Origin of the sequence: Paraburkholderia sp. J10-1 (genome assembly GCF_905220165.1) — a bacterium.
GTDB lineage: Bacteria > Pseudomonadota > Gammaproteobacteria > Burkholderiales > Burkholderiaceae > Paraburkholderia.
In genome coordinates this window covers 113,764-170,810 of record NZ_CAJMYW010000003.1, presented here as the reverse complement: position 1 = coordinate 170,810, position 57,047 = coordinate 113,764, and the positions used below count along the sequence as shown (strand labels likewise).

Below are 57,047 nucleotides of genomic sequence, written 5' to 3'. Positions count from 1 at the left end.
TGCCGCCCATACACGATCAGATAGCCGAGCCCTTCTGAAGACGCCACGAGCTCGACTACGACGAGCGCGAGCCACGCCTTGGTGAAGGCGAGGCGCACGCCGGTGGCGAGCGCGGGCACCGCCGCGGGCAGCACGAGCCTCACGATGCGTTGCCAGCGTGTGTAGCCGAATACGCGCGCGACTTCGTCCAGTGCCGCCGGTGTCTGCCGAAAGCCCTGTATGGTGCTGAGCGTGACCGGCACGAGCGCCGCGTGAGCGATGAGCAGATACTTGAGCGGTTCGCCCACGCCGACGAGCAGCAACAAGAACGGCAGCCAGCCGAGCACCGGAATCTGCACGATCGCGTTGAAGCTCGGCAGCACCCAGGCTTCGAGCGTGCGGGAGAGCCCGAGCGCGCCGCCGATCAGCAAGCCAAGCACGGTCCCGCCGGCGAAGCCCAGCAGTACGCGTTGCAGGCTGATCAGCGTATTGCGTGCAAGCTCCCCGCTCTGGGCGAGATCGACGAACGTTTCATAAACACGCTGCGGTGCAGGCAGGATTTGCGGCGCGATCCAGCCATGCGCGCTGCCCACGCTCCACAGCAGGAAGAGCAGCGCGGGCAGCAGCCAGGGCGCGAGATGCCACGCGCCCGCGCGCAGCGCGGCGCGCCAGCGTGTGTGTGTCGTTGCCGTGTCGATAAGCGGTGCCGCACGCGGCGTGTCGCTGGCAATCGTGATCGCGGTTTCCGTCATGATGCGGCTCCTCTCGTGCGCTCAGCCAAGCGGCTTGCCGGCGGCGTCGTAGCGGGTCCAGTAGTGTTCGAGCTTTTGCGTGCGCAGCGCGTTGTCGAGATAGCGCGGCTCGAACCACGAATCGACGTCCACGGGCTGGCGAATCAGCTTCAGGCGCAGCGCGTCCTGCGCAACGGCCTTGTAGCGGGCCACGATGAACGGATCGATCAGCGGCGAATTGCGGTATTTCAGAGGCTGTTCGCCGAATTCGGCTTGCCAGGACGTGTAGCTCACGCCGCTCTTTGCCCACAGCTTGAAGAGCGCGTCGCGGTTTGCCTCGTCGGACGACCATTGCGCCGCTTGCACGAAGACGTTGACTACACGCTGCACGATATCGGGGTGCGCCTTCTCGAAGTTGTCGAGCACGAGCAAATGCGCCTGGCGCGTCAACTGCGGCCCGTCATGCTGCGATTCGTAGACGATGCGGGCAAGCCCCTGATCGCGCAGCCGGTAAAGCGTGTAATCGCTCACCGAGGCGTCGATGCCTTTCGATGCGAGCGCGGCGAGCGAGCTTGCAGTATCCAGGTTGATCACGTGCAGCGCGTGTTCGTCGAGCTGGTTCTCGGCGAGTGCGTTGTCGGCCACGAGTTGCAGGTTCGTACCGCGAAAAATGGCGACCCGCCGGTCCTTGAGGTCCTTGATCGATTTGATATCCGAATCGGCCGGCACGCCCACCTTCACGCCGGAGCGCACGCCCGATTCCAGCAGGATGCGGGTCTTGAGACCGTTGGCGCGCGCGAGCACCGAGGGCAAGTCGCCTTGATACGCGAAGTCGAGCGCATTGTTGGCAATGGCCTCATTCACAGCCGGGCCCGCGCCCTTGAAGAAAAGCCACTCGACCTTGATGCCGTCGGCGGCGAACTCCTTTTCGAGCAACTGCTGGCTGCGCGCGGTGGCCGCGGTCGAACCGCCGAAGGTAGGCGGATCGCCCGAGCCTTGCTGGGCGACGCCGATACGGATCACGGTGGGCTTTTCGGCTGCGGCATGCAGGGAGACGAACGAGAGCGCTGCGCAAAGCAGGTACTGCAGAACACGATATGAACGCATGGGCAGGTCGGATCTGGGTGACGAAACGGGGTGCGCAGACTGGCGAGCTTGCGTCGCCGTCGTTGCCGTTGGGTCATTCTTTTCCGTGCGTGCCGATCAGGACAACCAATGAATCGAGATTTGCATTTCTCGACAGAAGCGCTGCATGTGATGGGGAAAGCGAACGGCAGGGCGCCTTCATGATAGTGGCGCGCCGGCCGTGCCGAAGGAAGAAATCGTGCTATCGATGTGAGCAGAAACGCAAAGCCGCATAGCATGCAATGCGGCTTTGCGCGATAGCGCGCCTTATTGCGTTTCGACTGCGTGGCGCGGCGCGGCGGCGCGCCGCGACGGCATGAAATACCACACGGCGCAGAGCACTTGCAGCACGACGAGGACCGCCCACACGGTCTGATGCGCGACCGCCGGGTAGTGGCCGTCGAGTGCCGGCCAGTGTGCGAGCGCGGCGCCGATCGCGATCTGCAGGATGAAGATGCCGATGAAGATGACGAGCGTGAAAGTGGTGTTCACGCGGCCAATCAGGCGCGGCGGAAAATATTCGGCGAGCACCGCGTAAGTGAGGATGCCGGTGCCGCCGAACGCGCCGTAGGCGGCCCAAAGCAAGGATGCGGGCAGCGGCACACGCGCTGCGAGCAAGGCCTGCACGAGCACGAAAGCGAGCATCGTGACGCCGGAAAAGAGCTGCACGCTTACGCCGCGCCGCTCGAAGCTGCGTGCGAGCGCGCCAAAGCCGATGTTGCCGACAATGAATGCGCCGCCCAGCACGGAAACGAGCGAAGCCGCGCGTGCACCGGCATCGGCGGTGCCGGCCGGCACGACGTCGCGCAGGAATGCGCCGACCCACAGCGACTGCATGGCGTAGAACACGGCCTGGGTCAGCGACGAGAACGTCGCCGTCTTCCAGAACGCATGGCTGCGCAGGATGTGCGCGGTGCCCTTGAACTGTTCGAGCACGCTTGCCTGATGGTGGGTGTCGCGCGTGCGCGGCCCGCCCATCCAGATGATGGCGGCCACGAGCACCGTGAGCGCCGAGAGGCCGAGACTGACCGCGCGCCACGGCGCGATCGAGAGCAGCCACGAGAGCGGCGCGCCCACAGCCACGCCGCCTAGTCCCCCCACAGCCATGACGAGGCCGTTCACGAGCGTGAGCTGCGCGACGGGGAAGTGCTGCGCCGTGGCCTTGAACGCGCCGCCGAGGCACACCGACACGCCCACGCCGATCAGCAACCGGCCCACCATCATCGCGGCCATGTTGTGCGAGACGCCGAAGATTAGCGCGCCCGCCGCGGCCACGAGCATGACGCACGCGGTCACGCGTCGCGGGCCGTAATGGTCGAGCAGCACGCCGCCGGGGATCTGCGCGCCGGCGAAGCCGAGGAAATAGAGGCTCGTGAGCGTGCCGAGATCGGTCGCCGTGAAGCCCATCTCACGCGAAAGAAACGGCGCGAAGCCGAGATTCACGCCGCGAAACAGGTATGAAATGAAATAGCCGAGCGCGAATACGGCGAATACGCGCAGTCTGAGTGAGGTCATGTTTGGGGCGAAAGCGGATTGAATGCCTGGCTGTCGATTATTGGCGATTGACGTACGCGAGGCCAGCGAGAAATTTCAGACGGCATTGTGAGTAGAATTTGACGTCATGGCCCGATCTCTCCCACCATTGCAGGCGCTGCGCGCCCTTGAAGCCGCCGCGCGGCGGCGCAGTTTCAGCCGCGCAGCGGAAGAATTGCATTTGACGCACAGCGCCGTGAGCCATCACCTGCGCGCGCTCGAAACGGAACTGGGCGTCGAGCTGTTCCGCCGCGCGGGCAGCCGCATGATCCCGACGGCCGCGGGCGCGCAGCTGGCGGAGCGCGTGCGCCGCAGTCTCGACGACCTGCGCGACGCGCTCGACGCCACGCGCCCCGGCGTGAGCGGCGTGACGCGCCTCGAGTTGAGCGTGATGTCCGACTTCGCCTCCGTCTGGCTGATTCCGCGCCTGGGCGACTTTTACGACCGCCATCCCATGGTCGACCTCTCGCTGCGCATGCATGCCGACGTTACGCCGCCCGACCCGTTTCCCTTCGACGTCGGCATCTGGCATCGGCGGGTGGACGAACCCGGTTTCCAGATCCGCAAGTTGCTGGACGACCAGGTCGTTGCGGTATGCAGTCCGGCCTTGCTCGCGCGCCACCCCGGCTTTCGCATCGAAGATCTCGCGAGCATGCCGCTCCTGCGTTTTTCGCGCCGCTCGTGGCGCGACTTCTTCGAGGCCGCGGGCGTGGCCGGCGACGAACCGGAGCGCGGACCGGTCTTCGACGACGCGGGCCTGCTGCTGCAGGCCACCGTGGCCGGGCAAGGGGCGGCCACGGCGCGCCTGCAACTCGCGCGTGGCTTTATCGAGCGCGGCGAACTGGTGCAGTTGGGACAGGTTCGCATTCCAGCCTCACTCGACTATTACTTCACATGGCGCGAAGGGCATCCGCGCGAGGCGGCGATCCAGCAGTTCTATCGATGGATAAAGGCGCAATTGGCCAAATGATGTCGGCCCCTTGTATTGCGCAATGGGTATTCGGGTTAACCGCTGTCCGGATTGTCAACGCCGCTTGTGTGATGTGCGTTGCTGTTTGATTAAAGCGGCTCAATCCCGCTCTGGAATACGCGATTAGCGATTGTATTCATATCGCATGCACCAAAGCGGATCACGGCTGAAGGCATTGCAGCGGCGTTTAAAGCGGCAATGAAGCGGCAATGAAGCGGCGGTAATGGATCGTAAAGCGGGCGGGTGAAGCCATTTCAATTGCATTGTTGTGTAGTGGCTTCACTATTTGGACAGTCAACGTATTCGTCTGTGGAAAGCAACAGGAAAGTGTGGCGTGGAATCACAGATTGGGCACGCTTCGTGTCAAGAATGAAATAGTTGCGGTATTGTTACTTCCCATCGCCGTTCGGCGCGCGAATGTTTTGTAGTCAATGGTGTAGTTAACGGCCCATTCCTGGGCCTGCAATAAGACTGACAACAGGAGAAACTGCATGAAGGCTATTCAGATGTTCAAGCTGGCCGCAGCCACGGCGCTCGTGGCGGCCTCGTTCCAGGTCTATGCGCAGGACGCTTCGGCGCCTGCCGCAGCGGCCCCCGCCAGCGGTCCGACGGCCGCTGCCCAGCACAACGTCAATCAATCGAAGGCAGCACTGCGTCAGGCACGCGCAGCGAACCGTGCGCTCGGCCGCAAGGTCCGTGCGGCCCTCGCGCGTGACCGGAACATCAGCGTCTCCAACATCACCGTGCGTGCGAAAGACGGCGCCGTCATTCTGCAAGGCACCGTACCCGAGTCGTCGCAAATCCAGCGCGCCGGCGATGTCGCCAAGGGCGTGGAAGGCGTGACGTCGGTGCGTAACGCGCTGACGATCCGCCCGGTTGGGACCTGAGCATCGGCTAGCCGGCGTGTGCCGATCGCGCGTGGAGGCGCGGACGGCGACGCCGGAGCGGATGCATTAAGCTGCTTCCTGAAGGCCACACATGCAGTCCCTTTCGCGGACTGCATGTGCGGTTTTTTTATTGCCTGTCGAGACTGTAGTGCGAGCCGCGCTCAGGCATCGACGTAATGCATTTCCGGCGATTCGCCCATCAGCAGAGGGCGATTGGCGTCGGCGGCCGCGCGCAGATAGTCCCAGAGCGACGTGATGCGCCGCAGCTTGCGCAGGTCCTCGCGGCTGCACAGCCAGAAGCGCCGCGTCACCACGACTTCGTCGGGCAGGATTGGCACGAGGCGCGGGTCGGGCTCGGCCATGAAGCAAGGCAGGATGGCGAGCGCGCTGCCCTGCAGCGCAGCATGGTATTGCGCAATCACGCTGGTGCTGCACAGGTTGGCGGTCACGTTAGGCGCCGTTCGTTCGAGGTACAGCAGTTCATGGCTGAACGCCAGATCGGCGACATAGCTGATGAAGGCATGATTGCGCAGGTCGGCGGCTGTGCGAACGCGCGGGTGGCGCTCGAGATAGGCGGGCGTGCCGTACAGGCGCAACCGGTAGTCGCACAGCTTCGTGTACACATACTGTCCACGCTCGGGGCGCTCCAGCATGATCGCGAGGTCGGCCTCACGCTTCGAAAGGCTCACGAAATGCGGCACCGGCAACAGGTCGATCGACATGTCGGGATGCTGGCCCGTAAAGCGCGCCAGCTGCGGCGCAAGAAAGAAGCAACCGAAACCTTCCGTCGAGCCCACGCGAACATGGCCCGAAAGCGACTGCGCGCCAAGCGCGAACTGCTCGCTGGCCGATTGCACCGTGGTTTCCACGGCATCCGCATAGGCCAGCAGGCGCTGGCCTTCGGCCGTCAGCACGAAGCCGCCCGAGCGCGATTTATCGAATAGAACCGTGCCTAGCGCCGCCTCCAGCTCACGCACGCGGCGCGCGACCGTGGTGTGGTCGACGCCCAGGCGCTTCGCGGCACCGCTCGCGCGCTGCGTGCGTGCGACTTCCAGGAAGTAGCGCAGATCGTCCCAGTTCAATGTCTCCATGCCGGTCGTTGTGTTTTTTTGCATATCGGATGGGCTTTTTCGTCTCTATGCCGTGGATATTCGAATAACTATACTCGCTGCAGAAGGCGACTGAAACAGACGCGGTCGCACGACAACAAAGACGGAGACAGACGATGCAAACGCAGTCGTTCCCCACGCGCTCGCCGCAGGCGCGCCCGTGTTCAGCAGGACTCTCCTTGACTTCGCCCGGCTCCGTTCCCGGCACGCTCGACATGACCGCATGCGTTTGCGCTGCGTCCTTGCGCGCGTGCTGCGGCTGAAGGTTTCGCGTACTCCGCATATTCCGCTATATCCGGCCACGGCCGGCCCGTTCGAATCCAACAGGGAGAGTTCACGATGAACGCAGTGACCCAGGCATCCAACGCGCACGTTTCGACCGTCAAGCTGCTCATCGACGGCGAATTCGTCGAATCGAAAACGACTGAATGGCGCGATATCGTCAATCCGGCCACGCAGGAAGTGCTGGCGCGCGTGCCGTTCGCGACCGTCGAGGAAGTGGACCAGGCCGTGAAGGCCGCGCATGCCGCGTTCGCCACGTGGAAGACCACGCCGGTCGGCACGCGTTTGCGCATCATGCTCAAACTGCAGGCGCTGATTCGCGAGCACATGCCGCGCATCGCGCAAACGCTCACCGCCGAACAGGGCAAGACGCTGCCCGACGCCGAGGGCGATATTTTCCGCGGCCTCGAAGTGGTCGAGCACGCGTGCTCGATCGGCACGCTGCAGCAAGGTGGTTTCGCCGAGAACGTGGCGGGTGGCGTGGACACCTACACGTTGCAGCAGCCGCTAGGCGTATGCGCCGGCATCACGCCCTTCAACTTCCCCGCGATGATTCCGCTATGGATGTTCCCGATGGCGATCGTTTGCGGCAATACGTTCGTGCTCAAGCCTTCGGAGCAGGACCCGCTTTCGACCATGCAGCTCGTCGAACTCGCGATCGAAGCGGGCATTCCGAAGGGCGTGCTCAACGTCGTGCACGGCGGCAAGGAAGTCGTCGATGCGATCTGCACGCACGAACTCGTGAAGGCGATTTCGTTCGTCGGCTCGACGGCCGTGGGCACGCACGTCTATCGTCTGGGCAGCGAGCACGGCAAGCGCGTGCAGTCGATGATGGGCGCGAAGAATCACGCTGTCGTGCTGCCCGATGCGAATCGCGAGCAGGCGCTCAATGCACTGGTCGGCGCGGCGTTCGGCGCGGCGGGCCAGCGCTGCATGGCGACCTCGGTGGCCGTGTTCGTGGGCGCGGCGCAGCAATGGGTGGACGAACTGGTGGAAAAGGCGAAGACCCTCAAGGTCAACGCGGGCCATGAGCCCAAGACCGACGTCGGGCCGGTCGTGTCGCGCGCCGCGAAAACGCGCATTCTCGGGCTGATCGACGCGGGCGTGAAGCAGGGCGCGACGCTCGCACTGGACGGCCGCGACGTGAAGGTGCCGGGCTACGAGAGCGGCAACTTCGTCGGGCCCACGGTGTTCACGAACGTGAAGACCGACATGGACATCTACACGAACGAGATTTTCGGGCCCGTGCTCGTAGTGCTCACGGCGAAGACGCTCGACGAAGCGATCGCCATCGTCAACGCGAATCCGTTCGGCAACGGCGTGGGCCTGTTCACGCAAAGCGGCGCGGCGGCGCGCAAGTTCCAGAGCGAGATCGACATTGGCCAGGTGGGCATCAATATTCCGATTCCGGTGCCGGTGCCGTATTTCAGCTTCACGGGCTCGCGCGGCTCGAAGCTCGGCGACCTGGGCCCGTATGGCAAGCAGGTCGTGCAGTTCTACACGCAGACCAAGACGGTCACCGCACGCTGGTTCGACGACGCGACCGTGAGCGACGGCGTGAACACGACGATCAGCCTGCGCTGATACGCCGCCCGGCATCAACACGGAGTACTGAACAATAACGGAGACAGGCTCATGAAAATCGGATTTGTCGGGCTGGGCCACATGGGCGCGCCGATGGCGCTCAACCTGCTCAAGGCGGGGCATGCGGTAGCCGTGTTCGACCTGAGTGCGAGCGCGATGCAAACGCTCGCCGAAGCTGGCGCGCAGAAGGCCGCATCGGCGATGGCAGCGGCAAGCGGCGCGGAGTGCGTCATCACGATGCTGCCCGCGGCGGCGCACGTGCGCAGCGTGCTCACGGCGGAAGACGGTGTGCTGGCGGGTATCGCGAAGGGCGTGACGATCATCGATTCGAGCACGATCGATCCGGCGAGCGTCAAGGAGTTCGCGAAGCTCGCCGCCGCGCAGGGGAACGCGTTTGTCGATGCGCCAGTCTCGGGCGGCACGGGCGGTGCGGCCGCAGGCACGCTGACCTTCATGGTGGGCGGCAGCGCCGAGCACTATGAGAGCGTGAAGCCGGTGCTTTCGGGCATGGGCAAGAACATTGTCCATTGCGGCGAGACCGGCACGGGGCAGGTGGCAAAGATCTGCAACAACCTCGTGCTCGGCATCACGATGGCCGGCGTGGCCGAAGCGATGGCGCTCGGCGAGGCGCTCGGCATCGACCCGAAAGTGCTAGGCGGGATCATGAACACGTCCACGGGCCGCTGCTGGAGTTCGGACACGTACAACCCGTACCCGGGCGTGATCGAGACGGCGCCTTCCTCGCGCGGCTACACGGGCGGTTTCGGCACGGACCTCATGCTCAAGGACCTGGGTCTGGCCACCGACGCCGCAAAAGGCGTGCATCAACCCGCGTATATGGGTGCGCTCGCGCAGCAGCTCTATCAGGCCATGAGCAGCCACGGCGACGGCAAGCTCGACTTCTCGGCGATCATCAAGCTGTATCGCGCCGACAAAGGCTGAGTCACGTCGTTTCGAGTCGCGAAAGGCGCGCTGCGAAGCGCGCCTTTTTTACGCCCGTATCGTCAGCGCTTGATACGCGCTTCGACACGCGCAAAGAGCCGCTTGAACCAGACGCCGAGCAGCGCATTCGAAGGCGCGAGCGCGGTGGAGCAGGCGAGAATGCGATAGACGTCGTTGCGCGTGACCTTCGAGGTCTTCGCGGGATCGAGCCAGTCGTCGTTGTCGACGAGGCGCTCGAGCGTTTCGAGGCCGATGAGAATGGGCCACAGGCACGCGAGCCGCAGGCGCACCGAAAGGCGCGGCAGCGCGAACGTATAGTCGATGGCCGCGCGAAAATGGTCGAGCGCGATGCGCACGAGTTCGAGCATGATCGGCCGCGCGTGCGCCGAGGCGCCGGGCTTGAGCAGGTCCTGCGCGGTGAGCCCGGCCTGGGCCAGCATCGAAGCGGGCAGATAGCAGCGGCCGATGCGCAGATCCTTGCCGCAGTCGCGCAGCACGTTCACCATCTGCAAGGCCTTGCCGAAGCGAATGCCGCGCGCGTACATGGTGGGTTCCAGCGAGGGCGCGAGGGTGCCCGGCAAGTGCATGTACGTCATCTTCGTCCAGAACTCGCCCACGCAGCCTGCCACGAGATACGTGTAGCGATCGAGTTCGTCCCACGTGTTCAGCGCGGCCACCTGGCCCGAGCGCTCGTCGGGGAACGTGCGCAGATCGAATTCCATGCCTTCGGTGAGCGTCGTGACGATCTCGCGCACGGCCCGGCGATCGGCGTCGTCGAGTTGCGCGAGCACGTCGAGCGCGCCGCCCAGCGATTCGAGCAGCAGCTTCTCGTCCGATTGCGTTTGCTGGCCCGCCACTTCGCCCGCGAGATCGGCGAGCAGGGTGTCATCGTTCGTCGCGCCGTTCACGCGTTCGCGCAGCGCGAGCAGCAGGGCGAGCCGCCGCTCAGGCGGAATCAGCGCGGTATCGGCGATGGTGTCGGCGGCGCGCGCGAGCAGATAGGCTTCGCCCACGGGGTCGCGCATGCCGGCGGGCAGCACGCGCATCGTGAGGTAGAACGAACGGGAAACGCCTTTGAGCAACGGGCCCAACAGGAAGGCCCGGGTAGAATTCTGCATGTCGGATAGGGGCAGCAAGGGACGGATCGGACGCAGCCGCATTGTATCGTGGACGAAGGAGACAAGGCCCGATGAGCCCCGAACGCGCGTTTTATGACCTCCAGGTGCGCTTCGCGCGCACGGCGGCGCGCCTCGCCGGTATGCCGCTCGCGGCGGCGTTGCTCGACTGCACGAACCTTTACGTGCGCTTTGGCGCGGGGCGGGCTTTCGATCGCACGCATCCCCTTTGGGCAGCTTACGTGTATGGCCTCGATGAGTGCGCAAGCGTGAGCGAGCAGTGCGAGTGGACGTGGCGCTATTTGCAGCGCTGCCCGACGCATCAGGCGGCGCCCGCGGTCGTCGCGACGGTTGGCTGCTTCTCGTACGCGCGTGAACCGCACGGCGGAGTGCGTTTGCACTTCAACGCTCAAACGGATAACGGCATGTCGCCGCTCGATTCCCGGCAACGCGCCGCACGGTACGTTGAGTTGCGGGCGTTAATTGGGCACCTGCGCAGCCATCTCGGCGAAAGCGGTTGCGCGCCGGGTGATGTGCTCATTCATGGCACGTCCTGGCTCTACAACGTGCCTGCCTACCGGCGGCTCTTTCCCGCGGCCTATGTGGCGAGCGCGCAGCCTGTGGCGCGCCTGCGTGCACTTTCGCTTTGGGGCCAATTTCTCGACCGTCACGGCGGCGTGCGCAACGACGCGGCCGCGATGCTGCTCGAGCGCGTCGACCGAGTTAGCACATTTGCCAATTTGTTGTCTTGCTTTCCCTTACAGGCGCTCGCGGTGCATGCGAGCTTTGCAGCGTTTCAGGATTATTTTGATAAGTGACGGCATGCGGTCGTCGCGAAGCGGGCCACGCTGCGCGCGGTAAAACGCCTGTTTGCCTATCGAAAGCGAACGTAATCGCTACGGTTACCAAAAATTTTTCAAGATAACCGCGGCGTCGTGCAGTCGAGAGCAGATTGAAAGCCGCTATACGCACGAAGGGGGTTGGCCTCGCGCGGAAATGGGTGCGCGCGAAACGAACTCAACGAGGCCCATGCAATATTGATGAAAGTAATTCCTGTAATCACAAGGTAACGCGCATGCCGCGCCCAACGCACTAGACTCCGCCGATGCTTTCGAAACGGAGCGTCGCTCATGCCCTCGTCCCCGGCTCTTGCCATTCATTCCCTGCGCGATTTCGAGCTGACTGCGGACGGCCAGTACCTGATGGTGAACGGCAATCAGCCGGACAGCGTCGCATTGCATTGCTCGGTGATGCATGAACTGCTCGCCGCACTTTCCAACGCGATTGGCCGCTCCGAGCGCATTCGCCACAAAACCGCGAGCGTGAAATTCACCATGCCTTGCGAGGCCTGGGAGGTCGGCCGCGAGTCGGGCGACGTGCAGCATCTCGTCGTGAGCTTTCGCTTGCCCGGGGGCGCCGAACTGTCGTTCCGTCTGCAGCCTGCGCAAGCCGTGCACATGACCGAGGTGCTCTCGCTCGCAACGGGGCTCGCGAAGATGCGCCTGCCTGGCCGCGCGAGCATGCAATAGGCGCGGCGCAGGCCCGGTTTGCCGCACTCGTTGTACACCCTGCATCCGTGGATGCCGGCCGCGCGCGTCTCGCGCCGGTCATGGAGCATTCGGCACTTTCACGGCTCTTTCGTTGCTTCACATTCGACCTCCCGCATGACGGCATCAACTACCACGGCGCGCTATGCACGCGCACTGACTCTCGCCGGCTTCGGCATCGGCGTGACTGCTGCGGCGCACGCCACCGAGCCCTTCGTGGTCCAGGACATCCGCATCGACGGGCTCACGCGCATCGAACCGGGCACCGTATTCGCCTATCTGCCGATCAAGCAGGGCGAGACCTTCACGGACGACAAAGCCTCCGACGCCATTCGCGCGCTCTACGCGACGAGCCTCTTCAGCGACGTGCGCATCTCTGCGCAAGGCGGCACGGTGATCGTGCAGGTGCAGGAGCGTCCCGCTATCGGCACGATCGATTTCGCGGGCATCAAGGAGTTCGATAAGGATAACTTGACGAAGGCGCTCAAGTCGGTCGGGCTCTCGCCGGGCCAGAGCTACGACAAGGCGCTCGTGGACAAGGCGGAGCAGGAGCTCAAGCGCCAGTACCTCACACGCGGCTACTACGCGGCAGAGGTCACGACCACGGTCACGCCGATCGACCGCAATCGCGTCGGCCTGCTGTTTTCCGTGGTCGAAGGGCCGAGCGCGAAGATCCGCCAGATCAACTTCATCGGTAACAGGACGTTCAGCGATAGCACGCTGCTCGATGAAATGCAGCTCTCCACGCCGAACTGGTTCTCGTGGTACACGAAGAACGACCTGTACTCGAAGGAAAAGCTCACGGGCGACCTCGACAATGTGCGCTCGTACTATCTGGACCGTGGCTATCTGGAGTTCAATATCGATTCGACGCAGGTCTCGCTGTCGCCCGACAAGAAGGACATGTACCTCACGATCGGGATTCACGAGGGCGAGCCTTACACGATTTCGAGCGTCAAGATGGCCGGCAATCTGCTCGACCGCGAGGCGGAGTTGAGCAAGCTCGTCGGTGTCAAGCCGGGGCAGCGTTTTTCGGCGCAAAAGCTCAAGGACACGACCAAGGCGATCGTCGACAAGCTCGGCGAATATGGCTACGCATTTGCGACCGTGAACGCGTTGCCCGAAATCGACCAGAAAGACCACACAGTCGCGCTCACGCTGCAGGTGGACCCGAGCCGCCGTGTGTATGTGCGCCGCGTGAACGTCACCGGCAATACACGCACGCGCGACGAAGTCGTGCGCCGCGAAATGCGCCAGCTCGAAAGCTCGTGGTTCGATTCGAACCGTCTCGCGCTTTCGAAGGACCGCATCAACCGCCTTGGCTACTTTACCGACGTGGACGTGACCACGGTGCCGGTGGAAGGCACGCAGGACGAAGTCGACGTGAACGTGAAAGTGACCGAGAAGCCCACCGGCACGCTTTCGCTGGGCCTCGGCTATGGCTCTGGCGAAGGGCCGATCATCTCGGCGGGTATTTCGCAGGACAACGTGTTCGGCTCCGGCAACAGCCTTTCGCTGAACGTGAATACGGCCACGACGTACCGCACGCTTTCGGTCACGCAGGTCGATCCGTATTTCACGGTGGACGGCATCAAGCGCATTACCGATGTCTACTACCGCACGACCGAGCCGCTTTACTACTCGAGCACGAACGACACGAGCTTTCGCATCGTCTCGTACGGTGCGGACATGAAGTTCGGCATTCCGTTCTCCGAGACCGACATGGTGTATTTCGGCCTCGGCATCGAGCAGGACCGCCTCGACGTCGATTCCAGCACGCCGCAGACCTATATCGACTACGTGAACGATTTCGGCCGCGTTTCGAACACGGTGCCGCTCACCGTGGGCTGGTCACGCGACAACCGCGACAGCGCGCTGGTGCCGAGCCGCGGCTACTACGCGCAGGCCAATGCCGAATACGGCACGCCGGCCGGCACGCAGTACTACAAGGGCGATGCGCAAATGCAGTACTACTACTCATTCGCGCGCGGCTTCGTGCTGGGGCTGAACTTCCAGGGCGGCTACGGCAACGGCCTGGGCGGCAAACCGTATCCGATCTTCAAGAACTACTATGCGGGCGGTATCGGGTCGGTGCGTGGCTACGAGTCGGGCTCGCTCGGCCCGCGCGACACCACGACGAACGACCCGATCGGCGGCTCGAAGATGGTGGTCGGCAATATCGAGCTGACGTTCCCGCTGCCCGGCACGGGCTATGACCGTACGCTGCGCGTGTTCACGTTCGTGGACGGCGGTAACGTGTGGGGCACGGAAGGCAGCAGCACCGGCGCGAACGGTCTGCGTTACAGCTATGGCGCGGGCCTCGAATGGATCTCGCCGATCGGGCCGCTCAAGCTCGATCTGGGCTTTCCTATCGTCAAGCATGCTGGCGATCAGTACCAGAAGTTTCAGTTTCAGATTGGTACGTCGTTTTAATTGTATGGTTGTTTGGTCGTGCCTCGCGCTTTGGCTTTTTCTTGTTTTCGCGGCGGTATGCCAGCGTTGCCCCTGTGCGGGGCGGCACCTACTTTTCTTTGCAGCGGCAAAGAAAAGTAGGCAAAAGAAAGCCGCTCAAACCGCCAGCGCCTGCCACAGTTCACATCGCGCCATCCCAGTTGAATGGCTCCGGAGCGTCTGTCACCTCGCACCACTGAACTGAGTGACAAGGCGCTCATACCTCCGGTGGCGCTGCGCGCCCCGAAGGGCATAACCCAAAACCGTTGGGGCGCGTGAGTTCTCGCAAGTGCGGACTCGTACCCTTGGTTTCCCTTGCAGACCCGGCCGCTGCGCGCGTAGCGAGCAGCGGGAACGGACGAGCTCCTTGTCACTAACGAGAATGGTGCGAGGCGACAGACGCTCCGGAGCCATTAACCCTTGGTGGCGCGATGTGAACTGTGGCAGGCGCTAGCGGTTTGAGCGGCTTTCTTTTGCCTACTTTTCTTTGCCGCTGCAAAGAAAAGTAGGTGCCGCCCCGCACAGGGGCAACGCTGGCATACCGACACGAAAACAAGTAAAGGCCAAAAAACAGCCAAAGCGACACCAAAACCCAAACCCAAAACTCAAATCAGCAACTCAAGCGAGTGATAGAGCCGCCTGCGCTCGGGATTAGCGGAAGCCTCACCCGCATGAATCGCCTCCTTGAGGCATTCGAGAAAGCATTCGGCCGCTGCGGAGAGCGGCACGCCGCGCCGCGCAACCACGCTCACGACCGTCCGGTCCACTTCCTCCTGAAGCGCGAGTGCGCGGAGATTGTCGCGCGCGAAGCGCGTCTCCACGAGCGGCCACGGGAAAATGCTCACCATGTCTGTGTTCATGATGAGCCCCATTGCCACCACGAACGAGTGCGCGAGGTGCACGCTCTTCGGCATTGGCAGGCCGTGACGCAGGAACACGTCGTCGGCGATCATCTCCTTGCTTGCCGGGTCCCAGTTGAGCAACCATTCGCAATCCTGAAGTTCCTTCAGCGATTGCGCGTGCGAGCACGGATGGTCCTTGCGCACCACCACAGCCGACTCCGTGGCGAAAATCGGCGTTTGCGTAAATTCTGCATGCAGCGAAGCGGGCCCGGGCTTGCCTAGCGAGAAGTCGAGGGAGCCGTCGCGCAGCCGCGGCATCACGATATTGAGCAGGCCTTCGTAGAACTCCAGCTGCATGCCGGGCATGCGTTCGCGAAACAGCGTGACGGCGTCGGGCAGGAAGGAGAGGGCGAGCCACGGCGTCACGCCGATCGCGAGCTTGCCCGTGCCGCGCCCGCGCCGCGCGTCGAGTTCGTCCTGGGCGCGCGACATCTGGTGCACGACGAGCCGTGCATGCACGAGCAGCGCCTGGCCCGCTTCCGTGAAGGCGATGCCGTTCGCATTGCGCGTGACGAGCGCGATTTGCTGCTCGGCCTCCAGCTCGCGAACCGCCTTTGTCGCAGCCGCCGGCGAGATGCCAAGCTGGCGCGCGGCCGCGCGAATACTGCCGGTATCGGCCATGGCGACGAGCGCGCGGAACTGGTGGAACTTCATAAGGGATAACCCGGGTGCGCACTTCTGGTTGGCGGGCCAACTATTTTAGGGCTGTCGGCAGATAAGAGACGTCATTATTCTCAAGCGAATTCACACTCACGCTCGCCCTGGAGGGAATTCGTATGAACACGATGGCTATCCCGGCCGCAATTGCCGCGATCGAAGACGAAATGATCGCGCTGCGTCACGAGATCCACGCGCATCCCGAACTGGGCTTCGAGGAATTCGTCACGAGCGACCTCGTCGCGCAGCGCCTCACCGAGTGGGGCTACGAGGTGCACCGCGGGCTGGGCGGCACGGGCGTCGTGGGCACGCTGAAGGTGGGCGACGGCCGAGCGCGCCTCGGCCTGCGCGCCGACATGGACGCGCTGCCGATCCAGGAGAGCACCGGCCTCGACTACGCGAGCCGCATTCCGGGCAAGATGCACGCATGCGGTCACGACGGCCACACGGCCATGCTGCTCGCGGCGGCGAAGCATCTCGCGCAGTCGCGCAACTTCAGCGGCACGCTGAACCTCATTTTCCAGCCCGCCGAAGAGGGCCTGGGCGGCGCCAAGCGCATGCTCGACGAAGGCCTGTTCGAGCGCTTTCCTTGCGACGCCGTGTTCGCCATGCACAACATGCCCGGCTTCCCCACCGGCAAGCTCGGCTTTCGCGCGGGGCCGTTCATGGCTTCGTCGGACACGGTCATCATCGACATCGACGGGCGCGGCGGACATGGTGCGGTGCCGCATAAGGCGATCGACCCGGTCGTGGTGTGCGCCAACGTCGTGCTCGCGCTGCAGACCATCGTGTCGCGCAACGTGCCGCCGCTCGACATGGCGATCGTCACCGTGGGCGCGATCCATTCGGGCGACGCCCCCAACGTGATTCCGCAAACCGCGCAAATGCGCCTCTCGGTGCGCGCGCTGCGCCCCGAAGTGCGCGATTTGCTGCAGGAGCGCATTACGGCGCTCGTGCACGCACAGGCGAGCGCGTACGGCGCCACGGCGCGCATCGACTATCAGCGCCGCTACCCGGTGCTCGTGAACGACGTGGCAATGACGGCGTTCGCGCAGGACGTGGCGCGCGACTGGCTGGGCGAAGAGGGGCTCATTCACGACATGGCGCCGCTCACCGGCAGCGAGGACTTCTCGTTCCTGCTCGAGCGCTGCGCGGGCAGCTACCTGATCATCGGCAATGGCGACGGAGAGGGCGGTTGCATGGTGCACAACCCCGGCTACGACTTCAACGACGACTGCCTTGCCACCGGCGCAGCATACTGGGTGCAACTCGCCGAACGCTTCCTGCGCGGCTAAAGCCGATACCGATAGCCAGCAGGCAAACGGACCAACAGACGCACCACGATACGCGATACGAGACACACGAGGAGACACCCGATGAACGCCACGTCGATTCAGGCGCAGGCCGCAGCCGCCCAGGCTTCCACGCGCCGCTCGCGCGCGAAGGCCATCTTCGCGATCACGCTCGGCAACGGGCTCGAGTTCTTCGACTTCACGGTCTACAGCTTCTTTGCCTCGATCATCGGCTCGCTGTACTTTCCGGTGCATGGCTCGCTGAACCAGTTGATGCTCGCCGTGGGCAGCTTCGGCGTGGGTTTCGTCGTGCGTCCGATCGGCGGCATCGTGATCGGCGCGTTCGCGGACCGCGTGGGCCGCAAGGCCGCCATGACGCTCACGCTCTGGCTCATGGCGCTCGGCTCGGCGCTCATCGCATTCGCGCCCACCTATGCGCAAATCGGGCTCGCGGCGCCCGCGCTGATCCTGATCGCGCGCCTCGTGCAGGGCTTCGCGGTGGGCGGAGAAGTGGGCGCCTCGACATCGCTGCTGCTCGAATACGCCGATGACCGTTCGCGCGGTTTCTACGGCAGCTGGCAGTTCGTGAGCCAGGGGCTCAATACGGTGTGCGGCGCGCTCATCGGCGTGACGCTTTCCACCACGCTCTCGCAGGCCGCGCTGGAAAGCTGGGGCTGGCGCGTACCGTTCGTGATCGGCATGCTGGTCGTGCCGGTGGGCGTGTACATTCGCCGCCATCTCGACGAAACGCTCGTGAACCCCGTCGAAGTGGAGGACACCGAACCCGTGGCCGACATGGCGCGGCCGCTGCGCGAGATTTTCGGACGTCATCGCACGTCGCTCGTGGCCGGTGTCGTCACAACCATCGGCGGCACGGCGGCGAACTATATCGTGCTGTTCTACATGTCGACGTATGCGATCAAGATTCTCGGCCTGCCGATGTCGGTCGGCATGAGCGCGGCGCTCGTCGCGGCGCTCGTCACCGCCGTGTGCTCGCCGTTCGCCGGCTCGCTTTCCGACCGGCTGGGCCGCAAGTGGGTGATGGGCGTTTCGCGCGTGCTGCTGATCGCGGTGATCTATCCGGCGTTCATGCTCATTCATGCCATGCCGACCGTCACCACCGTGCTCGCGGTCGTGGCCGTGCTGGGCGCGATCGTCGCGTTCACGGCAGTCCCCAACATCGTGATGCTGCCGGAACTCTTTCCCCAGTCGATTCGCGTGACCGGCATGTCCGTGGTGTATTGCGTGGGCGTGTCGATCTTCGGCGGCTTCGCGCAGTTTTTCGCGACCTGGCTCATCAAGCTGCTCGACAACCCGCTCGCGCCCGCCTGGTATCTGATCGGCTGCGGGGCGGTCTCGCTGCTCGCGCTGCCGCTCATTCGCGAACCGGCGGGCCGTCCGCTCGATTGAGTGCGATTGAACGCGATTGAGTGTTGAATACGGCCGCTACGCACTTTTAGCGGCCGTGTCGTGTTTATTTACCAGACGTTTATACGGCGCTGCCTAGAATCGGTTCGTGTTCAACTCAAGCGCGCCGGCCGAAACGGCGGCGTGCAACACAACACGTATGCCGTCCAACGTCTCGCAGGGCCCGGTTTCCCGAGGTTCCCGCTCCGCCGCCGCGCCGCGCCCCGATCTTTCACTGCGCAACTCGCGCAAGCTTTTTCACCCGGCAACCCAACGCACAACAGTGCAACTCGTCGTGCGCGTGCCCACGAGCGAAGCGCAACTCGCGCGATGCGCGCTGCATGGTCTTATAGGCGACGCGCTCGGCGTCCATACGATCGATATCGATCGCCGCAACAATCTCGCTTGCCTGCATGTCGAACTCGATCGCCGTCGCGTAGCCGAGGCCATGGCGCTCCTCATGCGCACGCTCTCGTGTGCGGAATTCGGCTCGGTGCGCCGGCTCGATCGCGCGACCTGATTCGCGGCGCGTGGCGCAACCCCCGCTGCGCCACGCTTGAATATCTCCTATCCGCAGTTCACGCGACGCATGCTTCGTGCGTCCGCATCCTTCGCTTTCTCCCTTTCTGCATACGCAAGCGTAGCGCATAGTCATGCGAACGTTAGCGAACGATTCGCTCGCCTTCATTTCGGATTTCGAAACGAATTCGGTCACTATTGCCTCATGAGTGCCGGTCTCGTTGTCGCGGGTGAATTTTTGGCCATCCTGATTCTGCGTTGTCTCGAAAAACAGTAGTATTTGTTCGAGCACCAAAGTCAGTGGCGGTGATACGACTCGATCGCCCGCGCGCGTCTGATTTGGTTTCGTCGGTCCAGCGCAGATCGTCGACAACACGGAGAACAGCATGACTCACGGTATTCGGGTGGCCAGCTTGTGTCTGTCGTTGGGATTGCTGGTAAGTGTCGTTGGATGTCATGAAAACAAACCTGCTGCTGAAACTCGACCCGCCGCGAACGTTGACGTGATCAATATTGCGCTGCGCGACGTGCCCGTTGTTTTCGAGTACGTGGGGCAGACGGAAAGCTCGCAGCAGGTCGAAATTCGCGCGCGCGTGAGCGGCTTCCTCGAAAGGCGTGTGTATACGGAGGGCTCGCTGGTCCACGCAGGCGACGTCATGTTCGTCATGGACCGCAAACCGTTCGAGGCCACGCTCGACGCTGCGAAGGCCGAGCTTGCGCAGCAAAAGGCGCGGCTTCAGACCGCGGAGGCCAACCTCGCCCGCGTGCGTCCGCTGGCCGCGAAGAACGCGTTGAGCCAGAAAGATCTCGACGATTCGATCGGCCAGGAGCAGGCCGCCGCCGCCGCTGTCGAAGGGGCGAAGGCGAATGTCATTAGCGCTTCGCTCAATCTCGGCTACACGACGATCGTGGCGCCCGTTACCGGCCTTTCGAGCTTCGCGAAGAGGCAGGACGGCTCGTATATCGATACAAGCAATAGCCTGCTCACCTACGTGGCCAAGCTCGATCCCATGTGGATCAACTTCTCGCTCTCCGAGAACGAGATGCTCAATCTGCGCACGCAAACGCAGAACGGCACGCTCAAACTGCCGCCGGTGGGCAAGCTCGAAGCGGTGATCGTGCTGGCAGACGGCACCATCTACCCGGAGCGTGGCCACATTGCATTTACCGACGCGTCGCTTAGCTCGGAAACCGGCACCTACCTGATTCGCGCGTCCATGCCGAACCCCACGGGGTCGCTGCGGCCCGGTCAGTTCGTGCGTATCAAGCTGCTGGGCGCGCAGCGCAGTTCGGCGGTGGCCGTGCCGCAGGCGGCTGTGCAGCAGGGGCCGCGCGGCGCATATGTGTGGACCGTCGACAAGGACGGTAAGGCACAGCAGCGCGTGGTGGAAACGGGCGAGTGGAATGGCAATGCGTGGGTGATCAAGTCGGGCTTGCATCCTGGCGACCACGTCATCATCGACAATACGCTGCGGCTCATGCCCGGTGCGCCGGTCAAGGCGAATCTCGTTCAGACGCCGCCCGCGGACGTGAATATCGGCGCAACGTCCGCTGGGCAAGACAGCGGAGCGGGCGGTGGGGCGCAGGCGGGCGCGGCTGGGGCTTCCGGCCCGGCTGCGGCGAACGCGAGCCCAGGCGCGAATGCGCAGGCCAACGCGGGAGCGAATGCCGCCAAGCCGGCCGCTGCTGCTAGTGAGCCCGATGTATTGGGCGACCACACCGCGGTCTATTTCGCAACGGGCAGTTCGAGCCTCGACGCCCCGTCGGCCGACGCGCTTGCGGGCGTGGCGCGCCGTCTCGTTGCCGAGCCGGGCTTGCGCGTGGTGATTTCCGGCTACACCGATTCGACGGGCTCGCAAGCCGCGAACGAGCGTCTTGCGGCCGCGCGCGCGGCCACGGTGCGCGCTGCGCTGGTCGTGGCCGGCGTGAAAACCGAGCGCATCGAGATGCGCAAGCCGGCGCAGATCGTCGCCAATGATCCGCCCGACAAATCCCGCCGCGTGGACGTCACGTTCTCGCCCGCTGCGGGAGGTTGAACGATGAAGTTCTCCCACTTCTTTATTGACCGGCCAATTTTCGCGTCGGTCCTCTCGATCGTGCTCGTCGTCGCGGGTCTCGTGGCGATGTTCAACCTGCCGATCGCCCAGTTTCCGGACATCGCGCCGCCAACGATTACGGTGAGCGCCACGTATCCGGGCGCGAGCGCCGATATCGTCGCGCAGAACGTGGCCGCGCCGATCGAGCAGCAGGTGAACGGCGCGGACAACATGATGTACATGAACTCGTCGAGCTCCTCGACGGGCAACATGACGCTCACGGTGTACTTCAATATCGGCACCGATCCTTCGCTCGCGCAGGTGGACGTGCAAAACCGCGTGAACCTTGCGTTGCCGTTCCTGCCCGATTCGGTCACGGCGCAAGGCGTGTCGGTGCAGAAGCGCTCCTCCGCGTTCATGATGGTGATCGCGATCTATTCACCCGATAACGCCTACGACGCGGCCTACGTGGCGAACTATGCGAACGTCTACGTGCTCGACGCGCTCAAGCGCATTCCGGGTGCGAACCAGGCGTCGATCTTCGGCTCTGCTGACTATGCGATGCGCGTGTGGCTCAAGCCAGACCGCATGGCGAAGCTCGGCATTACCGTGACCGACGTGCAGAACGCGATCGCGCAGCAGAACCAGCAGTTCTCCGCGGGTCGCCTCGGCGCGGCGCCGACCAACAAGCCGGTGAACCAGACCTTCCCGGTGACGACGAAGGGGCGTCTTACCGAACCCGCCGATTTCGACAACATCATCCTGCGCGCGGCGTCGGGCGACGCGGCGATCGTGCGCCTCAAGGACATTGGTCATGCGGAGCTCGGCGCGAAAGACTACACGCTGCGTGGCCGCTTCAACGGCAAGACGGCCACGCTGCTCGCCGTGTATCAGCAGCCGGGCGCGAATGCACTGCAAGTGGCCAAGCAGGTGCGCCAGACACTCGAGCAGTTGAACAAGAGCTTCCCGCCCGGTCTCAAGTATGAAGTCGCGCTCGATACGACCGAGTTCGTGCACGAGTCGATCAACGAGGTGGTTCACACGCTGCGCGACGCGGTGATTCTCGTGATCATCGTGGTGTACATCTTCCTGCAGAGTTTCCGGGCGACGCTCGTGCCGCTGCTCGCCGTGCCTGTGTCGATCATCGGCGCGTTCATCGGCATGTCGGCGTTCGGTTTCTCGATCAACATGCTCACCTTGTTCGGCATGGTGTTGGCCATCGGTATCGTGGTGGACGACGCGATCGTGGTGATCGAAAACGTCGAGCGCAACATGACCGAGTTCAAGCTACCGCCCAAGGAAGCGGCCAAACGCGCGATGGACGAAGTGAGCGGGCCGGTGGTGGCGATCGTGCTCGTGCTGCTCGCGGTGTTCATACCGGTGGCGTTTCTCTCGGGCATCACCGGGCAGCTCTACAAGCAGTTCGCTGTGACGATTGCGGTTTCGGTGGTGCTTTCGGGTATCGTCGCGCTCACGCTTTCGCCCGCGCTCGCGGCCATTCTGCTCAAGCCGGGCGAGCACAAGAAGAACCGTTTTTTCCGCTGGTTCAACGAGAAGTTCGATAGCCTGACCGAAGGCTATGGCAGCTGGGTGCAGACCGCGATACGACGCGTGGTGCTCTCCATCGGCCTGATCGCCGTGATGATCATCGCCACGGTCGGCCTGTTCAAACACATTCCATCGTCATTCCTGCCCGTGGAGGATCAGGGCTATCTGTTCGGCGCGGTCGTGATGCCCGACGCGGCGAGTCTGGACCGCACGGGCGACCTCTCGAAGAAAGCGGAGGACTGGTTCGCGAAACAGCCTGCCGTGAGTTCGGTGGCGGCGCCGATCGGCTACAGCTTGATCGACTCGCAGTACAAGTCGAACGCGGGCACGTTGTTCGTCACGCTCAAGGGCTTCAAGGATCGTGGCGAGAACGGCACCGCGCAGGATCTGATCCGCGACGCCACGAAGGAATTCTCCACATTCAAGGACGGCGTGGTCGTGCCGCTCAATCCACCATCGATCCCAGGCCTCGGCACCACCGGCGGCTTCGAGTTCTGGGCGCAAAGCACGGGCGACGGCACGTATCAGCAGCTCGAAGACAAGGTGCGCCAGATGATTGCAAAGGCGCGCCAGAATCCGGCGCTGCGCGGCGTGAACTCCACCATCAACACGAATTCGCGCCAGTTGCTCGTGGAAGTGGACCGCGAGCGTGCGGAAACGCTCGGCGTTCCGGTTCAGGATATCTACACCGCACTCCAGACGATGTTCGGCTCCTTGTATGTGAGCCAGTTCCCGAAAGGCAGCCGCCTCTTCCAGGTGATCATTCAGGCCGAGCCGCAATACCGCTTGACCCCGGACGATATCCAGCAGCTCTACGTGCGCAACCGAAACAACGACATGGTGCCGATCAAGGCCGTGACGACCTCGCGCTTCGTGCCTGGACCTGACATCGTGAACCGCTTCAACAACTTCCCGGCGGCGAAGATCACCGGCGACGCGGCGCCCGGCCACAGCTCGGGCGAGGCGATCGCGGCGATGGAGCAGATCGCGGGCGAAGTGCTGGGCGAGGGCTACAGCTACGAGTGGAGCGGCCAGGCGTACGAAGAGAAGAAGGCCGGCTCGACAGCGGCGCTCGTGTTCGGCTTCGCGCTGCTGATGGTGTTCCTCATTCTCGCGGCGCAGTATGAGAAGTGGTCGTTGCCGATTGGCGTGCTGCTCGCCGTGCCGTTCGCGATCTTCGGGGCGCTGGTGGGCATCTTGTTGCGGGGCATGGAAAACGACGTGTATTTCCAGATCGGCCTGACTGTGCTGATCGCGCTCGCGGCGAAGAACGCCATTCTGATCTTCGAGTTCGCCGTTGAAATGCGCGAGAAGGAGAACATGTCGCCCTACGAGGCGGCGCTGCACGCCGCGAAACTGCGCCTGCGGCCGATCATCATGACCTCGCTCGCGTTCATTCTGGGCTGCGTGCCGCTTGCCATCGCCAGCGGCGCGTCGGCCGCGAGCCGGCGCTCACTCGGTACCGGCGTGATCGCGGGCATGCTCGGCGCCACCGTGATCGCGCTGTTCTTCATTCCGATGTTCTTCTGGGGACTGGAAACGCTCTCGTCGCGCAAGAAGCCGGACGCTACGCCGCATGCCAGCACGCCCCCTGCGGCGCCGCCTTCGCAGGAGGGCTGAGCGATGAAGACACGTTTGAATCTGAAGCACCGCACGCTGCGTCCATTCGGGCTGATCGTTGCGACGGCATGCCTTGGCGCCTGCGCGGTCGGGCCCGATTATCATCGTCCGACGGTGGAGACGCCGTCGACGTTTCGCTATGCCTCGCCGCAGGCCGAACCCATCGACACCTCGCTCGACTGGTGGATGCAGTTCAACGACCCGGTGCTCAACGACCTCGTCACGAAGGCGCTCGCGCAGAACAAGGATCTCTTGATTGCGTCGGCGCGTGTCGAAGAATTCTACGGGCGTTATGTCGTGACGCGCGCGGGTCTTTTCCCGCAGGTTTCGGCGAATTTCGGCGCTTCGCGCAGCCGCGGCGTGCCGGCGCCGGGCTTCCCGCCCGTGGTCGGCAACCAGGTGCAGTTGAACGGCGCGGTGTCGTGGGAGCTCGATTTGTTCGGCCATTTGCGCAGGCTCACTGAGGCGGCGCGCGCCGACTATATGAGCACGCAGTCCGCACAGCAGGCCACGCGCATTGCCATCATTGCGAACGTCGCCACGTCGTATCTGCAATTGCGCGACTTCGATAATCAACTCACCATTGCGCAGGACACGCTCGAAAGCCGCAAGGGCGCGCTCGATCTCTTCAACGAGCGCTATGCGGGCGGCGTCGTTTCGCGGTTGCAGGTGAGCCAGGCGCAGTCGGAGTATCAATCGGCGCAGACCTCCGTGTATTCGATCCAGCAGGAAATCGCGACGCAGGAAGACGCGATTTCGCTGCTGCTGGGCCAGAATCCGGGGCCGATTCCGCGCGGCAAATCGATCACCGAACTCACTGCGCCCGCCATTCCGGCTGGCTTGCCGTCGACGCTGCTGGAGCGCCGGCCCGATATTCTGCAGGCCGAACAAACGCTCATTTCGGCGAACGCCTCGATCGGCGCCGCGCGCGCGCTGTATTTCCCGCAGATTTCGCTCACGGGACTGTTCGGTGCGGCGAGCACGGCGCTCTCGGGGCTCTGGACCGGCCCCGCGCGCGTCTGGTCGTTTGCGGGCGCGATCACGCAGCCGATTTTCGAGGGCGGCGCGATTGCGGGTGGCGTGCATCAGGCCGAAGCCGTGCAGCAGGAAGCGCTCTTCAGCTACGAGCAGACGATCCAGCAGGCGTTCGCCGATGTCGAGAATGCGCTCGTGGGCGTGGCGCGCACGCGCGATCAGCTGGATTCGACGAAGCTCCAGGTGACGGCACTCACGGAATACACGTCAGTTGCGCGCGATCTCTATGAGGGCGGCTACACGAGCTATCTGGAAGTGCTCGACGCGGAACGCAGCCTCTTCAATGCGCAGTTGCAGCAGTCGTCGCTGCAGGACCAGGAACTAGCGCAGATCGTGAGCCTGTACAAGGCGCTTGGCTACGGCTGGACGCCGGCAGCACCGCCGCCGGCAGCGGACGGCGCGAAGCCGTCGCAGTCTTGAACCGCGACGGCCGCGCTTTAAGGGGGATGGCGAAAGGCGAACCTGGCGCAGGCGCGCCGGTTCGTTTCATGGACTCTCCGACATCAGCCAGTGCAGCGATTGCGGAGCGGGCTTGCTGGCTTTCGCTGTTTGCCCGGCTTTGGGCGCCGGTTTCGCGACTTTTTGTACCTGCATGGGCCGGGCGGCGTTGAGGGCGGTGGCATGGCCGCCGGTTTGCGCGAACGCGACGGGGCTTGCCGACGCGAACACGAGCAGCGCGGCGGCGAACGTCAGTGCGTGGGGGCGAGTCATTAGAGGTCTCCCGCGTGAACGAGCGGCAGGCGTTGGGAAGAGCCCAGCGCTGCAAGCGGAAGTGTGTTCTGACGATAACCGCCACGCGTCCATCATTTGATGGAGAAACGCGTGGCTTGTGTGGGGTACCCCGCTTAACGGGTACGGAATCAGTCGGCGGGGCGGCGGTCGGCGAGCGCCCGTTCGCAGTCCTTGAGCACTTGCAGGACGAGCTTGGCCTGGTAGTTCAGATCGTCGGTGTCGAGAATCTCCTCGACGGCGTCGCGCGCCCAAACCGCGTCGACGAACCACGCGTGCTGCTGCGCGATGTCCTGCGCCATGGCGGCGAGGCGTGCAATGGCGAGCCAGTCGGCCTCTCGCGCGTGACGGTCGAGCCACTTGTGCGCCGCCTGGACGTGAAAGGCCGCGTTGGGCCAGGATTCGTTGAGATAGTAAGCCCCGAGGCTCCCGCAGGTGAGCCAGCAGAGCAGCTCCACGCGATCGCGCGGACTCAGATGGTGGCGTACATCACTCATGGCGACGCTCGCGAAGTAACAGAGTTCGATTGACGGGTGCGTGCAGACTTTTCGAATCCGATGACAAAACGATATCACGGCTCATAAAAAATCGCCTGCCCCGCACTGGCGCTGCACGCACGGGTGTTACATGGATAGCGTCGCCTGGCGGCGCGTTGTATGCAAACCAGGAGTGACACCAGGAAGGCGCCTGCCGTTATGCGCTTTGCAGCGTTTCGCGTGCCTGTTTCCTGCCGCCGCTCTTTTGGCGCTCTTTTGGCGCTCGATTAGACCCCTTGAGTGACGCGCGCTACGCGTCTTTACCGCGGCCTTTCCCTGCGAGTTGGGCGGCCGTGTCCACCGCGCCCATGGCGTTTGCCACATCCAGCGCGGTGTTGCCCGCGGCGTCGTGCGCCGCCGGGTTAGCGCCACGCGCGAGCAGCAGGTCGACGATATCGGAGCGATTGAACATGGCGGCAACCATCAGGGCCGTGCGGCCGTCGGGGGAGGCGCCTTCCACGTCGGCACCACTTTCCAGCAGCGCGCTGATCACGTCGGCGTAGCCCTTGAAGGCTGCGCCTGCGATTGGCGTTTGCCCATTGTCGTTGCGCAGGTTGGGATCGGCGCCGCGCTGTACGAGCGCGCGCACGGCGGCCGCGTGACCGTGATAGCTCGCGAGCATCACGAGGCTGTCGCCTTTTTCGTTGCGCAGGTTCGGCGGCATGCCCTGATCGATCAGCGTGGCGAGCGTGGTGGCTTCGCCGCGGCGCGCGGTGTCGAACACCTGGCGCGCGAACTCGACGAAGCGCGGATCGAGTTCGCCGCCGTCAACGCCCGAGCCAGACGAAGAGGACGAAGAGGACGAGGTGGGGCGAGGCGGCGCGCTGGCGGTCATGGCAGTCTCCTGGTTCGGATCGCCTGTCGATTCGGCGCGGCATGCCGCCGTCGAGGCTGGCCCATTGTCGCCGATCTTCGCGAACCGCGAGGCCAGGGCGTCGGACGCACGCGCAATGAAAAAGGCGCTGCCCGGACCGCTAAAAAGCAGCTGGCGCAGCGCCTTCCTTCATGCAAAAACCGCGAACGCTCAGGGCACGAGCCAGAGCGCGACGGCGTAGATCACGAGCGACACGGCGAACGTCACAGCGGTATAGCCCATCACGCGCTGAATGCGGATACCCGCGATCGCGACGATCGGCACGGCCCAGAACGGCTGCAGCATGTTCGAGACGTTCTCGGCCATCGCCACGCCCATGGCGGTGCGCGGCACCGAGGCGTGCAGGCTCAGCGCGGCCGGCAGCACGAACGGGCCTTGCACGGCCCAGTGGCCGCCCGCGCTCGGCACGAGCAGCGTGATGATGAGCGAGCTCAGATAGCTCCAGAGCGGCAGCGAAAGCGGCGTGGCAATCGTGACGAAGGCCTTGGCGATCATCGAGGCGAGGCCCGTGCCCTTCATCACGCCCATGATGCCGCCGTACACGGGGTACTGGAGCAGCATGGAGCCGGTCTGGCGCGCGGCGCGGCGAATGGCGTTCGCGTAGGCGATGGGCGTGCGCTGAAACGCGAGGCCGATCAGCAGGAAGATCAGAATCGTCGTGTTGATGTCGAGATCGAAACCCTTTTCGCTCCATTCCATCGCGAGATAGCCCGCGCCGAGCGCGATCAGGAGCAGCGTGCCGAGCATCGACTGTTCGAGGCGCGAAGCGAACGAAGGCGTGCCGGTGCCGACGCGCGCGTGCGGATCGTCGCTGGCGCCGGCATCGCTCGCTTCGGCATCGGCCGCCTGGCTGAACGGCGCCACGTGCTCAGGCTTCGGATGCATGCGGATGAAGATGAACGTCATCACGACCACGACCAGCACGGTCGGAATGAAGACGAACGGCGCGAACACCGTCTCGCTGAGCGGAATCACATGACCCGTCGCCTTTTCCACGAGATTGAGCGCGTTGCCATGCGAGGCCTGCGAGAGGGCGATCGAACTGGAGAGCCCGCTATTGCAGATCGACCATGCCGAATAGCTGCCGGCCACGAGCCACGCGAAATCCACGTTCACGCGCTTCGCGATTTCCCGCGAGAGCAGTGCGCCCACGATCAGGCCGAGACCCCAGTTCAGCCAGGCCGCGATCGCGACGACCGGAAACACCAGCAGCGCGGCGCGCGCCGGCGTTTGCGCCTTGGCCGCGAGCGCGCGCAGCACGCGCTGGATCACGGGCGCTTCGGCAATGGCGTAGCCCGTGGCGAGGATCAGGATCATCTGCAGCGCGAAGCCGAGAATGCCGAACGTGCCTTCGTACCAGGAGCTGAGCAGCGTGGGGAGATTGCCATGCGGCGCGATCAGCAGCGCGAGCACCGCGACGAAGAAGGTGAGGCAGATGGACAGAACGAAGGGGTCGGGCATGACCCGCTCGAAAACATACACGAGGGCGGCGACGACACCCTGGCGGGAGTCGCGCGTTTCAGTCTGGAGGTCTCTTTTCATGCTCTTTGCGCTAGGTAGCGTGTGGCTACTGGCTGGCCGGAGCGGACAGGATCGGCGTGACTTGCGAGTGGTCCCGGCACCGTGCGGCTGGCAAGCCAGCTCACGCGTGGTGCACGGGGAGGCAGGTGCGGCTCCTCCATCAGCGAGAGGCGATGCCGCCCCGGCGCAGCGGGTTCATATCACGCCTTGCACGCGCAGATTTGCACGGCAAGACGGCCAGCCCGTTCTTGTTATTCTCGCGTTCGTAATACGAACACGGTTTCGATTATCGAACGACGCATTATTCGCTTCATGCGGATTGGATGTCAAGGCTGCCATGCCGTGCCGGGGCTGTCTTTTAGCGCTAAATAAGTGTGAGATACATTCAGTTTGTAATGAAAATGAAATGGTAAAGAAATTGCATGGGCGTCACGCGAACTATCTAAAATGCAGGAGCGAGGAGCACTTTTCGCGCGCACCCAGACCCCTCTCGAGCTGTAAATCACTGCATTCAGGAGACTGAAGATGACGATTCGAATTGGAGAAGAGGCACCCGATTTCACCGCGGAGACCACCGAAGGCAAGATCAACTTCCACGAATGGATTGGCGACCACTGGGCCATTCTGTTTTCGCACCCGAAAGACTTCACGCCCGTATGCACGACGGAACTCGGCTATATGGCAAAGCTCAAGCCTGAGTTCGACAAGCGCAACACGAAGATCATCGGCCTGAGCATTGACCCGGTGGATGATCATGCGAGGTGGGCGAAGGACATCGAGGAAACGCAGGGTAGCGCCGTCAACTATCCGATGATTGGAGACAAGGACCTGAACGTTGCCAAGCTCTACGACATGATTCACCCGAACGCGAGCGGCGCAAGCCCGCGAACGGCGGCCGACAACGCCACGATACGCGCGGTGTTCCTCATTGGGCCGGACAAGAAGGTGAAGGCGATGTTCGTCTACCCGATGAGTTCGGGCCGTAACTTCGACGAGGTGCTGCGCCTGCTCGATTCGCTGCAGCTCACCGCGAAGCACACGGTGGCGACGCCGGTGAACTGGAAGCCGGGCGACGACGTCATCATCCCGACTTCGGTTTCCGACGATGCGGCGAAGCAGAAGTATCCGCAGGGCTTCAAGACGCTCAAGCCGTATCTGCGCACGGTCGAGCAGCCGAAATAAAGTTCGGCCTGCATAAAAAAACGCGGCGCACAGGCAGTGCGCCGCGGACCACGGGCCAGGGAGGCTTGCGCCTCACGCGGCCCGGACAGGGGAAACCGGCTGAATCAGTTCGAAGGCGTGGGACGCCACTTGAGCAAACGATGCTCGAGCGCGGTGAGCAGATAGTCGGCGGCGAGCGCGACCACGGCGAGCACGATCATCGCGGCGAACACGCCGCTCGCGTTGAACGCGCCTTGCGCCGTCGAAATCAGCAGACCAATGCCTTGCTTCGAGCCGAGGAATTCACCGACCACGGCGCCGACCAGCGCGAAGCCGAAGCTCACGTGCAGGCTCGCGAGAATCCACGAAAGCGCCGAAGGAATCACGACCGAGGTCGTCACCTGGCGGCGCGACGCGCCAAGAATTTGCGCATTGGCGATCATGTAGCGGTCGGCCTCGCGCACGCCCTGGAATGCATTGGCGAACACCACGAAGAACACCATGACCACGGCGAGCGCCACCTTCGACGCCATGCCGAGCCCCAGCGCGATCACGAACACCGAGCCGAGCACCACGCGCGGAATCGAGTTGGCGATCTTGATGTAGAGGCTGAACACGTCGGAGAGCAGCTTGTTGCGGCCGAGCACGATGCCGCAGAACACGCCGGCCACCGAGCCGATGATGAAGCCGAGACCGGTTTCTTCGAGCGTGACCCAGACCTGCGTGAGCAGCGGCCCTTGCGAGGTGCCGTTCACGAACCAGTCGATGATCTGATCGAAGATGGCCGTAGGCATCGAGAAGAAGAACGGATCGATCCATTTGAGGCGCGCGGCGAGCTCCCACCCGCCGAGTACGACGACGAGCACGAGAATACGCAGCGAAATGACGAGCGCCTGGCGCTGGCGAATACGCTTTTGCGCGGCGCGCTCGACGGCGTCGAGCGAGGCGGTGTCGAGGCCTTGCGGCAGGGTTTGTTGCGGGGTGGACATGTCTGGACGGCTCCGGGGGATTAGGCGATCTGCACTTCTTCGCGCAGGTCGTGCCAGATCTGGCGCGACAGTTCGACGAAGTGCGGCGCGTAGCGGATTTCGGACGTCACGCGCGGGCGCGGCAGATCGATCTCGTAGACCTTCTTGAGCGTGGCCGGGCGTGCGGTGAGCACGAACACGCGGTCGGCGAGCGCAATGGCTTCTTCCAGGTCGTGCGTGACGAACACCACCGACCCGGTGCCGCCCCACAACTGCAGCAGCTCGTCTTGCATGAGCGTGCGCGTTTGCATGTCGAGCGCCGAGAACGGTTCGTCCATCAGCAGGATTTCGGGCTTGTTGATGAAAGTCTGCGCGAGCGCCACGCGCTTTCTCATGCCGCCAGAAAGCTGATGCGGATAGTGCTTGCCGAAATTCGCGAGACCCACGCGGCGCAGCCATTCGTTCGCTTCGTCGTAGGCCGCCGACTTCGAGCGGCCGCGAAAGAGGGGACCGGCCGCCACGTTGTCGAGCACCGAGCGCCACGGGAACACCGCGTCGGCCTGGAACACGAAGCCGATGCGCGGATCGATGCCGTTCACCGGAGCGCCCATCACGCGCACTTCGCCCGTGGTGGGTTTGAGCAGGCCCGTGATCATGCTGAGCGTGGTGGACTTGCCGCAGCCCGTGGGCCCGACAATGGCGACGAACTCGCCGCGCGCGACCGACATGCTGAAGTCGCGCAGGGCGACGGTCGCCTTGCCGTCCGGTGAAATGAAGCGGCACGAAACGTTGCGCAGCTCGATGGCCGGCGTGCCTTGGGAATGGGAGGAAGTCATTGTCTCTGTGGGCTGAACGTGGGGCCGTCTTCGTGGCTTACTTCGACGCCGTGGCGGTCGCTGCCGGCAGGTAGTCGTTCGAGTAAGTCTTCGCGAGGTCGATGTGCTTGCCCTTCACCGAAGGGTTGAACGCCGCAAGCACCTTGAGCACCGTATCCGGGCCGTCTGCGGGCATGCGGCCGTCCTTCGTGAACATCGGCAGCGAGGACTTCAGCGCGGACACATAGAGGTCCTTGTTATTGCCGTAATAGTCCTTCGGCATTTTCGCGGCGATTTCGTCGGCGCTATGCGTGGCGATGAAGTTGAGCGTGCGCGAGAAGGCGCGTGCGAGCTTCGTCGCGTCGTCCTTGTGCGATTGCGCCCAGGCGCGCTGCACGTAGAAGCTCGAAGCGGGGTAGGTGCCGCCGAGCGCGGCGCGCGTGCCTTCGAGCGTGCGCATGTCGACGAGCACCTTCGCGTCGCCGGTTTGCAGCAAACGCGACACGGTGGGCTCCGTGGTCATGCCCGCGTCGATACGGTTCTGCTTGATCGCCGCGATGAACGTGTTGTCCGCGCCCACCGGCAGCAGCGTGTACTGGTTGGCGGGCACGCCGCCGCGCTGCGCGAGGTACTGCGTGAGGAAGCTCGTGGAGGAGCCGAGGCCCGTCACGCCGAGCGTCTTGCCCTTCACGTCGGCCATGCTCTTGACCGTGCCGGCCGCCGCGTTCGAAACCATTTCCACTTCGCCCGGCACCTGGCCGAACACCACGAGCGTTTGCACTTCCTTGCCCTTGCTCTGCAGGTCGATGGTGTGATCGTAGAAGCCCACCACGCCTTGCACCGCGCCCGCGAGCAGTTCGTTCTCCGCATCGACGCCGGCCGGCTGCGACTGCAATTCGACGTCGAGGCCTTCGTCCTTGAAGTAGCCGAGTTGTTCGGTCAGCTTGGCGGGGAGATAGATGATCTTGGTTGCGCCGCCAACCATGATCGTGATCTTTTCCGCGTGGGCGGCCGTGGAGCCGGCGGCAAGGGCGAACGCGACACTCGATACGGCGGCGATCTGGCGCAAGGTAGGCATCGTGGAGTCTCCTGAAGGAAGTGCGCCGTTCGTGCGGGCGCTTTTTGATGGATGGAGCCGATTATAAAAACTGTAAGCCTTCTGCCAGCCTTCTAGCGCTGTGCAAAATCGTCCGTGTTAACCCGCAGGGCGGCGGCGCGCCGGCAACGGCACAATCGATTCCCCCGAAACCTTCGCCCCATGCGCCGCCCATGAAGTTGCTGCTGATCGAAGACAATCCCACGCTTGCGCACTGGCTCGTCAAGACGCTGGAGGAGCAGGCATTCGCCTTCGACGCCGTGCAGGACGGCGAGGCCGCCGACCAGTTGCTGCAGTCCAATCGCTACGATGTCGTGCTGCTCGACCTGAATTTGCCGAAGCTCTCGGGCAAGAACGTGCTGCGGCGGCTGCGCCAGCGCGGCGACGCGACGCCCGTGATGGTGCTCACGGCGAGCGGCTCGATCGACGAAAAGGTGGAACTGCTCGGCGCGGGCGCCGACGACTATCTCGTCAAGCCCTTCGAGGTGCGCGAACTGGTGGCGCGCATCAAGGTGCTGATTCGCCGGCAAACCCCGGCGCGCGCGAACGAAATCGGCTGCGGGGACCTCGTGTTCGACCTCAACACGCGCCAGTTCACGCTGAAGGGCGCACCGCTGAACGTCACGCCGCGCGAGCGCACGGTGCTCGAAACGCTGGCGCTGCGTCTCGGGCAGACCGTTTCGAAGGCCGCGCTCGTCGATGCGATCTTCACGCTCGCCGACGAACCCAGCGAGGACGCCATCGAAATCTACGTCTCGCGGCTGCGCAAGAAGCTCGAAGGCAGCTCGGCTGTGATCGTGACGCTGCGAGGGCTTGGCTATTTGCTGCGCAGGAAGGACGAAACCCTATGACGGGTAGCCTGCGTATTCGCCTGTTGTGGTGGATGCTCGTGCCGCTCGCGCTCTACGTGAGCTTCACGGCGACTTCCGAGTATCGCGCCGCGCGCCATACCGCCGATCTCGTGCAGGACGGCCGGCTGCTGTCGTCCGCGCGCATGATCGCCGGGTCCGTGCAATGGGCCGATGGCGCGCTGCGCGCCGACGTGCCGCCCGCGGCGCTCGAACTCTTCGCCTCGCCGCAACAGGATCAGGTGTTCTACAACGTGCGCGTGGAGGGCGGCTCGCTCCTCGCGGGCATGCCCGATTTCCCGCACGCAGGCGCGCCGCCCGCCGTCGATTCGCCCGTGTCGTACGACGCCGATCTGCGCGGCCAGGCCGTGCGCGCCGTGAGTGTGGTGCGCTCCATGTACGACAACGGCCGAATCTGGCGCGTGCGCGTGTCGGTCGGCAAGACCGAGCGCTCGCGCGACGCAATGGTGGAGGCGCTGTGGCGTCCCCAGCTTTATCGGCAGATCGGCATGGTCATGCTGGCGGTGGCGCTGGCCTGCATCGGCCTCACGATCGAGTTGCGTCCGCTCATGAAGCTCAAGAACGACGTGGCCGACCGCGATCCTTCGCACCTCGAACCGATTCGCGCAGAAGGGCTGCATGTCGAACTCCGGCCCGTTGTGGACGCAATCAATCAATGCATTGCGCGGCTCTCGGCGCAGACGGCGGCGCAGCGCCGTTTCATTGCCGACGCCGCGCACCAGCTGCGCACGCCGCTTACGCTGCTCGGCACGCAATTGCAATACGCGCGTCAGCAAAAAGCCGTCGATCCCGCGCTCGACGAAGTGCTGGCCGCCATGCACGTGAGCAACCGCTCGATGGTCGCGCTCACGAACCAGTTGCTGCTGCTCGCGCAGGCCGAGGCGCTGGACCCCGCGCAATTGCCCGCCGCGCCCGTCGACATGGCGCAGCTCGCGCGCGAAGTGGTCGAGGCGCTCGCGCTGCTCGCGCAGACGCGCGGTATCGATCTCGGCGCGGAGCTGCCGGGTGGGGCAGACGAGGCGGTCGTGCAGGGGCATCGAGAGCTATTGCGCGCGATGGTCAGCAATCTCGTGGACAACGCGCTGCGCTACACGCCGCCGGGCGGTCACGTGACGGTGTCGGTGCGCGCGAGCGGCGAAGCGGTCTCGCTCGACGTGCTCGACGACGGCCAGGGCATTCCCGCGGAAGCGCGTGCGCGCGTGTTCGAGCCTTTCTTCCGGGCGGCTACGCAGACGGAGGGCACGGGCCTCGGTCTTGCGATCGTGCGCGAGATCGCGCAGTCGCATCGCGGCGTGGTGAGCCTGAGTCCGGGTGCGGACGGGCGGGGCGTGCACGCCTGCGTGGTGCTCGCGCGCTGGCAGCCGGCGCTGGCGGCCGTGCCTGCCTAGGAACCGGCGCCGCGCTTCGAGGCTATGCTGCCTCGCAGCCCGCACGCGGCCGTGCTTTAAGGGGCGGTACAATGTGGCCGCCTGAAGCCGCTGCGCCGCGTCGCACCACGCAGGATCGCGCCGGCGACCACCCGTTCATTCGAAGATCGAGACCATGCAAAAGAAAACGGTCCGCAGTGCCCCGATGCCCGCCTACGAGCAGATCAAGCGCCATGTGCTCGCGCAGATCGAAAGCGGCACCTTGCGGCCCGGCGACGTGGTGCCATCCGAAACGGAACTGGTGAAAGAGTTCGGCGTGGCGCGCATGACGGTGTCGCGCGCGCTGCGCGAGTTGATGGCCGAAGGCGTGCTGAACCGCGTGCGCGGTTCGGGCACTTACGTGGCGCCGCGCCAGTACGAATCGACCGTGCTGCAGATCCGCAATATCGCCGACGAAATCGCGGCGCGCGGCCATCGGCATGCGGCCCGCGTGCTGGGGCTCGAGCCGAGCGACGATCCGACCGCGATTGCCGCGCTCGAACTCGACGCCGGGCCGGTGTTCCACTCGCGCATCGTGCACAGCGAGGAAGGCGAGCCGATCCAGTACGAAGACCGCTACGTGAACCCCGAGGTCTTCCCCGACTACCTGGCCCAGGACTTCACCGTCGAAACGCCCAATCACTACATGGTGCGCCTCGCGCCGATCCAGCGCGCCGAGTTCCGCATCTACGCGCAGAAGCCCGACGCGCGCGTGCGGCAGTATCTGGAGATGGAAATCGGCGAGCCGTGCCTGCTGTTGCTGCGGCGCACGTGGGTGGGGCGGCATGTGGCGACCTCGGTGCGGTTGTGGCATCCGGCTTCGCGGTTTCATCTGGCGGGTACGGTGTGAGGCGGTAGCAGCCGTTCGTTCCCCGCTTTACCTCTCCTGGCGTTCGCCGGCCAGCTGAAACGCACATTGCCGCTTCAGGCGTAGCGCTTCAGCCCTCTCTATTCCCTCCTGGTCTCGAACCCGCCTTTTCGTCTGTGCGGGCCCGCCTGGCCGTGCCGGTACGCCCTGTGCCGCCGCCAGGCGTTTGCTGTCATCTTGTCTAGCCAACGATCCTCGTAATCCATTTACCGATTTAACGCGCTGAGTCGGTAATTCCGCGCGAATATGTCAGGGTAACTACTAACCCTCGTTTTATCGAAACGAGTTGTATATACAACTTGGCGGCGTTAGACTTAGTCCACGTTGCAGCGCTCATTACACCTGCGCGGGCGCAGCCCTTCAGCTTGCTATCCAGACTCGACGGACTCGAACAAACGCCATGAACCACCCGAACTTCACCGATCCCCGCCTCGACCCGACCCGCACGATCCGCGCGCCGCGCGGCAGCGAGAAGGTGTGCAAGACCTGGCTGGCGGAAGCCGCCTACCGGATGATCCAGAATAATCTGGACCCCGAAGTCGCCGAGCATCCGCATGCGCTCGTGGTGTACGGCGGCATTGGCCGCGCCGCGCGCAACTGGGAGTGCTTCGACCAGATTCTCGCCTCGCTCAAGGACCTGAACGAAGACGAAACGCTGCTGATCCAGTCGGGCAAGCCTGTGGGCGTGTTCCGCACGCATGCGGATGCACCGCGCGTGCTGCTCGCGAACTCGAACCTCGTGCCGCACTGGGCCACGTGGGAACACTTCCACGAACTGGACCGCAAGGGCCTCATGATGTACGGCCAGATGACGGCGGGCAGCTGGATCTACATCGGCTCGCAGGGCATCGTGCAGGGCACGTACGAAACGTTCTATTCGGTCGCGAACCAGCACTTCAACGGCAACCCGAATGGCCGCTGGATTCTCACCGGTGGCCTTGGCGGCATGGGCGGCGCACAGCCGCTCGCCGCGACGATGGCGGGCTTCTCGATGATCGCGGTGGAGTGCGATGAAACGCGCATCGACTTCCGCCTGAAGACGCGCTACGTGGACCGCAAGGCAAAGACCATCGACGAGGCGCTCGCCATCATCGAAGAGGCGAAGCGCACGGGCAAGCCGGTTTCGGTGGGCCTGCTCGGCAACGCCGCCGACGTGTTCGCCGAATTCGTCAAGCGCGGCATCACGCCGGACTGCGTAACGGACCAGACGAGCGCGCACGACCCGATCAACGGCTACCTGCCGCAGGGCTGGACGGTTGCGCAGTGGCGCGACGCGCAGAAGGTTGCGCCCGAAACCATCGTGAAGGTCGCGAAGGAGTCGATGGCCAACCAGGTGCGCGCGATGCTCACGCTGCAGGAACGCGGCGCGGCCACGCTCGACTACGGCAACAACATCCGCCAGATGGCGCTGGAAATGGGCGTGGAAAACGCGTTCGACTTCCCGGGCTTCGTGCCGGCGTATATCCGTCCGCTGTTCTGCGAGGGCAAGGGCCCGTTCCGCTGGGTGGCGCTCTCGGGCGATCCTGAGGACATCTACAAGACCGACGCCAAGGTCAAGGAGCTGATCCCTGACGATCCGCATCTGCACAACTGGCTCGACATGGCGCGCGAGCGCATTGCGTTCCAGGGTCTGCCCGCGCGTATCTGCTGGGTGGGCGTGAAGGATCGCTATCGTCTGGGCCAGGCGTTCAACGAGATGGTGAAGAACGGCGAACTGAAGGCGCCGATCGTGATCGGCCGTGACCACCTCGACACCGGCTCGGTGGCAAGCCCGAACCGCGAAACGGAATCGATGAAGGACGGCTCGGACGCCGTGAGCGACTGGCCGCTGCTCAACGCCTTGCTGAACACGGCGGGCGGCGCGTCGTGGGTGTCGCTGCACCACGGCGGCGGCGTGGGCATGGGCTTCTCGCAGCACTCGGGCGTGGTGATCGTGGCGGACGGCACGCAGGCGGCCCACGAGCGTCTGGGCCGCGTGCTGCACAACGATCCGGCCACGGGCGTGATGCGTCACGCGGACGCCGGCTACGAACTCGCGCAGCAGACCGCGCGCGAGGCAGGCCTCAAGCTGCCGATGCTCGGCCGATGAGCGGCCATAAAGTGGCAGGCGGCGCGGTGCAGGCGGCGAGGCTCACGCTGCTGCGTGGCGCGGCGCTCGTGGCGTCGCCGTGGAAGAACGGCGGCGGCGTCACGCGCGAAATCGCGGTGGCGCATGTGGCCTCGCACGCTGGCACGTCGCTCGACACGTTCGCGTGGCGCGTGAGCGTGGCCGATGTCGCGCAGGCGGGACCGTTCTCGCGTTTCGAGGGCGTCGATCGTACGCTGGTGCTGCTCGAAGGGGCGGGCATGCTGCTCGATGAAGCGGGCCGCACGCATGCGCTTACGCAGCCTCTGGACGTCGCGCGTTTCGCGGGAGAAGCCCCGATCGATGCGCGCCTCGTGAGCGGTGCCACGCGCGACTTCAACCTGATGGTGCGCCGTGGTGCGGCGCGCGGCACGCTCGAAGTGTGGCGCGAAAACGGGCCGCGCAGCATGCATGCGCAAACGGTATTGCTGTACTGCGCGCAAGGCGGGCAGGACGTGCGCGTGGACGCGGAACGCCGCGTGCGCCTCGAAGCGGGCGACACGCTGCGCATCGATACGCTCGACGCGCAATGCCCCTTGCACATCGAAACGCGCGGCGCGGGCGCCTTGCTCGCCGTGGCGCTCGACGTGCTGAACGCGCCACAGCAAGACACTACGGAAACGGCATCGCGCGATGCTGTGCATACCTGATGAAACGCACTCTCTGGCAAAACCTCAACCTGTGCCCGCATGGCGACCCGGGCCACACCGTCGAGCACGCGGCGATTGCGGTGGAAGACGGCAAGATCGCGTGGCTCGGCGCCGCTGCCGACTTGCCCGCGCAGTTCGCCGAGTGGCCGCGCGAGGACCTGGGCGGCGCTTGGGTCACGCCCGGTCTCGTGGATTGCCACACGCACCTCGTCTACGGCGGTCAGCGCGCCGATGAATTCGCGCAGCGCCTCGCGGGCGTGAGCTACGAAGAAATCGCGCGCCAGGGCGGCGGCATCGTCTCGACGGTGCGCGCCACGCGCGCGGCCGACGAAGCCACGCTGTTCGCGCAGTCGGCGGCGCGCCTCGAAGCGTTGCTCGCCGAAGGCGTCACGGCTGTCGAAATCAAGTCGGGCTATGGCCTCGATCTGGCAAGCGAGCGCAAGATGCTGCGCGTTGCGCGTCAGCTTGGCGAGCGCTACCCGGTCACGGTGCGCACGACCTTTCTCGGCGCGCACGCGTTGCCGCCCGAGTTCGCGGGCCGCGCCGACGACTATATCGACGAAGTGTGCGAGCGCATGCTCCCGGCGCTCGCCGACGAGGGGCTCGTCGACGCCGTCGATGTGTTCTGCGAACGAATCGGCTTTTCGCTCGCGCAGAGCGAGCGCGTGTTCGAGGCGGCCGCGCGGCGCAAGCTCGCGGTCAAGATGCACGCCGAGCAGCTTTCCAATAGCGGCGGCGCGGCGCTCGCCGCACGTCACGGTGCATTGTCGGCCGACCATCTGGAGTTTCTCGACGAAGCGGGCGTCGCCGCCATGAAAGAAGCGGGCACGGTGGCGGTGCTGCTGCCGGGCGCGTACTACTTCATCCGCGAAACGCAACTTCCGCCGCTCGACTTGCTGCGGCGCTACGAGGTGCCGATCGCCATTTCCACCGACAGCAATCCCGGCACGTCGCCCACGACCTCGCTGCTGCTCATGATGAACATGGCGACCACGCTGTTCCGCATGACCGTGCCCGAGGTGTTGCAGGGCGTGACGCGGCATGCCGCGCAGGCTTTCGGCGACGCCGGGCGTCATGGCACGCTCGCGGCCGGCCGTCCCGCAGACTTCGCCGTATGGACGGTGCAGTCGCTTGCTGAACTGGCCTACTGGATCGGGCGTCCGCTCTGCGCACGTGTGGTGCGCGGCGGCGAGACCGTTTTTGAGCGTCGCGCATTCGAGCGTCGCGTTTGAGCGCTATTTCACGCATGAATCACACCATCGAAACGAATCCGACTTCGCGCGCGCTCTTTGCCGAGCACGCGTACTTGCCCGACGGCTGGCGCCGCAACGTGCTGCTCGAATGGGACGCGGCGGGCACGCTGCGCAGCGTGACCCCCGACCTGGCGCAGGCGCCTCAAGGCGTTGCCCGCGCGGCAGGTCCACTTGCGCCTGGCATGCCTAACCTTCATTCGCATGCGTTTCAGCGCGCCATGGCGGGTCTCACCGAATATCGCGCGAATCCTACCGACAGCTTCTGGAGCTGGCGCGACCTCATGTACCGCTTCGCCGCGCGCATCACGCCGGACGATCTCGGCGCGATCGCGCGCTGGCTCTATGTCGAGATGCTGAAGGCGGGTTACACGTCGGTTTGCGAATTCCACTACGTGCATCACGGCAAGGATGGCCAGCGCTATGCGAGCCCCGCCGAACTGGCGCAACGCGTGGTGGACGCGGCGGACGTCACCGGCATCGGCATGACGATGCTGCCCGTGCTCTATCAGTACAGCGGCTTTGGCGCGCAGGCGCCGCGCGACGATCAGCGCCGCTTCATCAACACACCGGAACAGTTGCTTGGCATCGTCGAGTCGCTGCGCGAATGGCGGCCCGAGCATGGCGCACTGCGCTACGGCGTTGCGCCGCATTCGCTGCGTGCCGTTTCGCACGACTCGTTGCGCGCGCTGCTGGAAGGTCTCGACCGCATGCTTCCGGGCGCGCCGGTGCATATTCACATTGCCGAGCAAACGGCCGAAGTCGAGGCTTGCCTCGCGAGCGAGAGCGCGCGGCCGGTGCAGTGGCTGCTCGACCGTTTCGATCTGAGCGCGCGCTGGTGCCTCGTCCACGCGACCCATGTCGATGCGCGTGAGACCGCCGCGCTCGCGCAGAGCGGCGCGATTGCGGGCCTGTGTCTCACGACCGAAGCGAATCTCGGTGACGGCATTTTCCCCGCGCGCGAGTATCTCGACGCCGGCGGCGCGTTCGGCGTGGGCTCGGACAGCCATATCGGCGTGGACTGGCGCGCGGAGCTTCGCCTGCTCGAATACGGTCAGCGGCTCGCACGGCGCGAGCGCAACGTGCTGGCTGCGCCGCATCAGGCGCAGGTGGCGGACCGGCTCTTCGAAGGCGCGCTCGCTGGCGGCGCGCAGGCGACCGGGCGCAAGGTCGGTGCCTTGAAGGAAGGCGCGCGCGCCGACTGGATCGTGCTCGACGCCGAGCATCCGAATCTGGCCGGGCAGAAGCCGCTCACGTGGCTCTCGTCGGTCGTCTTCTGCGAGCATGGCGAAACGCCGGTGCTCGACGTCTACGCGGGCGGCGTGAAGGTCGTGGAGGCGCGCCGCCATCGCGACGAAGCGCGCCTTTATGCCGACTATCGCGCGGCGCTCGCCAGGCTGCTGGCCGAGGGTTGAACGCGGGGGTTAAACGCACCCGCCATTCACGAGACTACTTTCGATGACTGATATCTTTTCGCTGGAACGCGGCACGGCGCCGCTCATCATTTCGATCCCTCATCTGGGCACGCACATTCCCGCCGCGATGCACGGACAGTACACGGACGCGGCGCTGACCGTTGCCGATACGGACTGGCATCTCGATCGCCTTTACGCCTTTGCGAAGGAGCTGGGCGCGACCGTGCTCGGCGCACGTGTTTCGCGCTATGTGATCGATCTGAACCGGCCGCCGAACGACGAGAGCCTCTATCCCGGCCAGACCACCACGTCGCTGTGCCCAACCGAAACGTTTCGCGGCGAGCCCCTCTATCGCGACGGCTGTGTGCCGGACGCGCCGGAGCGCCAGCGTCGCGTGCAGGCATTCTGGCAGCCGTATCACGACACGCTCGCCGCCGAACTCAAGCGCCTGCGCGCAGCGCACGCGAATGTGCTGCTGTGGGAGGCGCATTCGATTGCGAGCGTGCTGCCGCGTCTGTTCGACAACAAGTTGCCCGACCTGAACATCGGCACTCAGGATGGACGCACGGTGAACGCCGCGGTGCAGGCGCGCGCGGAACGCGCGGCGGCGGCAAGCAGCTATACATGGATTGCGAACGGACGCTTCAAGGGCGGCTACATCACGCGCCATTTCGGCGCGCCGCAGGACGGCGTGCATGCGATTCAGCTGGAGATGTGCCAGTCCGTTTACATGAACGAAGCGGCGCCGTTCGACTATGTTCCCGCGCTTGCGGAGCAAGTCCAGCCCGTGCTGCGCGAAATGGTGGGCGGCGCGCTGGAGGCCATCCAGGCGATGAACAAAGCTGCGGCCTGAAGTTGGCCGCAGCGTAGCTGGCACGATGAGGGAAAGCGGCGCTTCGCGCCGCTGGCCTTATTCCTGCTCGACCGGCAGGATCAGGCGTTCGGGAATGACCGCCGGCGTGAGGCGCATGGCGGCGTAATAGAGCGCGCCCGGCACGATCAGGCCGAGAATCCACGAGATGTCCGTGCCGCCGAGTGCATCGACGAAGGGCCCCGTATAGAAGCTCGTCGAGATGAACGGCAATTGCACGAGCACGCCGAGCACATAGATGCCAATGGCCTTGGTATTCCAACGGCCATAACGGCCGTCGGGGTTCGAGAGCGCCGGCACGTCGTAGCGCGAGCGCGTGAAGCAGTAAAAGTCCACGAGATTGATCGCGCTCCACGGCGTGAAGAACGCGAGCAGAAACAGAATAAACGCCGTGAACTCCTTGAGAAACGAGTGGCGCCCCGCGAGCGCGACGAGCGTCGAGATGCCGACCATGCCGACGATGTAGACGAAACGGTGGCGCGTGGAGATCGCGCGTTTCGCGCGAAAGGCGCTCACGATCGTCGCCATCGACATGAAGCTGCCATACGCGTTGAGCGTGGTGACGGTGAGCTTGCCGAAGGCGATGCTGAAGTAGAGCATCGCGGCCACCGCGCCGCTCGCGCCAAGGCCGACGATATAGGCCACTTCGTGATGCGCGAACGCGTGGCCCGCGAGCGCGGCGGCGAACACACCGAACACCATCGCGGCCTGCGCGCCGATTACCGAGCCGAGCCCGACCGCGAGGAACGTGCGCGCGGGCGAAGTCGAGCGCGGCAAGTAGCGCGAATAATCGGCAACGTAGGGGCCGAATGCGATCTGCCATGAAGCCGAAAGCGACATGGAAAGCAGGAAGCTCGCAATCGAGAAATGGCGGTTGGCCAGCAGCGCGCCGACGTCATGGTGCGCGAAGAGCTGCGCAAACATGAACATGAACGCGAGCACGCCGATCACGCTGGCAATGCGGCCAACGAAGTGAATCGAGCGATAGCCGAGCAGCGTCAGCACGACGATGAGCGCCGCGAACAGGCAAATGCCCGCCGTATCGGAAACGTTGAGCAGTTGTGCGGTGGCCTGGCCGGCGAGCACCGTGCCGCTCGCGGAAAAGCCGACGTACATGATGCAAACCAGCACGATCGGAATGGCCGCGCCGTAGACGCCGAATTGCACGCGGCTCGAGATCATCTGCGGCAGGCCGAGCTGCGGGCCCTGCGCGCCGTGCAGCGCCATGACCGCGCCGCCAACGAGTTGTCCAATCAATAGCGCGACGAGCGACCAGAAAACATCGCCGCCGAGCACGACGGCCAACGCACCGGTAATGATCGCCGTGACCTGGAGGTTCGCGGAAAGCCAGAGCGTGAACTGGCTGAACAGGCTGCCATGACGCTCAGCTTCGGGGATGTAGTCGATCGAGCGCGTTTCCAGCAACTTGCGGCCATCGGATTCGAGACTGGCGACGGATTCAGGCATGGCCACGGACGGCTCCGGATGAGGGGGGATGTCCGCATCATGTTGAATAGACAACTTCGGTGAAATAGGGGATAACCCTTTCGATGCCAATGCTCGCCTGTCGTGGCTCGCTGTGGCCTATAGCAGCCACTCGATAGGCAGGATGGAGAAGAACCAGACGCTCATGCGCTGGTTCCAGCTGGTGTTCGGCTCGGTGTCGTAGCGAACGACCGTATCGCCGTCAAGGCGTGTCCAGTAGAGCTTGCCGTTTTCGTCCAGATGCGCCTGCCAGGCGAGCTGCGGCACGCGCGTCCAGAACGCTTTTTCGATCTGGGTGGCGAGCACGGGGCTGTCGATCACGAGCCCGAGTTCGGTATTGAGATTGGCCGAACGCGGGTCGAAATTCACTGAGCCGACGAATACGCGCTCCGCATCCACGGCGAAGGTTTTGGCGTGCAGGCTCGAGCCCGAGCTGCCAAACGGACCGCTGCCAGCGCCTTTGCCCTTCTCTTTGCCGGCCGCGCTCCGCAGCTCGAACAGCTCCACGCCGCCTTCGAGCAGCGCCACGCGGCGCCGCGCATAGCCGGAATGAACGGCGGAAACGTCGGTGGCTTCCAGCGAGTTCGTCAGCACGCGCACGGTCACGCCCTGGGCGGCAAGCTGGGTGAAGTATTCCGTGCCCACCTTGCCCGGCACGAAGTACGGCGACACCAGATCGAGTTCACGGTGCGGATCGCCCACGATCTCATGCAGTTGGCTGAGGATCAGCGTGTCTTTGGGCGCCGTGCCTAGCGCTTTCGCGGGGTCGTCGCTGACCAGTTGCGTCTTCGCCCATTCGAGCGGCAGCGTGCCGTCCAGCAGACGGCGTACGTCGGTGGTCTTGCGCAGCGATTCGATGTATTCCGCGGCGTCAGGATCCGTGCGCGCGGCTAGCGCTGCGCGATCGAGCGTGTCGAGCGCATCGGGCGCCGTGTACGGCAGGATTTGCGACGCGGGGTATGACGAGGCGCTGGCCCAGTAACGGTCGAAGTCGTGCGCGACATCGGTGGCGGCAGGGCCGATGGCCAGCACGTCGAGATCGGCGAACACTACGCCGTCGGTCGCGCCGTAATATTCGTCGCCGACATTGCGGCCGCCCAGAATGGTCGCCACGCCGTCCGCCGTGAGCGACTTGTTATGCATGCGCCGGTTCAGGCGCGAGAAGTCGGTGACAAAGCCGATGTATTTGGGCCTGCGCGTGACGAACGGATTGAAAAGGCGCACCTCGATGTTGGGATGCACGTTCAGTGCGGCGAGCGTGGGGTCCAGCGAGGACGGAATGCCGTTGTCGTCGAGCAGCAGGCGCACGCGCACGCCCCGGTCGGCAGCCTCGCGCAGTTCTTCGAGCAGCAGCGTGCCGGTGAGATCGTCGCGCCAGATGTAGTACTGGACGTCCAGCGTACGCTGGGCGGCGCGCACGAGCGCCACGCGCGAGGCGAAGGCGTCGAGCGGATTCTGGAGCGCGTCGATGCCGGTGAAGTCGGGGTGGGTCGCGAGTTCGGACGCTACGGCCGCGCCAAGTTGAGTCGATCGCGCTTGCTCTGCCGTGAGCGCCGTGGTTTGCGTGCGCTCGCCGAGCGGCGGCAATTCCTGACACGCGGCAAGACAGGTGGCAAGCGCGATGGCGCATAGCCGCAGCGTCGTGGCGCTCAGTTTCGGCAACCCGTTTGCAGTCAGCGCGATGAGCGATCTTTGCATGGAGCGTTCGCTTTTCCGTGTCGATCCCGCTTCGAGGCGCGAAGCGCGGGGCTTCGCGAGTGGGCGTGCAACGACGTTAGCTTACGCGATTGGCGTGGCAGGCACCACGCCAGGCGTCCAGCTTCGGGGCGAACGCGTTGGGAGACGCGCTTAGTGTGCCTGGTGCGCTAAGTGTCCTTAATGCGCGTCGAGCGCGGCTTGGGCGCGGGCGCGCGAGTCTTGTGCCGACTGGTTGCGCTCGGTTCGTGCGTCGCGCGCTTCCTGCTTGAAGGTCTGCCGCGCTTCCGCGGTCCGGGCGCGCTGTTGCCGGTTGGCTTCGCGAACTTCCATGCGCTTCTGAACGATCGGGTCGCTGTGCGTCACCGTGGCGGGGGACGGGCCTTCGTTGCCTGCCGGTGCGGCGGTTTGTGCGAACACCTGGCCCGCAAACAGGGCGCTGATCACGATGGCGACGACGGCAACGGTGCGAGTTCTGACTTTCATACGTTTTTCTCCGGCAAGTAAGTTTGGATGACTAACTAATTCTCATGCTCCGGTAAGAGCGAGAGCGGGGCCTGTCGAGCGATGAGAGGCGGGTAGCCTCGACTGCTCTTGTTTTTCAGAGCTTTCATTTTACTTTCGGGTTGAGTCGGGTCAACCCAGGCGCGGCTCTAACGACATGGTTGTGCGCCCGCGACGCGCCTGTTCATAGGCCACTGAGGAATGTGCATGACAGATGGTCGCAGCAACGCGTTCTGTCACCGACGCAGCATGTCTGCAATCGTTTGTGTGAGCAACGTCTGCTTGTGCGCTTTCCGGTGAATCATGCCCACCGTGCGGAGGAACGGCCGGCAGGGTAGAGGCACGAGCCGCAAATTTGGATCGCTGCGCCATTTGCCGCCTTGCAGAACGGGCAGCACGCTCACGCCCACGTCGTTGCGCACCAGCGAGACGATCGTTTCGATCGAGTTCAGCTCCAGATATTCAAGCGGTTCGATACCCAACTCGGTCAGCGCGTGGTCGATCACGACGCCCGTCGGCACGCGCCGGTCGAAGCGCAGGAAGCTGCGCTCGCGCAGGATGCGGCGCGCATCGTCGCCGGGGGTCGCGCGGCTCGTGACGAGCATCAGCGGTTCTTCGTAGAGCGGCGACCACGCGAGCGACTCGTGCAGCGAGCCATCGGCACTGCCGACCACGACGGCGAGGTCCACGTCGCCGTCTTCGACCATGCGCGCCAGTTCGTTCGAACGCGCCGAGGTGAGGCGCACTTCGAGCTCCGGGTGGCCGGTTTTCAGATGCGCGACGGCCAGCGAGAGCGCGCCGATCACCGACACCACCGCGCCGATGATGATCGAGCCTCGCATGGTGTCGCCGGCACTGGCGGGCAACTCGTCGATCAGCGCGAGAATGTGCTCGACCTTCGCGCAGATCTCGCGGCCTTCGCGCGTGAGGGCGACCTGGCGCGCGCGGCGGTCGAAGATCTGACGGCCGAGCGCTTCCTCGAGTCCACGCATCTGCAGACTCACGGCCGCCTGCGTGAGCGCGGTTTTCTCGGCGGCCGTGGCGAACGACCCGCTGCGCGCGACCGCCTGCAAAGTGCGCAGCATGCGTAGGGTGAGCATGTAAATAAAACTTAAGTAACGAGAATAAAATATTAATATTTTTTTGCCAGATCCTTCAAGATAATCGATAGATCAGCTCGAGCCGTGCGCGCCGCAACTGAATGCGGCGGTGCGCGGCCGCCGCTATCGTTCATCAGTTCATTACCGGAATTCGAACTTCCATGACGCGCTTCAACTGGCAAAACCCCTATCCGACGCCGCGCCTGCCGGTGTTCGCCCGCAATATCGTTTCCACCTCGCATCCGCTCGCCGCGCAGGCCGGACTGCGCATGCTCTGGAAGGGCGGGAATGCCGTCGACGCGGCGATCGCCGCCGCAGCCGCCATTACCGTGGTCGAGCCGGTATCGAATGGCCTTGGCAGCGACTGCTTCGCGCTCGTCTGGGACGGCGCGAAGCTGCACGGCCTGAATGCGTCGGGCAATGCGCCGGCGGCGTGGAGCGTCGATTATTTCCGCCGCAAGTACGGCGAGGAGAACGGCCTCGCGAAGCAGCCCAAGCGCGGCTGGGACACGGTGACCGTGCCGGGCGTGATCGCGGGCTGGGAAGCGCTGCATACGAAGTTCGGCAAGCTGCCGTTCGCGGACCTCATGGAGCCGGCCATCGAGATCGCAGAGCGCGGCCATGCGGTGGCGACCATCGTCACGCGCAAATGGCAGGCGGCGATTCCCGAGTTGCACAATCAGCCGGGCTTCGCCGAGACCTTCATGCCGCACGGTCGCGCGCCTGAAGTGAGCGAGCGCGTGTGCTTCCCCGGCCATGCCGCCACACTGCGGCGCCTCGCGAAACACGGCCCGCGCGACTACTACGAAGGTGAACTCGCCGAGCGCATCGCCGCGTTCGCGCGCGAAGGCGGCGCGGCGCTCACGCTCGACGACCTGCGCAACTATCGTCCGGAATGGGTCGAGCCGATCGGCAAGAATTATCGCGGCTACACCGTGCACGAGATACCGCCGAACGGGCAGGGCATTGCCGCGCTCATCGCGCTTGGCATTCTCGAGCAGTTCGACATGGGCTCGCTCGCGCTCGACAGCCTCGAATCGCAGCATCTGCAGATCGAGGCCATGAAGCTCGCGTTCGCCGATGTCTATCGCTATGTTGCCGATCCGCGTTCGATGGAAGTCACGCCCGAGCAGATGCTCGACGACGCCTACCTCAAGGAGCGTGCGAAGCTGATCGACCCGAAGCGCGCAACGCAGTTCGACTTCGGCATGCCGCGCTCGGGCGGCACGATCTATCTCTCCGCCGTGGACGAGCACGGCATGATGGTGAGCTTCATCCAGTCGAACTACATGGGCTTCGGTTCGGGCGTGGTCGTGCCGGGCACGGGTATCGCGCTGCAGAACCGCGGCTGCGGCTTTTCGATGGACCCGGTCTCGCCGAACGTCGTCGAAGGCGGCAAGCGCCCGTTTCACACCATCATTCCGGCGTTCCTCACGCAGCAGGTGGATGGCCGCCAGGAGGCGGTCATGAGCTTCGGCGTGATGGGCGGCGACATGCAGCCGCAAGGGCATTTGCAGTCGGTCGTGCGCATGCTCGACTACGGCCAGCAGCCGCAGGCCGCGTGCGACGCGCCGCGCTGGAAGGTCAACCGCGACTTCACGCTCGATATCGAATCGACCTTCAACCCGCAAACGGCGCGCGCACTGCAAGGGCTCGGCCACGAGATCAAGGGCATCGACGATCCGTACATGGACTTCGGCTCGGGCCAGTTCATCTGGAAGCTCGATCGCAACGACCCCGAGCGCGGCTATGTGGCCGCGAGCGATACACGTCGCGACGGGCTAGCAGCGGGCTTTTAAGCGGCGCGCAACGTGTGCCGCGAGCGGGAATGCCTCGCTCGCGGTTCACGGCCAACAATGAGTAGACCAAATAAAAATGGAGGAGACTGACATGGAGACCGGTTCAGCGGTTTCGAGAGCGCCGCTCAGCCGCGGCATGGTGCGCCGCATCGTGTTCTCCTCGTCGATCGGCAATGCGCTGGAGTGGTTCGACTTTCTCGTGTACGGCTACTTCGCGCCCATGATCGCGAAGCAGTTCTTTCCCGTGCACGACGAATGGCTCTCCACGCTGCTCGCGGTCGGCACCTTCGGCATTTCCTTCCTCATGCGCCCGCTCGGCGCGATCGTGCTGGGCATCTACGGCGACCGCAAGGGGCGCAAGGCGGCGCTCACGCTTGCCATCGCGCTCATGATGGCCGGCACGCTCGCCATGGCGGTCATGCCGCCGTATGCGTCGATTGGTATCGCGGCGCCGCTTCTGATCCTGCTTGCGCGACTCGTGCAGGGCTTCGCGGTGGGCGGCGAATTCGGCAGCGCGACGGCGTTCATGGTCGAGCACAGCGCCGCAAAGCGCGGCTACTACGCGAGCTGGCAGTTCGCGAGCCAGGGCGCGGCGGCGATTCTCGCGGCGTCGTTCGGCGGCGTGCTCGCATGGTGGCTGCCGCCCGAGCAACTGCAGGCGTGGGGCTGGCGCGTGCCGTTCTTCTTCGGGCTCGTGCTCGGGCCTGTGGGCTGGTATATCCGCTCGCATCTGGACGAGACGCCCGAATTCCTCGCGAACCAGCAGGCGCAGAGCACACAAGATGCGCACGCAACGAAGGAGCCGGGGCTCGGCCGCCAATGGGTGAACCTGCTGCTTGCGGTGGGCATCGTTGCGCAGTCCACCGTCGGCGTGTATATCCTCCAGCTCTACATGCCGATGTACGCGGTGAAGCAGCTCCATATGGCGGCGGCGACGTCGTTCGGCGTGGTCGTGCTCAATGGCGGCCTGCAGTTCGTGCTCTCGCCGGTCATGGGTGCGCTCTCGGACCGCATCGGGCGCATTCGCATCATGCTGACCACGTCGATCCTGCTTGCTTCGCTCACCTATCCGATGTTCGCGCTCTTGCAGCGCCACCCCACGCTTGGCTGGCTGCTCGTGCTCCAGGGCGCGGCGGGGATCTTCAAGGCAGCCTATTCGGGCCCGATGCCCGCGTTGATGTCGGAAATCTTTCCCGTGCGCGTGCGCTCGGCGGGGCTTTCCATCGCGTATAGCGTTGGTGTGACGCTCTTTGGCGGCTTCGCGCCGACGATTGCCGAAGTGCTGATTCACGTAACGGGCGATACGCTCGCGCCCGCGTATTACGTTTCGGTCGCCGCCGTGATCTCGGGTGTTTCGCTCGCGATCGTGGGTTGGCGCACAATGCGGCAGGCTTCGATGCGAGCCACGCTCGCGAGCTGATGCACAGAACTCCGAACTGACCCGATTGCTGGTGCGCCCGCAGAATTGCCCTTTAAAACAGGGCGTGAATGCGGGCGCGGTTTTTTTCGTGAATGCTTCATGACTTCCTGCGGACCTCGCTGAAGCATCACGAAAGAGGTGATATAGTCGCCCCCTTACCGCCGCCGTCCGGCGGGGCGAGCATTACGTTTTGTCAGGTTTTGGGAGAAGTATATGGCAGTCGAGTATCGTGGCTTTCGAGTCACTGTCGATGCGAAAGCAGACGCGACGGACACGCAATGGCTGTGCCGCGCGGTTATGGAAGGTGTCGATGCACAAGTGGAAACGGCGAAGCTGCCTTCCGTGGAGCTTGCCATTCCCAAGCTGAAGATCGATGTGCTGATGGCGCTCAGCGTGGTCGAGCAGTCGGCCAAGCAAGCCGTCGATGAATTTTGGCACGCGAAGCAGCCGGAAATGGCCTGATGTTTCAGGCGCAGGCAATCCCGATGCGATTGCCGCGCCTTGCGCTCAACGCGCGGTCACTACCGCAGTGACCACCGCAGTGACCCCATTGCGCGGCTTGCCTTCGTAATAAGCCGCAATATTCTCGACGAGTTGATCCGCAAGCGCCTGCATGGCTTCATCGCTCGCCCACGCAACGTGGGGTGTGAGGATGAACGCCGGGTGCGAGACGATGGCCTGGAACGGATGATCGGCAGGCAGCGGTTCCTGCGTCACGACATCGAAACCCGCGCCTGAAATCGCGCCGGATTGCAGTGCGTCCACCAGCGCCGCTTCATTCACGAGTCCCCCACGCGCCGTGTTGATCAGCAAGGGCCGCCGCTTCATGCGCGCGAACGCCGTGGCGTCGATCAGATCGCGTGTTTCCGCCGTCAGCGGACAGTGCAGCGTGATGATGTCGCTTTCCTCTAGCAGCGTTTCGAGCGGCACATAGCCCGCTTGCGCGTCGTTGCGCGTTTTGCGCGCGGCGAACCGCACGCGCAGGCCGAGCGCGCGCCCCATTTGTGCGACCGCTTGCCCGAGTGCGCCGTCACCAATGACGCCGAGCGTCGAACCTGCGAGATTGCGAATCGGATAATCGAAAAAGCAGAACTGCCCCGATTCGAGCCAGCGGCCGGCGCGCACGGCGTCGCGATACGCGGCCAGGCTGCGGCGCAGCGCGAATATCAGCGCGAACGTATGCTCCGGCACGCTGTTGCCGGCGTAGTCGCGCACGTTGCTCACGACGATGCCGCGCGCCGCGCACGCAGGCAGATCGACGTTGTCCGTGCCCGTGGCCGCGATGGCGATCATGCGCAGGCGTGTCGCGCCGGCCAGCGCCTCTTCAGTGATGCGCGCCTTGTTCGTGATGACGATGTCGGCGTTGCGGATGCGTGCGGCGACTTCTTCGGGCGCGGTGCGCTCGAACGTTTCCAGTGTGTGATCGAAAGGCAGCGGGCGAAGCTGCGTCTGGGGCGCGAGTGTCGCGCGATCGAGAAAAACGACGTGCATGGTTTCCGGCCTGAGCGAAAGAGGGGCAGTACGTGTATTGTCGCGCACCGGGCGTCAGGGTGGTTTGCCCGATTCGCCAACTGACTTTCCGATGAGGAAATTCACAGCAATGCCGAGCAGGATGAGAAACCGACCGGCGCTTCCAGTGCTCTCGCAGCCTTTCCATTTGCTCAAGCCAGATTGAGCAAGCATCGATTATCAAAGGGTGCGGTCGGGTTCATCATGTCTCCCACAGTCAGTCGCAGTCAGTGAGGAGACACAGCCATGCCACGACCACTCGAAGGAATCCGCGTGCTGGAGCTCGGGCAGCTCATCGCGGGTCCGTTTGCCGGCCGCATGCTCGCCGAATTCGGCGCGAGCGTCATCAAGGTGGAGCCGCCCGGCGTGGGCGATCCGCTGCGCAAGTGGCGCCTGCTGCACGACGGCACGTCGGTCTGGTGGGCCGCGCAGTCGCGCAACAAGGAATCCATCACGCTCGATCTGCGCACGCCCGAAGGGCAGGACGTGATTCGCCGCCTCGTCGCGCAAACCGACGTGCTGATCGAAAATTTCCGCCCCGGCACGCTCGAAGGCTGGGGCCTCGGCTGGGACGAACTCAGCGCGATTAACCCCGGCCTCATCATGTTGCGCGTCTCGGGCTATGGGCAGACGGGCCCGTATCGCGACCGGCCCGGCTTCGGCGTGGTCGCCGAAGCGATGGGCGGCCTGCGCCACCTGAGTGGCGAGCCCGAGCGCACGCCGGTGCGTGTCGGCATCTCGATCGGCGATTCGCTTTCCGCGCTGCATGGCGTGATTGGCATCCTGCTCGCGCTGCGGCACCGCGAGCAGCAGGGCGGCAAGGGCCAGGTCGTGGACGTCGCGCTCTACGAGTCGGTCTTCAACATGATGGAAAGCCTGTTGCCCGAGTATTCGGTGTTCGGCGCCGTGCGACAGCCGGCAGGCAGCAGCCTGCCCGGCATCGCGCCGAGCAATGCCTACCGCTGCAGCGACGGCAAGTACGCGCTGATCGCGGGCAACGGCGACAGCATCTATCGGCGCCTGATGGAGCTGATCGGGCGCCCGGACCTCGGCAACGATCCCGCGCTCGCGCAGAACGACGGACGGGTCGCGCAGGTCGAGCGCATCGACGCCGCGATTGGCGAGTGGACTGCGCGCCAGACGCTCGACGAGGTGCTCGCGGCGCTCAACGAAGCGCGCATTCCGGCAGGGCGGATCTACGACGTCGCGGACATCGCGGCCGATCCGCATTACCATGCGCGCGAAATGATCGTGGACGACACCTTGCCCGACGGCACAGCGGTGCAGGTGCCGGGCGTGGTGCCCAAGCTGTGCGCAACACCCGGCACGATCGAGCGCAGCGCGCCGAAGCTCGGCGAGCATACCGACACGGTGCTGGAATCGATAGGCGTGCACGCCGCAACGCGCGCAGCATGGCGCGAGCGCGGCCTGATCTGAACGGAGAGCGGCAAGATGGGAATCGGACATAACGAAAGCTTCAAGGGCAAAGTGCTGTATCTCAACGAAGTCGCGACACGCGATGGCTTCCAGAACGAAGCCGCGTTCATCGACACCGACGACAAGATCGCGCTGATCAATCGCCTGAGCGCATGTGGCTACGCGAAGATCGAGGTGACCTCGTTCACGTCGCCCAAGGCGATTCCCGCGCTGCGCGACGCCGAGGCGGTGATGCACGGCATCGAGCGCGTGCCGGGCGTGGTCTACACGGTGCTCGTGCCGAACGTGCGCGGCGCGGAGCGCGCGCTGTCGTGCAACGTGAATGAAGTGAATCTCGTGATGTCGGTGAGCGAGACCCACAATCGCACGAACTTGCGCATGACGCGCGAGCAGTCGTTCGCGCAGCTGCGCGACGTGATCGATGCGGTGCGCGGCACGGGCGTGGCGATCAATGTTTCGCTCTCCACAGCAATGGGATGCCCGATGCAAGGCGACGTGCCCGTTGAAGACGTGCTCGGCTGGATGCGGCGTTTCGCCGAACTGGGCGTGCAGGGCGTCACGCTGTGCGATACGACCGGCATGGCGTATCCCGCCCAGGTGCGTGCGCTGTGCGAGCGCGCTTCGCAGGCGTTTGGCGCGCTCGAGCTTACGCTGCATTTCCACAATACGCGCGGCATGGCGCTTGCCAATACGCTCGCCGCGCTCGATGCGGGCATCGTGCGCTTTGACGCCTCGCTTGGCGGCCTGGGCGGCTGTCCGTACGCGCCGGGTGCGAGTGGCAACGTGTGCACGGAAGAACTCGTGCACATGCTCGAACTCGACGGTTACGACACCGGTGTCAATCTCGCCGCCGTGCTCGACGCCGCCGCGCTGTTGCCTGGCCTGATCGGCCACGACGTGCCGAGCCAGATTCTCAAGGCCGGCCGCCGACTCGACCTGCATCCGGTTCCCGAACTGACGCAAGGCATGCCCGTACAACGGGCATTCTCATGACAAGGAGCGAAGAATGGCGTTGATCGACCACCTCGACCATCTGGTGCTGACCTGCGTGGACCCCGAGGCCACGAAGCACTTCTATACGGAAGTGTTGCAAATGCAGCTGGAAACCTTCGGTGCGGGGCGGCTTGCGTTTCGTTTCGGCAACCAGAAGATCAATCTGCATGTGCGCGGTGCGGAATTCGAGCCGAAGGCGCATGTGCCGGTGCCGGGCGCGCTCGATCTGTGCTTCATCGCTTCGGTGCCGCTCGACGCGGTGATCGCGCATCTCGCGCAAAAGCACTGGCCGATCGTCGAAGGTCCGGTGGAGCGCACAGGCGCGACGCAGAAAATTCGTTCCGTTTATGTGCGCGACCCGGACCTGAACCTCATCGAAATCTCCGAGCTGATTTAGGCCGACCCAGCCATTTCGCCAGTTTTCGCCGTTGAACCGGGGGGCGCCGGCGCAGCGGCGAGCACTCCGGCCCGCGTGGCCGGTACGCGGACGTGCATTCCGGCACGTCCGCCTCTCCACCCAACGCTCCGTACTTCCTCCCGAGCCCGCGATGCAGGACAATCGTCTCTCGCGCGGCCTTGTCCCATTCATCATGGTCAATCCACTTCACTTCGATCTGCAGTCGCTGCGGGTCTTTCTGCTCGTCGCGGAACATGGCAGCCTCACCAAGGCCGCCGAGCACGGGCAGCTCACGCTATCGGCCGTCAGCAAGCGCATTGCCGAGCTTGAAAGCGTGACCGATTGCGCCTTGTTCATTCGCCGCGCGCGCGGTGTGGACCTCACGCCTGCGGGCCACGCGCTGCTCGAGCACGCCACGCGCGTGGTCGATCAGGTGAATCGCATGGCCACCGAAATGAGCGACTACGCCGCCGGTGTGCGCGGGCATGTGCGCATGTGGGCGAATACGTCGGCGATCGTGCAGTTCCTGCCCGTCGACCTCGCGTGCTTCCTGAATGAGCATCCAGGCATCAAGGTCAGCCTCGAAGAACGGCTGAGCCACGAAATCGTCGAGGCGCTCGGCGCAGGCAAGGCCGACCTCGGGGTGTTCGCCGACAACGTGCCCGCGCCCGGCATCGAGCGGCGGCTCTATCGCCGGGACGAACTCGTGCTGCTCGTACCGCGCAACCATCGCTTTGCCGAACTCGACGTCATCCGTTTCGCCGATACGCTCGACGAAGACTACGTGGGCCTGAGCGACGGCAGCTCGCTACTCGCGCGCATGACGGACGCGGCGTTCGCCATCGAACGGTCGCTGAAGCTGCGCATCCAGGCTTCGAACTTCGACGGTGTGTTCCGCATGATCGAAGCGGGGCTCGGTATCGGCGTGCTGCCGCGCGACGCGGTGAGCGACGAGCGCGGCAAGGCCGGCGTCGTCAAGATCAAGCTGGCGGACATGTGGGCCACGCGCACGCTGTGGGTGGGGATGAAGGCGGATAGCGCGCCGAGCTCGGACATCTTGAGCCTGTTCGACTACATGTCGGCGCGCGCAGTGCAATGAAAACCGGGGCGGCCCCGCATGACGCGGCGGCCGCCCCGATGATCGAGCAACGCTCGAGGTATCAGCCGGTCAGACCGGATTGATTTCGTCCTGGCTGCGGCGCGTAGTGAGCGGGCCAAGCGCACGCAGGGTGACGGCGACGATGGCCAGCGCGGCGGAGATCACGCCGAACATCGCGATCGGGCCGTGCTGCGTAAGCACCGGCAACAGGATGAACGGCAGGGCGCTGCTCATGATGCGCGAGAGCGAGTACGTGCTGCCGATTGCGGTCGATCGCACGCTGGCCGGGAAAATCTCGGCCTGGTACACGTGATAGGCGTTGCTGAATACATTCGACGCACAGGTCGTCAGTACGCCGAAGCATACGATCAACGCAGCCTGCCCGGAATACGCGAAGCCAAGCCCGAAAATCGCAATGGAAATGAGCGAGGCGATCACGAGTGTGCGACGCTCGATCCAGTTGAGCAGCGGCACGGAGAGCAGCGAGCCGATCGGGTAGCCGAGAAACGAGAGCGCCACGAACAGCGTGCTGCCGGTTACGTCGATGCCGCGGCTTTTCACGACCACGCCTGCAAGCGTGCCGAAGCCGTAGTAGCCGAAGGCCTGGAACAGGTGAAACACGACGAGCATGAGGTACCGTTTGTCATAAGGCGCACGACGCAGCACGGCGATGCGCTCGGAGAGGCGCAGCGGGTGCTGACGCGTTTGCGGCTCGGCGAAGCGCTTGGGCATCTGCGCGCCGGCGCTTTGCGCGAAGCGGCCCAGCATCGCATAGGCTTCGTCCGCGCGGCCTTGCGCCAGCAGCCAGCGTGGGCTTTCGGGCAGACGATGCTGCACGGCCAGCACGAACAGGGCGCCCAGGCTGCCGATGGCGAGAATGATGCGCCATCCCGCGATGCCGCCCAGGTGCAGCGGGTTGAGCCAGACCGCGAGGAAGCCGACCAGCGGCACTGCGACATACGAGGTGGTATAGGCCCACGCAGCGAGCCGGCCGCGCTTTTCTTTCGGCAGAATCTCCGAGAGGAACGTGTCCGCCACGGGATAGATCGCGCCCACGCCCACGCCGGTCAGAAAGCGGCAGGCCACGAGCATGGTGGCGTTCACGGAGAATGCGGCGAACAGCGAGAACGCGCTGTACCACACGAGCGTGAACAGGAAGGCGCGGCGCCGGCCGATGCGGTCGG

General features: G+C 64.6%; 48 protein-coding genes (2 of these 48 only partly in view). 28 read left to right on the top strand and 20 right to left on the bottom strand.

Translation table 11 applies throughout. The features are described from left to right. The 3 genes from U5A65_RS13355 to U5A65_RS13345 form a co-directional block, all read right to left on the bottom strand. Window positions 1-731, bottom strand: the 5' portion of a protein-coding gene (locus tag U5A65_RS13355; RefSeq protein WP_321946512.1) for an ABC transporter permease. The gene continues 130 nt to the left of window position 1, outside the view; 731 of the gene's 861 nt are visible here — the first part of the coding sequence; its start codon is at window positions 729-731; its stop codon lies beyond the left edge, outside the window. 21 nt (window positions 732-752) lie between these two features. Then, window positions 753-1,817, bottom strand: a complete 1,065-nt coding sequence (locus tag U5A65_RS13350; RefSeq protein ID WP_321946511.1) for an ABC transporter substrate-binding protein — start codon at window positions 1,815-1,817, stop codon at window positions 753-755. 285 nt (window positions 1,818-2,102) lie between these two features. After that, window positions 2,103-3,350, bottom strand: coding sequence for an MFS transporter (locus U5A65_RS13345; RefSeq protein ID WP_321946510.1), 1,248 nt, complete (start codon window positions 3,348-3,350; stop codon window positions 2,103-2,105). Between the two features lie 106 nt (window positions 3,351-3,456). On the opposite strand from U5A65_RS13345, the gene U5A65_RS13340 reads away from it, so the two are divergent. Further along, complete coding sequence (locus tag U5A65_RS13340) at window positions 3,457-4,338, top strand: LysR substrate-binding domain-containing protein (protein ID WP_321946509.1); 882 nt, start codon at window positions 3,457-3,459, stop codon at window positions 4,336-4,338. A gap of 491 nt (window positions 4,339-4,829) precedes the next feature. After that, window positions 4,830-5,225: a BON domain-containing protein gene (locus tag U5A65_RS13335; RefSeq protein WP_321910844.1), complete on the top strand. Its 396-nt coding sequence runs from the start codon at window positions 4,830-4,832 to the stop codon at window positions 5,223-5,225. A 161-nt stretch (window positions 5,226-5,386) separates the two neighbouring features. On the opposite strand, the gene U5A65_RS13330 is transcribed toward U5A65_RS13335, so the two are convergent. Continuing rightward, on the bottom strand, window positions 5,387-6,340 hold the full coding sequence (locus U5A65_RS13330; RefSeq protein ID WP_321910845.1) for a LysR family transcriptional regulator: 954 nt from the start codon (window positions 6,338-6,340) through the stop codon (window positions 5,387-5,389). Window positions 6,341-6,673: 333 nt separating this feature from the next. Here U5A65_RS13330 and U5A65_RS13325 point away from each other — a divergent pair, with 333 nt between their 5' ends. Next, on the top strand, window positions 6,674-8,200 hold the full coding sequence (locus U5A65_RS13325; RefSeq protein ID WP_321910847.1) for a CoA-acylating methylmalonate-semialdehyde dehydrogenase: 1,527 nt from the start codon (window positions 6,674-6,676) through the stop codon (window positions 8,198-8,200). A gap of 51 nt (window positions 8,201-8,251) precedes the next feature. Beyond that, window positions 8,252-9,142, top strand: coding sequence for a 3-hydroxyisobutyrate dehydrogenase (gene mmsB / locus U5A65_RS13320; protein WP_321946508.1), 891 nt, complete (start codon window positions 8,252-8,254; stop codon window positions 9,140-9,142). Between the two features lie 62 nt (window positions 9,143-9,204). On the opposite strand, the gene U5A65_RS13315 is transcribed toward mmsB, so the two are convergent. Beyond that, window positions 9,205-10,260 (bottom strand): phytoene/squalene synthase family protein, encoded by a 1,056-nt coding sequence (locus tag U5A65_RS13315; protein ID WP_321946507.1) that lies wholly within the window; start codon window positions 10,258-10,260, stop codon window positions 9,205-9,207. 71 nt (window positions 10,261-10,331) lie between these two features. Between U5A65_RS13315 and U5A65_RS13310 the strand changes: the two genes are divergently transcribed. The 3 genes from U5A65_RS13310 to bamA all read left to right on the top strand — a co-directional run bounded on the left by U5A65_RS13310 (window position 10,332) and on the right by bamA (window position 14,237). Further along, on the top strand, window positions 10,332-11,075 hold the full coding sequence (locus tag U5A65_RS13310) for a hypothetical protein (RefSeq protein WP_321946506.1): 744 nt from the start codon (window positions 10,332-10,334) through the stop codon (window positions 11,073-11,075). 312 nt (window positions 11,076-11,387) lie between these two features. Then, entirely contained in the window at window positions 11,388-11,786 is a 399-nt protein-coding gene (locus U5A65_RS13305; RefSeq protein ID WP_028205068.1) for a hypothetical protein, read from the top strand. A gap of 135 nt (window positions 11,787-11,921) precedes the next feature. Next, window positions 11,922-14,237, top strand: coding sequence for an outer membrane protein assembly factor BamA (gene bamA / locus U5A65_RS13300; protein ID WP_321946505.1), 2,316 nt, complete (start codon window positions 11,922-11,924; stop codon window positions 14,235-14,237). Window positions 14,238-14,860: 623 nt separating this feature from the next. On the opposite strand, the gene U5A65_RS13295 is transcribed toward bamA, so the two are convergent. After that, window positions 14,861-15,811, bottom strand: a complete 951-nt coding sequence (locus U5A65_RS13295; RefSeq protein ID WP_321917815.1) for a LysR substrate-binding domain-containing protein — start codon at window positions 15,809-15,811, stop codon at window positions 14,861-14,863. Between the two features lie 122 nt (window positions 15,812-15,933). Between U5A65_RS13295 and U5A65_RS13290 the strand changes: the two genes are divergently transcribed. After that, a complete protein-coding gene (locus U5A65_RS13290) occupies window positions 15,934-17,109 on the top strand; it encodes a M20 aminoacylase family protein (protein WP_321940192.1) in 1,176 nt (391 codons plus the stop codon). Window positions 17,110-17,190: 81 nt separating this feature from the next. After that, window positions 17,191-18,516, top strand: coding sequence for an MFS transporter (locus U5A65_RS13285; RefSeq protein WP_321946504.1), 1,326 nt, complete (start codon window positions 17,191-17,193; stop codon window positions 18,514-18,516). Between the two features lie 229 nt (window positions 18,517-18,745). Here U5A65_RS13285 and U5A65_RS13280 read toward each other — a convergent pair whose 3' ends face one another. Continuing rightward, complete coding sequence (locus tag U5A65_RS13280; RefSeq protein ID WP_321946503.1) at window positions 18,746-19,420, bottom strand: hypothetical protein; 675 nt, start codon at window positions 19,418-19,420, stop codon at window positions 18,746-18,748. A gap of 115 nt (window positions 19,421-19,535) precedes the next feature. On the opposite strand from U5A65_RS13280, the gene U5A65_RS13275 reads away from it, so the two are divergent. From U5A65_RS13275 to U5A65_RS13265, 3 genes are read left to right on the top strand one after another with little or no spacing between them, the layout of a single operon-like run. Beyond that, complete coding sequence (locus tag U5A65_RS13275) at window positions 19,536-21,068, top strand: efflux RND transporter periplasmic adaptor subunit (RefSeq protein WP_321940188.1); 1,533 nt, start codon at window positions 19,536-19,538, stop codon at window positions 21,066-21,068. A gap of 3 nt (window positions 21,069-21,071) precedes the next feature. Next, window positions 21,072-24,236: a multidrug efflux RND transporter permease subunit gene (locus tag U5A65_RS13270; RefSeq protein WP_321917823.1), complete on the top strand. Its 3,165-nt coding sequence runs from the start codon at window positions 21,072-21,074 to the stop codon at window positions 24,234-24,236. Window positions 24,237-24,239: 3 nt separating this feature from the next. After that, window positions 24,240-25,691, top strand: a complete 1,452-nt coding sequence (locus tag U5A65_RS13265) for an efflux transporter outer membrane subunit (RefSeq protein WP_321946502.1) — start codon at window positions 24,240-24,242, stop codon at window positions 25,689-25,691. Window positions 25,692-25,757: 66 nt separating this feature from the next. On the opposite strand, the gene U5A65_RS13260 is transcribed toward U5A65_RS13265, so the two are convergent. The 4 genes from U5A65_RS13260 to U5A65_RS13245 all read right to left on the bottom strand — a co-directional run bounded on the left by U5A65_RS13260 (window position 25,758) and on the right by U5A65_RS13245 (window position 28,952). Beyond that, on the bottom strand, window positions 25,758-25,982 hold the full coding sequence (locus U5A65_RS13260; RefSeq protein ID WP_321917826.1) for a hypothetical protein: 225 nt from the start codon (window positions 25,980-25,982) through the stop codon (window positions 25,758-25,760). A 149-nt stretch (window positions 25,983-26,131) separates the two neighbouring features. Next, on the bottom strand, window positions 26,132-26,497 hold the full coding sequence (locus U5A65_RS13255; protein ID WP_028205078.1) for a hypothetical protein: 366 nt from the start codon (window positions 26,495-26,497) through the stop codon (window positions 26,132-26,134). Between the two features lie 289 nt (window positions 26,498-26,786). Beyond that, entirely contained in the window at window positions 26,787-27,371 is a 585-nt protein-coding gene (locus U5A65_RS13250; protein WP_321946501.1) for an ankyrin repeat domain-containing protein, read from the bottom strand. 189 nt (window positions 27,372-27,560) lie between these two features. Beyond that, complete coding sequence (locus U5A65_RS13245) at window positions 27,561-28,952, bottom strand: short-chain fatty acid transporter (protein ID WP_321946500.1); 1,392 nt, start codon at window positions 28,950-28,952, stop codon at window positions 27,561-27,563. Window positions 28,953-29,456: 504 nt separating this feature from the next. On the opposite strand from U5A65_RS13245, the gene U5A65_RS13240 reads away from it, so the two are divergent. Continuing rightward, on the top strand, window positions 29,457-30,113 hold the full coding sequence (locus U5A65_RS13240; protein ID WP_158759767.1) for a peroxiredoxin: 657 nt from the start codon (window positions 29,457-29,459) through the stop codon (window positions 30,111-30,113). 104 nt (window positions 30,114-30,217) lie between these two features. Here U5A65_RS13240 and U5A65_RS13235 read toward each other — a convergent pair whose 3' ends face one another. The 3 genes from U5A65_RS13235 to U5A65_RS13225 are packed head-to-tail and all read right to left on the bottom strand — an operon-like array spanning window position 30,218 to window position 32,953. Then, the gene (locus tag U5A65_RS13235; RefSeq protein WP_158759768.1) at window positions 30,218-31,081 is read right to left on the bottom strand and encodes an ABC transporter permease; all 864 of its coding nucleotides are present in this window, start codon (window positions 31,079-31,081) and stop codon (window positions 30,218-30,220) included. 20 nt (window positions 31,082-31,101) lie between these two features. Next, complete coding sequence (locus tag U5A65_RS13230) at window positions 31,102-31,896, bottom strand: ABC transporter ATP-binding protein (protein WP_321917834.1); 795 nt, start codon at window positions 31,894-31,896, stop codon at window positions 31,102-31,104. Window positions 31,897-31,933: 37 nt separating this feature from the next. Then, a complete protein-coding gene (locus U5A65_RS13225) occupies window positions 31,934-32,953 on the bottom strand; it encodes an ABC transporter substrate-binding protein (RefSeq protein WP_321917836.1) in 1,020 nt (339 codons plus the stop codon). Between the two features lie 191 nt (window positions 32,954-33,144). Here U5A65_RS13225 and U5A65_RS13220 point away from each other — a divergent pair, with 191 nt between their 5' ends. The 8 genes from U5A65_RS13220 (at window position 33,145) to hutG (ending at window position 42,407) form a co-directional block, all read left to right on the top strand. Next, window positions 33,145-33,822 carry a response regulator gene (locus tag U5A65_RS13220; RefSeq protein ID WP_321917837.1) on the top strand — a complete coding sequence of 226 codons (678 nt, stop codon included), beginning with the start codon at window positions 33,145-33,147 and terminating at the stop codon, window positions 33,820-33,822. Further along, on the top strand, window positions 33,819-35,228 hold the full coding sequence (locus U5A65_RS13215; RefSeq protein WP_321917838.1) for a sensor histidine kinase: 1,410 nt from the start codon (window positions 33,819-33,821) through the stop codon (window positions 35,226-35,228). The genes U5A65_RS13220 and U5A65_RS13215 overlap by 4 nt, the downstream gene beginning before the upstream one ends. Window positions 35,229-35,382: 154 nt before the next feature. After that, entirely contained in the window at window positions 35,383-36,096 is a 714-nt protein-coding gene (gene hutC / locus U5A65_RS13210; protein WP_321917839.1) for a histidine utilization repressor, read from the top strand. A gap of 418 nt (window positions 36,097-36,514) precedes the next feature. Then, window positions 36,515-38,203, top strand: coding sequence for a urocanate hydratase (gene hutU, locus U5A65_RS13205; RefSeq protein ID WP_321946499.1), 1,689 nt, complete (start codon window positions 36,515-36,517; stop codon window positions 38,201-38,203). After that, entirely contained in the window at window positions 38,200-38,889 is a 690-nt protein-coding gene (locus U5A65_RS13200) for a HutD family protein (protein ID WP_321946498.1), read from the top strand. Before hutU ends, U5A65_RS13200 begins: the two co-directional genes overlap by 4 nt. Continuing rightward, a complete protein-coding gene (hutI, locus tag U5A65_RS13195; RefSeq protein WP_321946497.1) occupies window positions 38,889-40,121 on the top strand; it encodes an imidazolonepropionase in 1,233 nt (410 codons plus the stop codon). Before U5A65_RS13200 ends, hutI begins: the two co-directional genes overlap by 1 nt. Before the next feature lie 14 nt (window positions 40,122-40,135). After that, entirely contained in the window at window positions 40,136-41,554 is a 1,419-nt protein-coding gene (locus U5A65_RS13190; RefSeq protein ID WP_321937134.1) for a formimidoylglutamate deiminase, read from the top strand. Between the two features lie 43 nt (window positions 41,555-41,597). Next, entirely contained in the window at window positions 41,598-42,407 is an 810-nt protein-coding gene (gene hutG / locus U5A65_RS13185; RefSeq protein WP_321937135.1) for an N-formylglutamate deformylase, read from the top strand. Window positions 42,408-42,464: 57 nt separating this feature from the next. On the opposite strand, the gene U5A65_RS13180 is transcribed toward hutG, so the two are convergent. From U5A65_RS13180 to U5A65_RS13165, 4 genes are all read right to left on the bottom strand, one after another. Then, on the bottom strand, window positions 42,465-43,892 hold the full coding sequence (locus tag U5A65_RS13180; protein WP_321915483.1) for a cytosine permease: 1,428 nt from the start codon (window positions 43,890-43,892) through the stop codon (window positions 42,465-42,467). Window positions 43,893-44,009: 117 nt separating this feature from the next. Then, window positions 44,010-45,608 (bottom strand): phospholipase D family protein, encoded by a 1,599-nt coding sequence (locus U5A65_RS13175; RefSeq protein WP_321915482.1) that lies wholly within the window; start codon window positions 45,606-45,608, stop codon window positions 44,010-44,012. Between the two features lie 177 nt (window positions 45,609-45,785). After that, entirely contained in the window at window positions 45,786-46,091 is a 306-nt protein-coding gene (locus tag U5A65_RS13170; protein WP_321915481.1) for a hypothetical protein, read from the bottom strand. Between the two features lie 254 nt (window positions 46,092-46,345). Beyond that, the gene (locus tag U5A65_RS13165) at window positions 46,346-47,209 is read right to left on the bottom strand and encodes a LysR substrate-binding domain-containing protein (RefSeq protein WP_321915480.1); all 864 of its coding nucleotides are present in this window, start codon (window positions 47,207-47,209) and stop codon (window positions 46,346-46,348) included. A gap of 161 nt (window positions 47,210-47,370) precedes the next feature. Here U5A65_RS13165 and U5A65_RS13160 point away from each other — a divergent pair, with 161 nt between their 5' ends. From U5A65_RS13160 to U5A65_RS13150, 3 genes are all read left to right on the top strand, one after another. Beyond that, window positions 47,371-49,008, top strand: coding sequence for a gamma-glutamyltransferase family protein (locus U5A65_RS13160; RefSeq protein ID WP_321915479.1), 1,638 nt, complete (start codon window positions 47,371-47,373; stop codon window positions 49,006-49,008). A 91-nt stretch (window positions 49,009-49,099) separates the two neighbouring features. Further along, window positions 49,100-50,428, top strand: coding sequence for an MFS transporter (locus tag U5A65_RS13155; protein WP_321915478.1), 1,329 nt, complete (start codon window positions 49,100-49,102; stop codon window positions 50,426-50,428). 213 nt (window positions 50,429-50,641) lie between these two features. Further along, a complete protein-coding gene (locus U5A65_RS13150; RefSeq protein WP_321915477.1) occupies window positions 50,642-50,890 on the top strand; it encodes a hypothetical protein in 249 nt (82 codons plus the stop codon). A 45-nt stretch (window positions 50,891-50,935) separates the two neighbouring features. Here the strand turns inward: U5A65_RS13150 and U5A65_RS13145 are convergent, their stop codons facing one another. Further along, window positions 50,936-51,919 carry a D-2-hydroxyacid dehydrogenase gene (locus U5A65_RS13145; protein WP_321946496.1) on the bottom strand — a complete coding sequence of 328 codons (984 nt, stop codon included), beginning with the start codon at window positions 51,917-51,919 and terminating at the stop codon, window positions 50,936-50,938. A gap of 264 nt (window positions 51,920-52,183) precedes the next feature. On the opposite strand from U5A65_RS13145, the gene U5A65_RS13140 reads away from it, so the two are divergent. The 4 genes from U5A65_RS13140 (at window position 52,184) to U5A65_RS13125 (ending at window position 55,863) form a co-directional block, all read left to right on the top strand. Beyond that, window positions 52,184-53,374 (top strand): CoA transferase, encoded by a 1,191-nt coding sequence (locus U5A65_RS13140; protein WP_321946495.1) that lies wholly within the window; start codon window positions 52,184-52,186, stop codon window positions 53,372-53,374. Between the two features lie 15 nt (window positions 53,375-53,389). Continuing rightward, entirely contained in the window at window positions 53,390-54,367 is a 978-nt protein-coding gene (locus U5A65_RS13135) for a hydroxymethylglutaryl-CoA lyase (RefSeq protein WP_321915474.1), read from the top strand. A gap of 13 nt (window positions 54,368-54,380) precedes the next feature. Then, entirely contained in the window at window positions 54,381-54,764 is a 384-nt protein-coding gene (locus tag U5A65_RS13130) for a VOC family protein (RefSeq protein WP_321915473.1), read from the top strand. Window positions 54,765-54,957: 193 nt separating this feature from the next. After that, window positions 54,958-55,863 (top strand): LysR family transcriptional regulator, encoded by a 906-nt coding sequence (locus tag U5A65_RS13125; RefSeq protein ID WP_321915500.1) that lies wholly within the window; start codon window positions 54,958-54,960, stop codon window positions 55,861-55,863. Window positions 55,864-55,932: 69 nt separating this feature from the next. Here the strand turns inward: U5A65_RS13125 and U5A65_RS13120 are convergent, their stop codons facing one another. After that, window positions 55,933-57,047, bottom strand: partial view of an MFS transporter gene (locus U5A65_RS13120; RefSeq protein WP_321915472.1) — the 3' portion only. Its footprint extends 331 nt past the window's final position; the window shows 1,115 of its 1,446 coding nt (coding positions 332-1,446); the start codon falls outside the window, past its right edge — the gene reads right to left on this strand; its stop codon occupies window positions 55,933-55,935.

What these genes read in the sequence shown, in the direction of transcription:
- U5A65_RS13155 (WP_321915478.1), top strand. Translation starts at nt 49,100, where the DNA reads ATGGAGACCGGTTCAGCGGTTTCGAGAGCGCCGCTCAGCCGCGGCATG.
- U5A65_RS13130 (WP_321915473.1), top strand. Translation starts at nt 54,381, where the DNA reads ATGGCGTTGATCGACCACCTCGACCATCTGGTGCTGACCTGCGTGGAC.
- U5A65_RS13290 (WP_321940192.1), top strand. Translation starts at nt 15,934, where the DNA reads ATGAACACGATGGCTATCCCGGCCGCAATTGCCGCGATCGAAGACGAA.
- U5A65_RS13200 (WP_321946498.1), top strand. Translation starts at nt 38,200, where the DNA reads ATGAGCGGCCATAAAGTGGCAGGCGGCGCGGTGCAGGCGGCGAGGCTC.
- hutG (WP_321937135.1), top strand. Translation starts at nt 41,598, where the DNA reads ATGACTGATATCTTTTCGCTGGAACGCGGCACGGCGCCGCTCATCATT.
- hutI (WP_321946497.1), top strand. Translation starts at nt 38,889, where the DNA reads ATGAAACGCACTCTCTGGCAAAACCTCAACCTGTGCCCGCATGGCGAC.
- U5A65_RS13265 (WP_321946502.1), top strand. Translation starts at nt 24,240, where the DNA reads ATGAAGACACGTTTGAATCTGAAGCACCGCACGCTGCGTCCATTCGGG.
- U5A65_RS13330 (WP_321910845.1), bottom strand. Translation starts at nt 6,340, where the DNA reads ATGCAAAAAAACACAACGACCGGCATGGAGACATTGAACTGGGACGAT.
- U5A65_RS13285 (WP_321946504.1), top strand. Translation starts at nt 17,191, where the DNA reads ATGAACGCCACGTCGATTCAGGCGCAGGCCGCAGCCGCCCAGGCTTCC.
- U5A65_RS13235 (WP_158759768.1), bottom strand. Translation starts at nt 31,081, where the DNA reads ATGTCCACCCCGCAACAAACCCTGCCGCAAGGCCTCGACACCGCCTCG.
- U5A65_RS13190 (WP_321937134.1), top strand. Translation starts at nt 40,136, where the DNA reads ATGAATCACACCATCGAAACGAATCCGACTTCGCGCGCGCTCTTTGCC.
- U5A65_RS13310 (WP_321946506.1), top strand. Translation starts at nt 10,332, where the DNA reads ATGAGCCCCGAACGCGCGTTTTATGACCTCCAGGTGCGCTTCGCGCGC.
- U5A65_RS13295 (WP_321917815.1), bottom strand. Translation starts at nt 15,811, where the DNA reads ATGAAGTTCCACCAGTTCCGCGCGCTCGTCGCCATGGCCGATACCGGC.
- U5A65_RS13125 (WP_321915500.1), top strand. Translation starts at nt 54,958, where the DNA reads ATGGTCAATCCACTTCACTTCGATCTGCAGTCGCTGCGGGTCTTTCTG.
- U5A65_RS13140 (WP_321946495.1), top strand. Translation starts at nt 52,184, where the DNA reads ATGCCACGACCACTCGAAGGAATCCGCGTGCTGGAGCTCGGGCAGCTC.
- U5A65_RS13345 (WP_321946510.1), bottom strand. Translation starts at nt 3,350, where the DNA reads ATGACCTCACTCAGACTGCGCGTATTCGCCGTATTCGCGCTCGGCTAT.
- U5A65_RS13250 (WP_321946501.1), bottom strand. Translation starts at nt 27,371, where the DNA reads ATGACCGCCAGCGCGCCGCCTCGCCCCACCTCGTCCTCTTCGTCCTCT.
- U5A65_RS13175 (WP_321915482.1), bottom strand. Translation starts at nt 45,608, where the DNA reads ATGCAAAGATCGCTCATCGCGCTGACTGCAAACGGGTTGCCGAAACTG.
- U5A65_RS13215 (WP_321917838.1), top strand. Translation starts at nt 33,819, where the DNA reads ATGACGGGTAGCCTGCGTATTCGCCTGTTGTGGTGGATGCTCGTGCCG.
- U5A65_RS13325 (WP_321910847.1), top strand. Translation starts at nt 6,674, where the DNA reads ATGAACGCAGTGACCCAGGCATCCAACGCGCACGTTTCGACCGTCAAG.
- U5A65_RS13245 (WP_321946500.1), bottom strand. Translation starts at nt 28,952, where the DNA reads ATGAAAAGAGACCTCCAGACTGAAACGCGCGACTCCCGCCAGGGTGTC.
- hutC (WP_321917839.1), top strand. Translation starts at nt 35,383, where the DNA reads ATGCAAAAGAAAACGGTCCGCAGTGCCCCGATGCCCGCCTACGAGCAG.
- U5A65_RS13340 (WP_321946509.1), top strand. Translation starts at nt 3,457, where the DNA reads ATGGCCCGATCTCTCCCACCATTGCAGGCGCTGCGCGCCCTTGAAGCC.
- U5A65_RS13270 (WP_321917823.1), top strand. Translation starts at nt 21,072, where the DNA reads ATGAAGTTCTCCCACTTCTTTATTGACCGGCCAATTTTCGCGTCGGTC.
- U5A65_RS13280 (WP_321946503.1), bottom strand. Translation starts at nt 19,420, where the DNA reads ATGCTGTTCTCCGTGTTGTCGACGATCTGCGCTGGACCGACGAAACCA.
- U5A65_RS13225 (WP_321917836.1), bottom strand. Translation starts at nt 32,953, where the DNA reads ATGCCTACCTTGCGCCAGATCGCCGCCGTATCGAGTGTCGCGTTCGCC.
- U5A65_RS13255 (WP_028205078.1), bottom strand. Translation starts at nt 26,497, where the DNA reads ATGAGTGATGTACGCCACCATCTGAGTCCGCGCGATCGCGTGGAGCTG.
- hutU (WP_321946499.1), top strand. Translation starts at nt 36,515, where the DNA reads ATGAACCACCCGAACTTCACCGATCCCCGCCTCGACCCGACCCGCACG.
- U5A65_RS13135 (WP_321915474.1), top strand. Translation starts at nt 53,390, where the DNA reads ATGGGAATCGGACATAACGAAAGCTTCAAGGGCAAAGTGCTGTATCTC.
- U5A65_RS13220 (WP_321917837.1), top strand. Translation starts at nt 33,145, where the DNA reads ATGAAGTTGCTGCTGATCGAAGACAATCCCACGCTTGCGCACTGGCTC.
- mmsB (WP_321946508.1), top strand. Translation starts at nt 8,252, where the DNA reads ATGAAAATCGGATTTGTCGGGCTGGGCCACATGGGCGCGCCGATGGCG.
- U5A65_RS13305 (WP_028205068.1), top strand. Translation starts at nt 11,388, where the DNA reads ATGCCCTCGTCCCCGGCTCTTGCCATTCATTCCCTGCGCGATTTCGAG.
- U5A65_RS13315 (WP_321946507.1), bottom strand. Translation starts at nt 10,260, where the DNA reads ATGCAGAATTCTACCCGGGCCTTCCTGTTGGGCCCGTTGCTCAAAGGC.
- U5A65_RS13240 (WP_158759767.1), top strand. Translation starts at nt 29,457, where the DNA reads ATGACGATTCGAATTGGAGAAGAGGCACCCGATTTCACCGCGGAGACC.
- U5A65_RS13350 (WP_321946511.1), bottom strand. Translation starts at nt 1,817, where the DNA reads ATGCGTTCATATCGTGTTCTGCAGTACCTGCTTTGCGCAGCGCTCTCG.
- U5A65_RS13180 (WP_321915483.1), bottom strand. Translation starts at nt 43,892, where the DNA reads ATGCCTGAATCCGTCGCCAGTCTCGAATCCGATGGCCGCAAGTTGCTG.
- U5A65_RS13260 (WP_321917826.1), bottom strand. Translation starts at nt 25,982, where the DNA reads ATGACTCGCCCCCACGCACTGACGTTCGCCGCCGCGCTGCTCGTGTTC.
- U5A65_RS13160 (WP_321915479.1), top strand. Translation starts at nt 47,371, where the DNA reads ATGACGCGCTTCAACTGGCAAAACCCCTATCCGACGCCGCGCCTGCCG.
- U5A65_RS13170 (WP_321915481.1), bottom strand. Translation starts at nt 46,091, where the DNA reads ATGAAAGTCAGAACTCGCACCGTTGCCGTCGTCGCCATCGTGATCAGC.
- U5A65_RS13230 (WP_321917834.1), bottom strand. Translation starts at nt 31,896, where the DNA reads ATGACTTCCTCCCATTCCCAAGGCACGCCGGCCATCGAGCTGCGCAAC.
- U5A65_RS13335 (WP_321910844.1), top strand. Translation starts at nt 4,830, where the DNA reads ATGAAGGCTATTCAGATGTTCAAGCTGGCCGCAGCCACGGCGCTCGTG.
- U5A65_RS13150 (WP_321915477.1), top strand. Translation starts at nt 50,642, where the DNA reads ATGGCAGTCGAGTATCGTGGCTTTCGAGTCACTGTCGATGCGAAAGCA.
- U5A65_RS13165 (WP_321915480.1), bottom strand. Translation starts at nt 47,209, where the DNA reads ATGCTCACCCTACGCATGCTGCGCACTTTGCAGGCGGTCGCGCGCAGC.
- bamA (WP_321946505.1), top strand. Translation starts at nt 11,922, where the DNA reads ATGACGGCATCAACTACCACGGCGCGCTATGCACGCGCACTGACTCTC.
- U5A65_RS13145 (WP_321946496.1), bottom strand. Translation starts at nt 51,919, where the DNA reads ATGCACGTCGTTTTTCTCGATCGCGCGACACTCGCGCCCCAGACGCAG.